Annotated in this window: 58 protein-coding genes, 1 tRNA gene and 1 pseudogene (1 of these 60 only partly in view); 43 read left to right on the top strand and 17 right to left on the bottom strand. The window is 69.3% G+C overall.

What is annotated here, in order from left to right; all coding sequences use genetic code 11:
- The 9 genes and pseudogenes from Q0A34_RS03675 to Q0A34_RS03715 all read left to right on the top strand — a co-directional run.
- Positions 1 to 264 (top strand): annotated as a pseudogene (locus Q0A34_RS03675) (hypothetical protein); the annotation flags it as partial.
- Positions 245 to 988 (top strand): peptidoglycan editing factor PgeF, encoded by a 744-nt coding sequence (pgeF, locus tag Q0A34_RS03680; protein ID WP_291478550.1) that lies wholly within the window; start codon positions 245 to 247, stop codon positions 986 to 988. The pseudogene Q0A34_RS03675 and the gene pgeF, both read left to right, overlap by 20 nt.
- A 69-nt stretch (positions 989 to 1,057) precedes the next feature.
- The gene (locus Q0A34_RS03685; protein ID WP_291478551.1) at positions 1,058 to 1,633 is read left to right on the top strand and encodes a cell division protein SepF; all 576 of its coding nucleotides are present in this window, start codon (positions 1,058 to 1,060) and stop codon (positions 1,631 to 1,633) included.
- A gap of 6 nt (positions 1,634 to 1,639) precedes the next feature.
- Entirely contained in the window at positions 1,640 to 1,939 is a 300-nt protein-coding gene (locus Q0A34_RS03690) for a YggT family protein (RefSeq protein WP_291478552.1), read from the top strand.
- Positions 1,940 to 2,133: 194 nt separating this feature from the next.
- Positions 2,134 to 3,135: a DivIVA domain-containing protein gene (locus Q0A34_RS03695; RefSeq protein WP_291478554.1), complete on the top strand. Its 1,002-nt coding sequence runs from the start codon at positions 2,134 to 2,136 to the stop codon at positions 3,133 to 3,135.
- A gap of 39 nt (positions 3,136 to 3,174) precedes the next feature.
- Complete coding sequence (locus tag Q0A34_RS03700) at positions 3,175 to 3,333, top strand: hypothetical protein (RefSeq protein WP_291478555.1); 159 nt, start codon at positions 3,175 to 3,177, stop codon at positions 3,331 to 3,333.
- 286 nt (positions 3,334 to 3,619) lie between these two features.
- The gene (ileS, locus tag Q0A34_RS03705; RefSeq protein WP_291478557.1) at positions 3,620 to 6,826 is read left to right on the top strand and encodes an isoleucine--tRNA ligase; all 3,207 of its coding nucleotides are present in this window, start codon (positions 3,620 to 3,622) and stop codon (positions 6,824 to 6,826) included.
- A gap of 141 nt (positions 6,827 to 6,967) precedes the next feature.
- Positions 6,968 to 8,257, top strand: a complete 1,290-nt coding sequence (locus tag Q0A34_RS03710) for an HNH endonuclease signature motif containing protein (RefSeq protein WP_291478559.1) — start codon at positions 6,968 to 6,970, stop codon at positions 8,255 to 8,257.
- A gap of 35 nt (positions 8,258 to 8,292) precedes the next feature.
- Positions 8,293 to 9,618, top strand: coding sequence for a DNA polymerase IV (locus tag Q0A34_RS03715; RefSeq protein ID WP_291478562.1), 1,326 nt, complete (start codon positions 8,293 to 8,295; stop codon positions 9,616 to 9,618).
- A gap of 10 nt (positions 9,619 to 9,628) precedes the next feature.
- Here Q0A34_RS03715 and Q0A34_RS03720 read toward each other — a convergent pair whose 3' ends face one another.
- Positions 9,629 to 10,522, bottom strand: a complete 894-nt coding sequence (locus Q0A34_RS03720) for an asparaginase (protein ID WP_291478564.1) — start codon at positions 10,520 to 10,522, stop codon at positions 9,629 to 9,631.
- Between the two features lie 80 nt (positions 10,523 to 10,602).
- Here Q0A34_RS03720 and Q0A34_RS03725 point away from each other — a divergent pair, with 80 nt between their 5' ends.
- Complete coding sequence (locus tag Q0A34_RS03725; protein WP_291478565.1) at positions 10,603 to 11,169, top strand: hypothetical protein; 567 nt, start codon at positions 10,603 to 10,605, stop codon at positions 11,167 to 11,169.
- Here Q0A34_RS03725 and Q0A34_RS03730 read toward each other — a convergent pair.
- A complete protein-coding gene (locus tag Q0A34_RS03730) occupies positions 11,166 to 12,032 on the bottom strand; it encodes a hypothetical protein (protein ID WP_291478566.1) in 867 nt (288 codons plus the stop codon). The two genes, Q0A34_RS03725 and Q0A34_RS03730, sit on opposite strands and share 4 nt — an antisense overlap.
- Before the next feature lie 121 nt (positions 12,033 to 12,153).
- On the opposite strand from Q0A34_RS03730, the gene lspA reads away from it, so the two are divergent.
- The 4 genes from lspA to rarD are packed head-to-tail and all read left to right on the top strand — an operon-like array spanning position 12,154 to position 15,165.
- Complete coding sequence (gene lspA, locus Q0A34_RS03735) at positions 12,154 to 12,651, top strand: signal peptidase II (protein WP_291478568.1); 498 nt, start codon at positions 12,154 to 12,156, stop codon at positions 12,649 to 12,651.
- A 26-nt stretch (positions 12,652 to 12,677) separates the two neighbouring features.
- Entirely contained in the window at positions 12,678 to 13,589 is a 912-nt protein-coding gene (locus Q0A34_RS03740) for an RluA family pseudouridine synthase (RefSeq protein WP_291478656.1), read from the top strand.
- A complete protein-coding gene (locus tag Q0A34_RS03745; protein WP_291478570.1) occupies positions 13,589 to 14,281 on the top strand; it encodes a hypothetical protein in 693 nt (230 codons plus the stop codon). Before Q0A34_RS03740 ends, Q0A34_RS03745 begins: the two co-directional genes overlap by 1 nt.
- Positions 14,278 to 15,165: an EamA family transporter RarD gene (gene rarD, locus Q0A34_RS03750; RefSeq protein ID WP_291478572.1), complete on the top strand. Its 888-nt coding sequence runs from the start codon at positions 14,278 to 14,280 to the stop codon at positions 15,163 to 15,165. Before Q0A34_RS03745 ends, rarD begins: the two co-directional genes overlap by 4 nt.
- A 10-nt stretch (positions 15,166 to 15,175) precedes the next feature.
- On the opposite strand, the gene Q0A34_RS03755 is transcribed toward rarD, so the two are convergent.
- Together Q0A34_RS03755 and Q0A34_RS03760 are read right to left on the bottom strand one after the other, a co-directional pair.
- On the bottom strand, positions 15,176 to 16,483 hold the full coding sequence (locus Q0A34_RS03755) for a D-arabinono-1,4-lactone oxidase (RefSeq protein WP_291478574.1): 1,308 nt from the start codon (positions 16,481 to 16,483) through the stop codon (positions 15,176 to 15,178).
- Positions 16,480 to 17,652 carry an amino acid deaminase/aldolase gene (locus tag Q0A34_RS03760; RefSeq protein WP_291478576.1) on the bottom strand — a complete coding sequence of 391 codons (1,173 nt, stop codon included), beginning with the start codon at positions 17,650 to 17,652 and terminating at the stop codon, positions 16,480 to 16,482. The genes Q0A34_RS03755 and Q0A34_RS03760 overlap by 4 nt, the downstream gene beginning before the upstream one ends.
- Positions 17,653 to 17,714: 62 nt before the next feature.
- Here Q0A34_RS03760 and nadA point away from each other — a divergent pair, with 62 nt between their 5' ends.
- The 7 genes from nadA to Q0A34_RS03795 all read left to right on the top strand — a co-directional run bounded on the left by nadA (position 17,715) and on the right by Q0A34_RS03795 (position 25,447).
- A complete protein-coding gene (nadA, locus tag Q0A34_RS03765; RefSeq protein ID WP_291478578.1) occupies positions 17,715 to 18,797 on the top strand; it encodes a quinolinate synthase NadA in 1,083 nt (360 codons plus the stop codon).
- A gap of 32 nt (positions 18,798 to 18,829) precedes the next feature.
- A complete protein-coding gene (gene nadC / locus Q0A34_RS03770) occupies positions 18,830 to 19,699 on the top strand; it encodes a carboxylating nicotinate-nucleotide diphosphorylase (RefSeq protein ID WP_291478658.1) in 870 nt (289 codons plus the stop codon).
- Positions 19,700 to 19,802: 103 nt separating this feature from the next.
- Entirely contained in the window at positions 19,803 to 20,582 is a 780-nt protein-coding gene (locus Q0A34_RS03775) for a hypothetical protein (RefSeq protein ID WP_291478580.1), read from the top strand.
- A gap of 46 nt (positions 20,583 to 20,628) precedes the next feature.
- Positions 20,629 to 24,192: a DNA polymerase III subunit alpha gene (gene dnaE / locus Q0A34_RS03780; protein WP_291478582.1), complete on the top strand. Its 3,564-nt coding sequence runs from the start codon at positions 20,629 to 20,631 to the stop codon at positions 24,190 to 24,192.
- Positions 24,193 to 24,200: 8 nt separating this feature from the next.
- Positions 24,201 to 24,836: a YigZ family protein gene (locus Q0A34_RS03785; protein ID WP_291478587.1), complete on the top strand. Its 636-nt coding sequence runs from the start codon at positions 24,201 to 24,203 to the stop codon at positions 24,834 to 24,836.
- Positions 24,837 to 24,856: 20 nt separating this feature from the next.
- Positions 24,857 to 25,087 carry a hypothetical protein gene (locus Q0A34_RS03790; RefSeq protein WP_291478589.1) on the top strand — a complete coding sequence of 77 codons (231 nt, stop codon included), beginning with the start codon at positions 24,857 to 24,859 and terminating at the stop codon, positions 25,085 to 25,087.
- A 3-nt stretch (positions 25,088 to 25,090) separates the two neighbouring features.
- Positions 25,091 to 25,447: an RNA-binding S4 domain-containing protein gene (locus tag Q0A34_RS03795; RefSeq protein ID WP_291478591.1), complete on the top strand. Its 357-nt coding sequence runs from the start codon at positions 25,091 to 25,093 to the stop codon at positions 25,445 to 25,447.
- On the opposite strand, the gene Q0A34_RS03800 is transcribed toward Q0A34_RS03795, so the two are convergent.
- Genes Q0A34_RS03800 through Q0A34_RS03815 form a run of 4 tightly spaced genes read right to left on the bottom strand, consistent with a single transcriptional unit; the run spans position 25,429 to position 28,307 of the window.
- Positions 25,429 to 26,406, bottom strand: coding sequence for a hypothetical protein (locus Q0A34_RS03800; protein WP_291478593.1), 978 nt, complete (start codon positions 26,404 to 26,406; stop codon positions 25,429 to 25,431). The genes Q0A34_RS03795 and Q0A34_RS03800 overlap by 19 nt on opposite strands.
- Complete coding sequence (locus tag Q0A34_RS03805) at positions 26,403 to 26,906, bottom strand: hypothetical protein (protein WP_291478595.1); 504 nt, start codon at positions 26,904 to 26,906, stop codon at positions 26,403 to 26,405. The genes Q0A34_RS03800 and Q0A34_RS03805 overlap by 4 nt, the downstream gene beginning before the upstream one ends.
- A gap of 16 nt (positions 26,907 to 26,922) precedes the next feature.
- Entirely contained in the window at positions 26,923 to 27,759 is an 837-nt protein-coding gene (locus Q0A34_RS03810) for a BRCT domain-containing protein (RefSeq protein ID WP_291478597.1), read from the bottom strand.
- An 11-nt stretch (positions 27,760 to 27,770) separates the two neighbouring features.
- Entirely contained in the window at positions 27,771 to 28,307 is a 537-nt protein-coding gene (locus Q0A34_RS03815) for a TetR/AcrR family transcriptional regulator (protein WP_291478599.1), read from the bottom strand.
- 112 nt (positions 28,308 to 28,419) lie between these two features.
- Between Q0A34_RS03815 and Q0A34_RS03820 the strand changes: the two genes are divergently transcribed.
- Together Q0A34_RS03820 and Q0A34_RS03825 are read left to right on the top strand one after the other, a co-directional pair.
- A complete protein-coding gene (locus tag Q0A34_RS03820; RefSeq protein WP_291478600.1) occupies positions 28,420 to 29,103 on the top strand; it encodes a hypothetical protein in 684 nt (227 codons plus the stop codon).
- A complete protein-coding gene (locus Q0A34_RS03825; protein ID WP_291478602.1) occupies positions 29,103 to 29,621 on the top strand; it encodes a hypothetical protein in 519 nt (172 codons plus the stop codon). The genes Q0A34_RS03820 and Q0A34_RS03825 overlap by 1 nt, the downstream gene beginning before the upstream one ends.
- Positions 29,622 to 29,634: 13 nt before the next feature.
- Here the strand turns inward: Q0A34_RS03825 and Q0A34_RS03830 are convergent, their stop codons facing one another.
- Positions 29,635 to 31,290, bottom strand: a complete 1,656-nt coding sequence (locus Q0A34_RS03830) for a hypothetical protein (protein WP_291478604.1) — start codon at positions 31,288 to 31,290, stop codon at positions 29,635 to 29,637.
- Positions 31,291 to 31,379: 89 nt separating this feature from the next.
- Between Q0A34_RS03830 and hisD the strand changes: the two genes are divergently transcribed.
- The 17 genes from hisD to Q0A34_RS03915 all read left to right on the top strand — a co-directional run bounded on the left by hisD (position 31,380) and on the right by Q0A34_RS03915 (position 47,893).
- Entirely contained in the window at positions 31,380 to 32,690 is a 1,311-nt protein-coding gene (gene hisD / locus Q0A34_RS03835) for a histidinol dehydrogenase (protein WP_291478605.1), read from the top strand.
- Positions 32,690 to 33,814, top strand: a complete 1,125-nt coding sequence (locus Q0A34_RS03840) for a histidinol-phosphate transaminase (RefSeq protein ID WP_291478607.1) — start codon at positions 32,690 to 32,692, stop codon at positions 33,812 to 33,814. The genes hisD and Q0A34_RS03840 overlap by 1 nt, the downstream gene beginning before the upstream one ends.
- A complete protein-coding gene (gene hisB / locus Q0A34_RS03845) occupies positions 33,811 to 34,407 on the top strand; it encodes an imidazoleglycerol-phosphate dehydratase HisB (RefSeq protein WP_291478609.1) in 597 nt (198 codons plus the stop codon). The genes Q0A34_RS03840 and hisB overlap by 4 nt, the downstream gene beginning before the upstream one ends.
- The gene (locus Q0A34_RS03850; RefSeq protein WP_291478610.1) at positions 34,404 to 35,663 is read left to right on the top strand and encodes an MFS transporter; all 1,260 of its coding nucleotides are present in this window, start codon (positions 34,404 to 34,406) and stop codon (positions 35,661 to 35,663) included. The genes hisB and Q0A34_RS03850 overlap by 4 nt, the downstream gene beginning before the upstream one ends.
- Before the next feature lie 46 nt (positions 35,664 to 35,709).
- On the top strand, positions 35,710 to 36,372 hold the full coding sequence (gene hisH / locus Q0A34_RS03855; protein ID WP_291478612.1) for an imidazole glycerol phosphate synthase subunit HisH: 663 nt from the start codon (positions 35,710 to 35,712) through the stop codon (positions 36,370 to 36,372).
- 37 nt (positions 36,373 to 36,409) lie between these two features.
- Entirely contained in the window at positions 36,410 to 37,168 is a 759-nt protein-coding gene (gene priA / locus Q0A34_RS03860; protein WP_291478614.1) for a bifunctional 1-(5-phosphoribosyl)-5-((5-phosphoribosylamino)methylideneamino)imidazole-4-carboxamide isomerase/phosphoribosylanthranilate isomerase PriA, read from the top strand.
- The gene (locus Q0A34_RS03865) at positions 37,161 to 38,159 is read left to right on the top strand and encodes an inositol monophosphatase (RefSeq protein ID WP_291478616.1); all 999 of its coding nucleotides are present in this window, start codon (positions 37,161 to 37,163) and stop codon (positions 38,157 to 38,159) included. The genes priA and Q0A34_RS03865 overlap by 8 nt, the downstream gene beginning before the upstream one ends.
- A gap of 7 nt (positions 38,160 to 38,166) precedes the next feature.
- Positions 38,167 to 38,943, top strand: a complete 777-nt coding sequence (gene hisF / locus Q0A34_RS03870; RefSeq protein ID WP_291478617.1) for an imidazole glycerol phosphate synthase subunit HisF — start codon at positions 38,167 to 38,169, stop codon at positions 38,941 to 38,943.
- Positions 38,940 to 39,335 carry a phosphoribosyl-AMP cyclohydrolase gene (gene hisI, locus Q0A34_RS03875; protein ID WP_291478619.1) on the top strand — a complete coding sequence of 132 codons (396 nt, stop codon included), beginning with the start codon at positions 38,940 to 38,942 and terminating at the stop codon, positions 39,333 to 39,335. Before hisF ends, hisI begins: the two co-directional genes overlap by 4 nt.
- Positions 39,328 to 40,887 carry an anthranilate synthase component I gene (locus Q0A34_RS03880; RefSeq protein WP_291478621.1) on the top strand — a complete coding sequence of 520 codons (1,560 nt, stop codon included), beginning with the start codon at positions 39,328 to 39,330 and terminating at the stop codon, positions 40,885 to 40,887. Before hisI ends, Q0A34_RS03880 begins: the two co-directional genes overlap by 8 nt.
- A complete protein-coding gene (locus tag Q0A34_RS03885; RefSeq protein ID WP_291478622.1) occupies positions 40,884 to 41,561 on the top strand; it encodes a TIGR02234 family membrane protein in 678 nt (225 codons plus the stop codon). Before Q0A34_RS03880 ends, Q0A34_RS03885 begins: the two co-directional genes overlap by 4 nt.
- An 86-nt stretch (positions 41,562 to 41,647) precedes the next feature.
- On the top strand, positions 41,648 to 42,460 hold the full coding sequence (gene trpC, locus Q0A34_RS03890) for an indole-3-glycerol phosphate synthase TrpC (RefSeq protein ID WP_291478624.1): 813 nt from the start codon (positions 41,648 to 41,650) through the stop codon (positions 42,458 to 42,460).
- Positions 42,461 to 42,490: 30 nt separating this feature from the next.
- The gene (trpB, locus tag Q0A34_RS03895) at positions 42,491 to 43,813 is read left to right on the top strand and encodes a tryptophan synthase subunit beta (RefSeq protein WP_291478626.1); all 1,323 of its coding nucleotides are present in this window, start codon (positions 42,491 to 42,493) and stop codon (positions 43,811 to 43,813) included.
- Positions 43,813 to 44,586: a tryptophan synthase subunit alpha gene (gene trpA, locus Q0A34_RS03900; RefSeq protein WP_291478627.1), complete on the top strand. Its 774-nt coding sequence runs from the start codon at positions 43,813 to 43,815 to the stop codon at positions 44,584 to 44,586. Before trpB ends, trpA begins: the two co-directional genes overlap by 1 nt.
- Positions 44,583 to 45,554, top strand: coding sequence for a prolipoprotein diacylglyceryl transferase (gene lgt / locus Q0A34_RS03905; protein ID WP_291478629.1), 972 nt, complete (start codon positions 44,583 to 44,585; stop codon positions 45,552 to 45,554). Before trpA ends, lgt begins: the two co-directional genes overlap by 4 nt.
- On the top strand, positions 45,551 to 46,966 hold the full coding sequence (gene pyk / locus Q0A34_RS03910) for a pyruvate kinase (RefSeq protein WP_291478632.1): 1,416 nt from the start codon (positions 45,551 to 45,553) through the stop codon (positions 46,964 to 46,966). Before lgt ends, pyk begins: the two co-directional genes overlap by 4 nt.
- A gap of 18 nt (positions 46,967 to 46,984) precedes the next feature.
- Complete coding sequence (locus Q0A34_RS03915; protein ID WP_291478633.1) at positions 46,985 to 47,893, top strand: patatin family protein; 909 nt, start codon at positions 46,985 to 46,987, stop codon at positions 47,891 to 47,893.
- 6 nt (positions 47,894 to 47,899) lie between these two features.
- On the opposite strand, the gene Q0A34_RS03920 is transcribed toward Q0A34_RS03915, so the two are convergent.
- Both Q0A34_RS03920 and Q0A34_RS03925 read right to left on the bottom strand, forming a co-directional pair.
- Positions 47,900 to 49,132, bottom strand: a complete 1,233-nt coding sequence (locus Q0A34_RS03920; protein ID WP_291478635.1) for an amidohydrolase — start codon at positions 49,130 to 49,132, stop codon at positions 47,900 to 47,902.
- Between the two features lie 15 nt (positions 49,133 to 49,147).
- Positions 49,148 to 50,512, bottom strand: coding sequence for a DUF4921 family protein (locus Q0A34_RS03925; RefSeq protein ID WP_291478637.1), 1,365 nt, complete (start codon positions 50,510 to 50,512; stop codon positions 49,148 to 49,150).
- A gap of 72 nt (positions 50,513 to 50,584) precedes the next feature.
- Here Q0A34_RS03925 and Q0A34_RS03930 point away from each other — a divergent pair, with 72 nt between their 5' ends.
- On the top strand, positions 50,585 to 50,980 hold the full coding sequence (locus Q0A34_RS03930; RefSeq protein WP_291478638.1) for a hypothetical protein: 396 nt from the start codon (positions 50,585 to 50,587) through the stop codon (positions 50,978 to 50,980).
- Positions 50,981 to 51,004: 24 nt separating this feature from the next.
- Here Q0A34_RS03930 and ehuA read toward each other — a convergent pair whose 3' ends face one another.
- The 3 genes from ehuA to Q0A34_RS03945 are packed head-to-tail and all read right to left on the bottom strand — an operon-like array spanning position 51,005 to position 53,684.
- The gene (ehuA, locus tag Q0A34_RS03935) at positions 51,005 to 51,796 is read right to left on the bottom strand and encodes an ectoine/hydroxyectoine ABC transporter ATP-binding protein EhuA (protein ID WP_291478640.1); all 792 of its coding nucleotides are present in this window, start codon (positions 51,794 to 51,796) and stop codon (positions 51,005 to 51,007) included.
- On the bottom strand, positions 51,793 to 52,794 hold the full coding sequence (locus Q0A34_RS03940; RefSeq protein WP_291478642.1) for an amino acid ABC transporter permease: 1,002 nt from the start codon (positions 52,792 to 52,794) through the stop codon (positions 51,793 to 51,795). Before Q0A34_RS03940 ends, ehuA begins: the two co-directional genes overlap by 4 nt.
- Complete coding sequence (locus Q0A34_RS03945) at positions 52,791 to 53,684, bottom strand: ABC transporter substrate-binding protein (protein WP_291478659.1); 894 nt, start codon at positions 53,682 to 53,684, stop codon at positions 52,791 to 52,793. The genes Q0A34_RS03940 and Q0A34_RS03945 overlap by 4 nt, the downstream gene beginning before the upstream one ends.
- Before the next feature lie 113 nt (positions 53,685 to 53,797).
- Here Q0A34_RS03945 and Q0A34_RS03950 point away from each other — a divergent pair, with 113 nt between their 5' ends.
- Positions 53,798 to 55,057 (top strand): glutaminase, encoded by a 1,260-nt coding sequence (locus Q0A34_RS03950; RefSeq protein WP_291478644.1) that lies wholly within the window; start codon positions 53,798 to 53,800, stop codon positions 55,055 to 55,057.
- Between the two features lie 12 nt (positions 55,058 to 55,069).
- Here the strand turns inward: Q0A34_RS03950 and Q0A34_RS03955 are convergent, their stop codons facing one another.
- Complete coding sequence (locus tag Q0A34_RS03955; RefSeq protein ID WP_291478645.1) at positions 55,070 to 55,216, bottom strand: hypothetical protein; 147 nt, start codon at positions 55,214 to 55,216, stop codon at positions 55,070 to 55,072.
- A gap of 92 nt (positions 55,217 to 55,308) precedes the next feature.
- Between Q0A34_RS03955 and Q0A34_RS03960 the strand changes: the two genes are divergently transcribed.
- A complete protein-coding gene (locus Q0A34_RS03960) occupies positions 55,309 to 55,896 on the top strand; it encodes a metallophosphoesterase family protein (protein ID WP_291478647.1) in 588 nt (195 codons plus the stop codon).
- A gap of 52 nt (positions 55,897 to 55,948) precedes the next feature.
- Here the strand turns inward: Q0A34_RS03960 and Q0A34_RS03965 are convergent.
- Both Q0A34_RS03965 and Q0A34_RS03970 read right to left on the bottom strand, forming a co-directional pair.
- Positions 55,949 to 56,030, bottom strand: a tRNA-Leu gene (locus tag Q0A34_RS03965).
- A 69-nt stretch (positions 56,031 to 56,099) separates the two neighbouring features.
- Positions 56,100 to 56,109, bottom strand: partial view of a TetR/AcrR family transcriptional regulator gene (locus tag Q0A34_RS03970; protein WP_291478649.1) — the final stretch only. The gene runs 641 nt beyond the window's last position; the window shows 10 of its 651 coding nt (coding positions 642-651); its start codon lies beyond the right edge, outside the window; it ends in the stop codon at positions 56,100 to 56,102.

Here is a 56,109-nt window from a genome sequence, read left to right on the forward strand (position 1 = left end):
ACCCCCGCCACCCCCGCCGCCGAGCAGTCCCAGCCGGGCATCTTCAACGGCGAGGAGGCTCCGGCCGCCCAGCAGGCCGAGCCGCAGCCGCAGTCCGCCGGGTCGACGAGCTTCACCCGCCGGTCGCGTTCGGGTGTCCCCGGCTCCTCGGAGACGCAGGGGAACTCGGGTCTGTTCACCTCGAACGGTGAGCGCCGGGACAGCCGTCGTGACGACCGCCGTGATGAGGGGGATGACGACCTCGATGTCCCGACCTTCCTCTGAGCGTCGTGTCCGCAAGGTGGTGACCGACCGCCACGGCGGGGTGTCGTCGGGGGACTTCGCGTCCTTCAACCTCGCCGACCACGTCGGTGACGACGCCGCCGACGTGGCGGCCAACCGCCGCCGGCTCGCGGAGCTGATCGGGGTCGACCCCGCGCGGATGGTCTACATGGAGCAGATCCATTCGCCCAACGTCACCGAGGTGACCGCCGAACTGCTCGACTCGCTGGACGGCGGGCCCGTCGAGTTCAGCGACGCCCTGGTCACCCGTGAGCCCGGGCTGGCGCTGGTCGTGCTCACCGCCGACTGTGTGCCCGTGCTGCTCTCCGACGAGGACGCCGGCGTGGTCGCCGCCGTGCACGCCGGGCGGATGGGTGCGCGCAACGGTGTGGTGCCGGCGACGGTGGAGGCGATGGTCGGTCTCGGAGCCGTCCCCGCCCGTATCCACGCGCTGATCGGTGCCGCGGCCGCGGGGGAGGACTACGAGGTTCCCGAGGAGATGGCCCGCGACGTCGAGGAGCGGCTGCCCGGCTCACGGACGACCACGGCCCGCGGCACCCCGGGGCTGGACATCCGGGCCGGCGTCACCCGTCAGCTGCTCGCCGCCGGCGTCACCGCCGTCGACGCGGACCCGCGGAGCACGATCACCGAGGAGAACTTCTTCTCGTACCGCAGGGAAGGCCGGACGGGACGTCAGGCGTCGGTGGTCTGGATTGCCGACACCTGATCCCACTTCCCGGTATTTTTGACAGAAGACACCCTCGTACGACATATCCCAGAGAAAGCGAGACAGACCATGGCAGACGGAATCACCGGGAAGGTCAAGGATTTCTTCGGCTTCGGTGACGTTGACAGCTTCGACGACCCCTATTACCGCGACGAGTTCGAGGAGGACCGCGGCGGGTACCGCCAGCCGGGGCGGTACCAGGACAGGGAGGACGACAGGGAGCGCGACTACGAGCGGGACCGGGTCGAGCGTCCGGAGCGCACCGAGCGTGTGGGGCGGTCTGAACGGACCGACTACGACTACCGTGCGGCCCGTCCGTCCCGCCGGGCCGACGTGGGTGCCGCCCCCGTCGCGCCGGTGCCGGCCACCCCCGCGCGGGAACCCCAGGTGGTGCGACTGGCGCTGAGCTCCTTCCAGCAGGCGGGCGAGCTGGCCACCGAGTTCAAGGCGGGGGACATTGTCGTCCTGAACCTCTCCGGCATGGAGAAAGCGGAGGCCAGCCGGGTGCTCGACTTCTCCGTCGGGCTCGCCAAGGGACTCGACGGTACACTGAAGAAGCTCGGCGGGCTGCGCAACTTCGCGTTGATCCCCGCCTCCGTGACCCTTGACCAGAGCCAGCTCGACCAGTTGGTGGAGGACCAGTAGAACACCGTGGCCGCAACTCTCTTTCTCATCGCACTGCTCCTCAGGGTGTACTGGTTCATCCTCCTGGCCAGGGTCATCATCGAGATGATCCGGTCCTTTTCCCGCCAGTGGCGTCCGTCGCGCCGGTTCGCCCTGTTCGCTGAACCGGTCTTCGTTCTCACCGATGTCGTGGTCCGTCCGCTGCGGCGGGTGATCCCGCCGCTCCGTCTGGGCGGGGTGGCGCTGGACGTGTCGGTTCTGGTGCTGTTCTTCGGAATCTCGATTCTGATCGGCATACTGACGGCGGCCGCCACTGCGGCAATGTGACCCGCCGTGCGGAGTCGTTGTCCTTACCTGACATATTGCAGGTGGGAAAAGCCCTGCTGTATAACTGACCTGAAAGACTGCACATGAGGTTGACCCTGAAACCTCGTGGACGTGGTCGCTGATAAGATCGTGACTGACTCACTGTCCGGCCCACCCCGGCCGGCGGAACATATCGACTGTGAAGGGAACTACCGATGCCGTTGACTCCCGCTGACGTTCATAACGTGGCATTCAGCAAGCCGCCGATCGGCAAGCGTGGCTACAACGAGGACGAGGTTGACCAGTTCCTCGATCTCGTCGAAGACACGCTGGCCGAACTCCAGGACGAGAACGACGACCTCCGGGGCCAGGTGGCCTCGGGGTCGGCGGGCGCCGCTCCGGTCGCCGCGTCCACCTCCTCCGACGACTCGGAGCTTGCCGCGGAACTCGAGGAGGCCCGTGCGCGTGTCTCCGAGCTCGAGGCTGAGCTGAAGAAGGCCCAGGACGCCACCGCGGCCGCCGAGAAGCGTGCGGCCACCGCCGAGGACAAGGCCGCCGCCGCGGAGAAGCGCGCTGAGGCGGCGTCGGCCCAGGCCGCACCGGCCCAGGCTGCCGCGACGGACGGTGGGCAGGAGTCCGGCACCGCGAACGCCGACACCCACATGCAGGCCGCCCGCGTCCTGAGCATGGCCCAGGAGATGGCGGACCGCCTCACCGGCGACGCCAAGTCCGAGTCCCAGGCGATGCTGGACGAGGCACGCGACGAGGCGAACCGCACTCTCGAGGACGCGAACGCCAAGGCCACCTCGCAGCTGGCTGACGCGCAGAAGCGCTCGGAGAAGCAGCTCGCGGACGCCGACCAGAAGGCTCGCAAGACCGTCGCCGAGGCGCAGCAGAAGGCGGACACGCTGGTGGCCGACGCCACGCAGAAGTCGGAGACCCTGATCTCCGACGCCACCGCCCAGTCCGAGGCACAGGTCCGCGCCGCCCAGGAGAAGGCGGACGCCCTGCAGAAGGACGCCGAGCGCAAGCACACCGAGATCATGACAACGGTGAAGAAGCAGCAGACCGCGCTCGAGAGCCGTATCGAGGAACTGCGCACCTACGAGCGCGAGTACCGTACCCGCCTGAAGACGTTCCTGGAGTCCCAGCTGGAGGAGCTCAACAGCCGCAGCACCGCGGCCCCGAACTCCAACATCGACTTCGGCGAGAAGTAGGCCGGCGGTGGGGGACATGGACGACGGACGGCGTTGACGATGCTCGCACTGTCACTCCTGATGTCCCTCCTGGGGTTCCTCGCCCTGCTCGTCGCCCTGTACGTGGGGTCGACGTTGTGGGCGTGGATCTGCATCGGGATCGCAGTGGTCGGGATCGTGGTCTTCGTCGTCGACCTGTTTCTCCACCGCAGGCGATGAGGCGTATACTTCAGTACTGACCGGCCCCGCACCGCCGTGCGGGGCTTTTCACACGCACTGATCCGGCCATCACCGGGGAGCGTTCCGGAAGAAAGGCCCGGCCCCTCCGTGGGACGGACCCGGTAGACCCGGACGTGGTCGCGGCACGTCACAGCCGTAGGAACAAGTGGGATTGCCCGGCTCGGCGGTGTCGCCGGGGAGCCCAAGCGGGGTGGTACCGCGTTGCCGTCACCGGCGACGTCCCCGCGGACCGTGAGAAAGCACACGACCTTACGAGGAGTCCGCGATGACCACCCCCGCCGGCGGAGCATACCCGCACACCGACATGTCGGACGGCAGCAGCTCGTTCCCCGCCATGGAGAAGTCCGTCCTCGACTACTGGAGGCGGGACGGCACCTTCCAGGCCTCCCTCGACAACCGCGAGGGGGCGCCGGAGTACATCTTCTACGACGGTCCCCCCTTCGCCAACGGCCTGCCGCACTACGGCCATCTGCTGACCGGTTACGTCAAGGACATCGTCCCGCGCTACAAGACGATGCGTGGTTACCGCGTGCCCCGGGTGTTCGGCTGGGACACCCACGGGCTCCCCGCGGAGCTGGAGGCGGAGAAGCAGCTCGGCATCACCGACAAGGGTGAGATCGAGAAGATGGGTCTGGCCGCGTTCAACGAGTACTGTGCGACGTCGGTGCTGAAGTACGCCGACGAGTGGAAGGACTACGTCACCCGGCAGGCACGGTGGGTCGATTTCGACAACGGCTACAAGACCATGGACCTGTCGTACATGGAGTCGGTGATCTGGGCGTTCAAGAACCTGTACGACAAGGGCCTGATCTACCAGGGCTTCCGCGTGTTGCCGTACTCCTGGGCGGAGCACACGCCCCTGTCGAACCAGGAGACCCGCCTGGACGACTCCTACAAGATGCGCCAGGACCCGACGTTGACGGTGACGTTCCCGGTCACCGGTGCGCACCCGGGGACGGCCGCCGTGGAGACGCTCGCGGAGCATCCTGAGCTCGCCGACGCCTCGGCCCTGGCCTGGACGACCACGCCGTGGACACTGCCGTCCAACCTGGCGTTGGCGGTCAACCCCTCGGTCACCTACGTCCTGGTCAAGGTCGCGCAGGACGGAGCGGACGCGGTGGCGGGGAAGTCCATCCTGCTCGCTGCGGACCTGATGTCCGCCTACGGTCCCGAGCTCGGTGAGTCCGCGGAGGTCGTGGCGGAGTTCACCGGTGGTCAGCTGGTCGGTCTGACCTACGAGCCGATCTTCGACTACTTCGCGGACCGGGCCGAACTGGGGGAGAAGCGGCCCTTCCGGGTCCTGGCGGCGGACTACGTCACCACCGAGGACGGTACCGGTGTGGTCCACCAGGCGCCCGCGTTCGGTGAGGACGACATGAACACCTGCAACGCCGCGGGGATCGACACGGTGGTCCCGGTGGACATGGACGGCAAGTTCACCTCCCTGGTGCCCGACTACCAGGGGCAGCTGGTCTTCGACGCCAACAAGGACATCATCCGGGACCTCAAGGCCGCCGGCCGGGTCGTGCGTCACCAGACCATCGAGCACTCCTACCCGCATTCCTGGCGTTCGGGCGAGCCTCTGATCTACATGGCGCTGCCCAGCTGGTTCGTGTCCGTCTCGTCCTTCCGGGACCGGATGGTCGAGCTCAACCACGAGCAGATCGAGTGGATCCCGGAGCACATCCGCGACGGCCAGTTCGGCAAGTGGCTCGAGGGGGCCCGTGACTGGAACATCTCCCGGTCGCGCTACTGGGGTTCGCCGATCCCGGTGTGGGTGTCGGACAACGACGAGTACCCGCGCGTCGACGTCTACGGTTCGCTGGATGAGCTCGAGGCGGACTTCGGGGTGCGTCCGGAGTCGTTGCACCGTCCCTACATCGACGAGCTGACGCGTCCGAACCCGGATGACCCGACGGGGCAGTCCACGATGCGTCGTGTGCCGGACGTGCTCGACGTGTGGTTCGACTCGGGGTCGATGCCCTTCGCCCAGGTGCACTACCCGTTCGAGAACAAGGAGTGGTTCGACTCCCATTCGCCGGCGGACTTCATCGTCGAGTACATCGGTCAGACCCGTGGCTGGTTCTACCTGCTGCATGTGCTGTCCACGGCGTTGTTCGACCGTCCGGCGTTCACCAAGGTCGTGTCGCACGGTATCGTGCTCGGCGACGACGGCCTGAAGATGTCGAAGTCGAAGGGGAACTACCCCGACGTCAACGAGGTCTTCGACCGGGACGGTTCCGACGCGATGCGCTGGTTCCTGATGAGTTCGCCGATCCTGCGGGGAGGGAACCTGATCGTCACCGAGCAGGGCATCCGTGAGGGGGTGCGCCAGGCGATGCTGCCGATGTGGAACGCCTACTCGTTCCTGCGGTTGTACGCGCACACCCCGGCGCAGCGGGACACCTCCTCGACGAATGTCCTCGACCGCTACATCCTGGCGAAGCTGCATGACGCGGTCTCCGCGGTCACCGTCGCGCTGGACGCCACGGACATCGCCACCGCCACCGACGAGATCCGCCAGTTCTGCGATGTCCTGACGAACTGGTACGTCCGGCGGTCCCGCGACCGTTTCTGGGCGGGGGACTCCGGTGAGGACGGTCACCCGGAGGCCTTCAACACCCTGTACACGGTGCTGGAGACGCTGTGCCGGGTCGCTGCGCCGCTGCTGCCGATGACCACCGAGGTCATCTGGCGTGGCCTGACGGGCGGGCGTTCGGTGCACCTCACGGACTGGCCGTCGGCGGACGACCTGCCGGCGGACGACGACCTGGTCGCGTCGATGGACGCGGTGCGTGCCGTGTGTTCGGCGACGTCGTCGTTGCGTAAGTCGCACAAGCTGCGCAACCGTCTTCCGCTGCCCGGGCTCACGGTCGCGTTGCCGGACTCCGGTGCGCTGGCGGACTTCGCGTCGATCATCCGCGACGAGGTCAATGTCAAGGAGGTGACACTGACTGATGACGTGTCGTCCGTGGGACGTTTCGACGTGGTGGTCAATGCCCGGGTCGCCGGCCCCCGTCTGGGCAAGGACGTCCAGAAGGTGATCAAGGCGGTCAAGACCGGAAACTACACGGTGGCGGAGGACGGGGCGGTCACCGCTGACGGTGTCGCGCTCGTCGACGGCGAGTTCAGCCGGAAGCTCGTGGCCGTGGATCCGGAGAACACGGCGGAGATCCCGGGGGAGGACGGTCTCGTCGTCCTCGACACCACCGTGACCCCGGAGCTGGAGGCCGAGGGCTGGGCCGCGGACCGGGTGCGTGGTGTGCAGGACGCGCGTAAGGCCTCCGGGCTCGACGTGTCCGACCGGATTGCGCTGACACTGTCGGTCCCGGAGGCCCGCAAGGCATGGGCGGACGAACATGTCGGCACGATCGCCGGTGAGGTTCTGGCCACGTCGGTGACCGTGGTCGTCGGCGAGACCCTGACCCATGACGTCGGTGACGGTGCGACGGCGGAGGTCGTGAAGGTCTAGCGGCCGGGACGGACCCCGGACGGTGTACCTGCCGTCCGGGGTTTTCCTCACCCTTGCCATTCGAACGGACGTTCGGTAGTGTCGGTCGGTATCGAACGGGTTGTCGGTCACAGGGAGGGGAATGTCGTGGTGCAGGGTGGAGTGGATCTCAGTGTTATCGAACGGGACTTCGAGGAGCTCTGTTTCGAGTGCGATGTCGAGTATGTCGAGGAGAACGTCGACGAACCCTGTTGGGCCGTGAGTGCGCAGGAGGTCATGTACAGCGCGAAGAGGGAGATCAACACCCTGGAACTCGACATCGCGCGTGCGGCGACGCCGTCGCCCACGGACGAGGTGTCGAGGCACGCCAGGAAACTGTCGGTGGGGCTGGGGGTGTCGAAGGGCCGTGCACTGGCGTACTGCGACATCGGAACGATGATCGCCAGGATGCCGACGTTGGCGCGCGCGTTGCAGGGAGGTGCCTTCTCCTTCGAGCATCTCCGCGCGCTCGCGGATTCGGTCGCGGCGGTGGACGACGGACATCTCGCTGAGGTGGAGGGCGGGATAGTTGCGCTGGTGACGCCGACGACGCCCCGACAGGCCGTCCCCGGGGTACTCACCCTTCGCCGACTTGCGCAGCAGGTGGTTGCCGAGATTCAGCCGTCGGCGCGCCCCCTGGATCCGGAGGGCAGGGGTGAGCCGCCGCCTCCGGGATACCAGCACGATTTCGGTGTCGACACCCGCGCGGACGCGGCGACGACATTCCATGTCACTGTGCCCACGGATGAGGGGGTGGGGATGGTCAGGATCATCGACGCGGTCGCCTCGGCCCGGGGCTGCAGCCGGGCACGTGCGCTGGTGGATCTGGTGCACGGCCGCGCGGGTGACGTGTCGGTCACCCTGAACTGCTACCGCAACCTCGATGACGGCCGGATGCACCTCGAGAGCACCTGGTTGCACGAGGTGGCTACCGAACGGTGGATGGCCCGGGTCACTGAACTCTGCGTGGCCGGGCACAGTGAGGTCTCCGGCTACACCCCCTCGGAGCACCAGCGTGCCACAGACGCCGGCCGAGACGGGACCTGCAGGTTCCCGGGCTGTGACAGTCCCGCGGCGACCGCCCAGCTCGACCATGTCGCCAGGTGGGCCGGTGGCGGCGCGACCGCGACCTGGGCGATGCATTCGCTGTGTCCCGGATGCCACAGTCTCAAGACCCGTGGACTGTACGACGTCACCCTGAATCCGGACGGATCCGACTGGTGGACCAGCGTGGAGGACGGGCACGTCTATGTGTCGACTCCGACCGGGCCACTGGCGGAGGCGGTCCTTGACTTCGACACCCGGCTTCACCGCAGGGTCCGGACGTTGGCGAGTCACAACGAGGCGAGGATGCGGTGGATCGCCGAGACCGTGGCCGCAGCGGAGGAGGCGCAGAAGCTGGTGCCGTTTTGAGGCTGGCGGAACGGCCCCTGCCTAGAATCGGGGACATGAACACCACGCAGCGTTGGGTGGTCCACCTCGACATGGACGCGTTCTTCGCCTCGGTCGAGCAACTGACCAGGCCCACGCTCGCCGGCCGTCCGGTTCTGGTGGGTGGTGCATCGGGGCGCGGGGTGGTGGCGGGGGCGTCGTATGAGTCCCGTGTGTACGGTGCGCGTTCAGCCATGCCCATGCAGCAGGCGGTGCGGTTGTGCCGGGGGAGGGCCGTGGTCGTGTCCCCCCGGTTCACGGTGTACTCGGCGGTGTCCGCGCAGGTGTTCGAGCTGCTCGGTCGGGAGGGGGACACGGTCGAACAGCTGAGTGTCGACGAGGGTTTCGTCGAGCCCGTGTCTCTGGCGGGGTGCGGTTCCGCGGAGGTCGAGCGCTGGGCGCGTGATCTCCAGGCGAGGGTGGACCGTGAGGTCGGTCTGCCGTGCTCCATCGGCGTGGCGTCGACGAAACTGGACGCCAAGATGGCCTCTGACCTGGCGAAGCCCCACGGTGTGACGGTCGTCGGAGAGGACCGCCGTGAGGAGGTGTTCTCACCTCGGCCGGTCGGGGAGTTGTGGGGCATCGGGCCTGTGGCGCAGAACAAGCTGGCTGACATCGGGGTGTCCACCATCGGTGAGTTCACGCAGATGGACGACATCGACGTCAAGGGGTTGCTCGGTTCGGTCGGGCTCCAGGTTCTCGGGTACGCGCGTGGCCGGGACTCCCGGCCTGTCGCCCCGCGGGCCCGGGCGAAACAGGTGTCCGCGGAGCGGACTCTCGAGGTCGACGCGACGACGACCACTGAGGTGGACCCTGTCCTGGTCCGGGCGGCCGTCGCCGCGCGGAGACGTCTGCTCAACGACGGCCGCGCGGCGAGGACCGTGACCGTGAAGACGCGGACCGCGGACTTCAAGGCGCACACCCGGTCCACGACACTGGTCACCCCGACGGACGACCTGGACGAGATCATCTCCGCGGCGCGGTCCGTGGTGCCCCGCCCCGAGGTTTCCGGGGCGGTGCGGCTCGTCGGGGTGAGTCTGTCCGGACTCACGGAGGAACGTCAGGCCGTTCTCTTCCCGGAACCGGGCGCGGAAGAGGTGAGGGAGGTTGAGACCGACGCCACGGTCACCGACGAGCCCGCCGGGGAGGAGCACCCTGTCTCCTGGCGCCCGACCGTGGACGTCCACCATGCGGAGTTCGGTCACGGTTGGGTCCAGGGGACCGGTGCCGGGGTGGTCAGTGTGAGGTTCGAGACCCGGTCGACGGGCCCCGGGCGGGCCCGGTCACTCGCCGCCGACGACCCTGGTCTGCGCCTCGCGGACCCGCTGGACAGTCTCGGCTGAGCGGCCGGGTTCACCCCTGCGCCCGTTGAACCGCGAGCTCGCACAGCAGTTCCATCCGGGCCTGCGGCGGAGTGAGCTGACCGGCGGAGCGGATCCCCGCCCGCACGAGGCTGCGTCCTCCGCCGGCACCGCCGTACACCAGCTGCACCCCGCCGGCCGGGACACGGCTGGACACGACGACGGGAACGCCGGCGTCCAGGGCGGCGGTCACGCCCTCAGCGAGGGTCCCGACGTTACCGGAACCGAACGCGGCGATGACGACGCCCGCGGCGCCGGCGTCGAGGGCGTTCGTGACGGCGCGGGGGTCCGTCCCCTGGTAGGCGGGGACGATGTCGACCCTCAGGCCCGCCAGCGGTACCGGTGCAGACAGGTGCCCCGTGGCCATGGTGGGACGGGGCATGGTGGGGGCGTCGAAGGCGTCGTCGGCTGTCGTGTGGACCTTCCGGACCCCGTAGGCCGGCAGTGTCCTCCCGCCGAAGACCACGCTGGGTGCGTCGACGTGCGGTGCGGCGACCACGGCGTCGCGCAGGTTCGCCGGCCCGTCGGGGGTGGGGTCGTCCGCCGGGCGCTGGGCGCCGGTCAGTACGACTCGGCCGCCGACCAGGCGGTCGACGGCCATCGCGGTCTCCTCCATCGAGTCGGTTCCGTGGGTGACGACGACGGGCCCGTCGGACCGGGCGGCATGGATCTCGGCGAGCAGGGCGTCGAGGTCGGCGAGGTCCATCGTGGACGAGTCGAGGCGCAGGACGTCCCGCGCCGTCACAGCGGGACCGTCGATGCCCGCGTCGTCGAGGAGGGTGGCGATGCCCCGTGTCGGGACAAGGTCGCCGTGTTCGTCGGAGGTGCAGGAGATGGTGCCGCCGGTGGCGAGCACGGTGGGAGTGTCAGCAGTCGAGTCGGTCACGGATTTCAAGGCTACCGTCCCATCGGCGGTAGACTCTCGTCATCCGTAGTTCATCCACCCGCAGAAGGAGCCTCGTCACCGTGAGATCATTGAAGCGAACCCGCGCCATCGCCGCAGCCGTCGCCGTTACCGCAGGGCTGTCCGTGACCGCCTGTTCCTCGGACGACGCCGACGACAACGCCAGCGAGACCACCGCCCAGGAGACGGTCGAGCAGGCGCCGCTGCCCACGGCCCAGGAACTCGGGGAGATCCTGGGCCGCGCCGTTGACCCGGGTGTGCCCGCCGAGGAGAAGGCCGACACCGTGGAGAACGGGGAGCAGGCCGTGGAGCTCTTCGACGTGATGATGAAGTCGCAGCAGGAGTCCGGCGCGACGTTCGAGGTCGTGGACCCCATCCTTCCGGGGATCACCCCGCAGGAGGTCACCGCCACCATGAACCTCATTCAACCGGACGCTGAACCGGTGAGGATGGACGGGGTGAAGTTCGTCAACGACAACGGCCAGTGGAAGCTGTCCCAGGAATGGGCGTGCACCCTGGTCAGCAATGTCGCCCCCGACCAGATCCCCGACTCGTGCGCACCCTTCCTCGAGGACGCCCCCGCGCCGGCCCCGGAAGGTGAGGCCCCGGCTCCGGCCCCGGCTGCCTAGGCTGGTTCCCAACTGGACCTCGTGCGCGAGGTCTGCACCACTCGGACCGGTGATTCGGCCTCCCCGTAGGTCACGCTGGTCGTGGTCTCGATCATGCCCGAGACCGGTACCGGACGGCGCAGATCGACGGTGATGTTACCGCTGGAGTCACTGGTGGAGTCCATGACCTGCAGGTCCGTCCCCGGCAGCTGCCGTACGGACGGGGTGCGTCTGACGTCGACGTCCAGTTCGATCCGCGACCCCTCCCGTGACAGCAGGGTGTAGGTCACCGCCTGCCGCATCGACACGTTGTCGTCGACCTGGCCTGTCACCGTCCAGACCGCCCCGGCGCCCAGGTCGTCGGAGGGGAAGACGACGGGAATGTCCGCCATCTGGCTGAAGGACTGCTCGACGCTGGCGCGCGCGGAGTCGGTGGCCTCCTCCGGTGCGGCGAACCCACGGGAGATGACCCTGCCGTCCTGGTTGTACCTCTGGTTCATGGTGAACCCCTCCGCCGAGGAGATGTCGTCGTTGCGGTCGTCGTTGTCGCCGCTCGGACGTCCGGCGACGACGTGGGACTCGAGCTCGTCGCCGTCGGTGGAGGTCGACACGGTGAGCGGGATCTCCATGGTGACGTCCTCGTAGGGAAGGTCGTCCTCCTCTGCGCCGCCCTCGGTGCGCTGTTCCAGGCCCCGCGTCGCGCGGAAGACCGTCTGCTTCTCCCCGGGGTCGCTGAACCAGACCAGGGGCTCCCTGGGGGCGTCGCCGGTGTCCTCCACCGTCACCGACACCCCCGACACCGGTGCGTCGACAGGTGCCTCGGGTGAGGCGTCGTCTCCGGAGGAACATGCGGTGAGCACTGTCCCGGTCAGAAGAGCGGTCATCAGGGTCGGCAGAAGTACCCGTCGCAGGGGTACACGTCGTTGAGTGCGCACACCCGTCAGCGTACCAACCGGCGGCGCACCGACTGAGGTCCACAGGCGGCGACGCGATAAGATCGTCGCCGTGACTGTTTTCAACGTCCGCCCGTGGGCGCTTCTCCCGCTGTCCGGCATCGTCGTCGCCGACCAGCTGACCAAGTGGCTCGTCGTGGAGAACCTGGAGCCGGCGACGGCGTACCCGGTGATCGGTGACGTCGCACGGCTGTACCTCATCCGGAACCCCGGTGCGGCCTTCTCCATGGGGGAGGACGCGACAGTGGTCTTCTCGGTGATCCAGATGGTCGCGGTACTGGTCTGCGTCGTCCTGGCCTTCCGGGTCCGTGACCGTTGGGCGGTGGCCGCCGTCGCGTTGATCGGTGGCGGCGCGGCCGGGAACCTGGTCGACCGGGTTTTCCGGGACCCGGGTGGGCTGCACGGCCACGTCGTCGACTTCGTCTCGGTCGGCGGTTTCGCGATCTTCAACGTGGCGGACGCCGCCATCAGCGTGGGCGTGGTGGTGTACCTGGTGTATGCGCTGCTCATTGAGCCACGGAAGGAGCGCGGGGAGGTGGCGTCGTCGTGAGTGCGGCCCCCAGGGAGTCGCGGATGATGCCCGTTCCGGACGGGCTGGCCGGGATGAGGGTGGACGCCGGCCTGTCGAAGCTGCTCGGCCTCTCACGCACCGTCGTCGCGGAACTCGCAGAGGCCGGCGACGTGACCCAGGACAGCCGGCCCGCGGGTAAGTCGGACCGGCTCGTCGCCGGCGCCTGGCTGGACGTCACCCTGCCGGAGCCCGAGCCCGACCTCGCCGACGAACCCGCCGAGCATGTCGAGGGCATGGAGATCCTCTACTCCGACGACGACATCATCGCGGTGAACAAGCCGGTCGGCGTCGCCGCGCACCCGACCATCGGCTGGGAGGGGCCCACGGTCACCTCCGGTCTCGCCGCGGAGGGGTTCCGTATCTCCACCTCCGGGCCCCCGGAACGCAAGGGGATCGTGCACCGCCTGGACGTCGGGACGTCGGGTGTGATGGTCGTCGCCGCCAGCGAGCGCGCCTACACCGTCCTCAAGCGCGCCTTCCGCGACCGGACGGTGGACAAGACCTACCATGCGCTGGTCCAGGGGCACCCCGACCCGACGGTGGGGACGATCGACGCGCCGATCGCGCGTCACCCGGGTGCGGGGTGGAAGTTCGCCGTCCGTGAGGACGGGCGCCACGCCGTGACACACTACGAGACGATCGAGGCGTTCCGGCAGGCGACGCTGGTCAAGGTGCACCTGGAGACCGGCCGCACCCACCAGATCCGGGTCCACTTCTCGGCGCTGCACCACCCCTGCTGCGGTGACCCGATGTACGGGTCCGACCCCGCCCTCACCGGTTTCCTCGGACTGGAACGGCAGTGGCTCCACGCCGTGCACCTGGGCTTCACCCACCCGAACGGCAGGTGGATGGACATCGAGTCACCGTACCCGGAGGATCTCCGGACGGCGTTGGACAGACTGCGGGAGGTGAACTGATGGCGGACGTCGGCCCCCGCCCGTCCCGCAGGATCGCGCCGGACCGCAGGGTCCGTCGTCGGCGCGAGTGGGAGGACACCCGTCGTCCCGCGTGGGTCATGTGGCTGTCGGTGGTGTGCCTGGTCTGTCTCGTGGTCACCGTGGTCGCATTGGCGGGCTCGGAGCGTATGTCGCGACCGCAGGCCGTCAACGGCGACGTCCTCGGCCCCGACAACAGTGAGACCGTCGACGACTACCTCGCCCGTGCCGCTGAATCGGTGCAGGACGGCCAGGACGGCCAGGACGGCCAGGAAGGCGCGGACTCCGGTGAACCCCGCTGGGCACTGGTCACACCGCTGACACCGGCCGGCCCGGACGAACTGGCGGAGATCTTCTCCGGAATGTCCGGGCTGCGGGTCTCCACGCTGCTGGCGGGGGAGTCACGCTGGCAGATCCCCGAGCCGGCGGACGGGCACCGCAGAGCCGACGTCTTCACCGCCTCCCGGGAACAGGTGGCGGCCAATGCCGGGGTGGGGCCCGGGGACCCCTCACTCGACGTCCTCGGGGTCCTCGTCCACGGGACGCCGGAGGAACTCCGGGAGCTCGACGGGCGTCCCGGCGTCCTCGCCGTGGAGGCGCTGCCGCCGGACGCCGCGTACGGACGCTTCGGGTCGCGGCCGGTGACTGTGGCGGACCGGGAGGAACTCCGGTGATCTGGGGCGTCCTGGCCTACCTGATGTGGGGGTTCTTCCCCGCGTTCTTCCCGCTGTTGCGTCCGGCGGTGCCGACGGAGATCCTGGCGCACCGTTTCGTGTGGACGCTGGCCTTCGTCGTCGTGGTCATGGCCTGCACCACCGGGTTCCGGTGGGCACGGGGCATACCGCTGTCCCTGTGGCTGCGGATCACGGCCGCCGCGGTGCTCATCGCGGGCAACTGGGGGCTGTACATCTACGCCGTCAACAACGGCCATGTGGCTGACGCCGCACTCGGCTACTTCATCAACCCCCTGGTCAGCGTGCTGCTGGGTGTGCTCGTCCTGCGGGAGCGGCTGAGGGTGCTGCAGTGGGTCTCGGTGGGCGTCGCCGGGGTCGCCGTGGTGATACTCACCGTGGCGTTGGGCTCGCCGCCGGTGGTCTCCCTCGGGCTGGCCCTGTCCTTCGCGGGCTACGGGCTGCTGAAGAAGCGGGTGCCCTTGACACCGCTGCAGTCGTTGACGGCGGAGACGGCGGTCCTGGCGCCGGCCGGAGTGCTCTTCCTGGCGTGGCTGCAGACCCAGGGTGAGAACACGATGGTCCAGGGCGGACACGGCGCAGGCCACGCCCTGCTGCTGGTCACCGCCGGCGCGGTCACGGCGCTGCCACTGCTGTGCTTCGCCCGCGCCGCCCATGAACTGTCGCTGACCAGCCTGGGCATGCTGCAGTACCTGACACCGGTGATGCAGATGCTGTGGGCGGTGCTGGTGGTCGGGGAGCACATCCCACCGGCCCGGTGGGTCGGCTTCGCCATCATCTGGGTCGCCCTGCTGGTGTTCATCACCGACACACTGCTGCACGCGCGGAAGACGAACCGCCTGAAGAGGTTGGCGTCCGGCAGCTGACGCCCGGACACTAGAGCCCGAAGACCCGGTCGACCATCGTGTTGCGGAACACCCCGTCCGGGTCGACGCGCGCCCGGAGGTCGGCGACGTCGCCCAGGTGCGGGTGGACGGACGCGAGCGACGCATGGTCGAGTGTGTGCAGCTTGCCCCAGTGGGGACGCCCCCCGGCGGCGACGAGCACCGGCTCGACCACGGCGAACAGTTCGCGGTAGTCGTCGCGGTGGTAGCGGTGCACCGCGACATAGCAGGACTCCCTCCCGTAGGCGGTCGACAGCGGAACCGCGTCCGCCGCGGTGCAGCGCACCTCGATGGGGAAGCCGACGGGCAGGCGGGAGGCGCCGATCACCCGGTGCACCTCGCTGAGCACCTCGGAGGCGTCGGCGAGGGGGACGGCGTACTCCATCTCGTTGAACCGCACCCGGCGGGGTGAGACGAAGACGTTGTGTGCGGTGTCGGCGTACTCGCGCTGGGCCAGCGTCGCCGCGGCCAGCCGGTTCATCGCCCCGGTCGTGCGCGGGGCGAGGTGCATCAGTCCGCACATCGCACCGAAGGCGGCGTTGCTGACGATCTCGTCGTCGATGACGGACCGCCAGCGCGGGACGGGGCCCGGCAGACCCGCCCTGGCGGCCTCGGCCGGGGTGAAGCGGGTGTTGGTCTTGACGTGGGCGACGTCGGTACCCGGGAACCAGTAGTACTCCAGGTGGTCCACGGCCGCGGCACGCGCCGGGAACTCCCCGACCAGGGGAGCCAGTGGTTCGGCCCTCTCCACGGCGGACAGGACGAACGACTCCACCACCGACATCGTGATCCGGGTGGTGACACCCAACGCGCCCAGTGACACACGTCCCAGGTCGAAGAGGGGGTCACCGGGGCCGACGTCGTGCACGGCGCCGTCGGCGGTGACGGTGCGCAGCCGACGCACCATCCCGGCGAACCCGGTCAGCCCGATGCCGGTACCGTGGGTGCCGGTGCTCACCGCCCCGGCCAACGCCTGCGGGTCCACGTCCCCCTGGTTCGCCAGCGCCAGGCCGTGCGGACGCAGCAGGGCGGGGACGTCACGCAGGCGGGTACCGGCGAGGAAGGTGACCTCCATCGCGTCGGTGTCGACCGCGACGACACCGCTGAGGCGGTCGAGGTTCACCAGCACCCCGTCGGTCGCCGCCACCGGGGTGAAGGAGTGGCCAGCGCCGACCGCCTTCACCCTCAGGCCGTCCTCCACCGCACGCCGGACCACCTCGACGACCTCGGCCTCGGTGGCGGGCTGGACGAACCGTGCGGGCTCGGCGGTCTGCGCGCCGGACCAGTTGTGCCATCTCATGTGAAGATCCTTCCCTCACCCCGGTAGGTGGTCCACTCGTCGATGATGTCGCCGTCACTGACCACCAGGACGGTGTCGGTGAACTCGGCCTGTTCGCCGGCCTTGGCGTGCCGGAACCACACGTGGTCACCCAGGTTCATGGCCGTGGCCACCTCGCCACGTAGGGGTGTCTGCACCTCGCCGGCGCCCTCGGTGGAGGTCAGCGACAGGCCGCGGGGGTAGTCGACCACCGGCTGCCGGTCGGTGCCGGGCGGCCCGGAGGCGATCCTGCCGCCGCCGGCGACGGTGATGAAGTCGGGTGCGGGCCGTCGCACGACAGGCAGCACGAACCACTCGGCCGACAGGGGCCGGAACGAGGAGTAGTTGTCGAACAGGCCCGGCCCCACGACACCGGAGCCCGCGCCGATCTCCGTGACGGCGGTCTCGGCGACCGTCGACTCGATCGACCCCGTGCCCCCGCCGTTGACGAACTCGAGGTCCACCCCCACCGAGCGGACCGCGTCGACGATGGCCGCCCGACGACCCGCCAGTTCCCTGGCGGACACCCGCTTCACCGCCGTGACCAGCGGAGAAGAGTCCGTGGTGCCGGCGATCTGCCCCTCATAGGCCATCAGTCCCACCAGGGCGAAGCCGTCCCGTTCGTGGACCTGCCGGGCCAGGGTGCGGGCCTGCTCCACGGAATGCACCGGCGAGCGCCGTGCCCCCAGGTGCACCGGTCCCACGGCCAGGGAGGCGTCGATGTCCACGCACACCCGCAGGACGCCGCGTTCGGTCGGCGGGACCACCGCGTCGATGAAGTCCAGGTGCTCCACGGAATCCACCATGACGGTGATCGTCCGCAGGTAGGCCTCGTCGCACATCAGCTGGTGGAGCAGTTGACGGTCGGCGCTGGGGTAGGCGACGAGGATGTCGTCGCTGACACCCTCGTCGGCCAGCCACAGTGCCTCGCCCAGGGAATAGGACAGCAGTCCGCGGAACCCCGGCCGGTCCAGCAGCCGGCGGATCAGGGGGAGGATACGCACCGACTTCGTCGCCAACCGGATCGGCGTGCCGCCGGCGCGGCGGACCATGTCACCGGCGTTGGCCAGCGCATTGTCCAGGTCGAGGACGGAGAACGGGGCGTCGAGGTGCGCTACCGCCTCGCGCACCGCAGGTCGTGGTGTACTCACGAGGACGAGGATACGTCCCGAAACCCCCCGGTGTGTGGTGGTTTCGGATATCATCACGGGACATGACTGCGACGACTGTTGAACAATTCGGGAGTCCCCTGCTGGAGAGGGTCTTCCGTGCCCCGGGGCACACCGGGCCAGAGGGTGACATCGGCCGATGGGAGGGGGTCGTCGGGGACGCGGAATGGGCCGCGGAGGTCCGTCGGCTCAAGGAACTGAGGAACGCGGTGATCCTCGCGCACAACTACGAGCTGCCCGAGATCCAGGACATCGCCGACCACACCGGGGACTCCCTGGCGCTGTCACGGATCGCCGCCGACACCGACGCCGACGTCATCGTCTTCTGCGGTGTGCACTTCATGGCGGAGACCGCGAAGATCCTGTCGCCGGACAAGACCGTCCTGATCCCCGACGAAGACGCGGGGTGCTCCCTGGCGGACTCCCTCACCGCCGAAGAGCTCGCCGACTGGAAGTCCGAGCACCCCGACGCCCTGGTCGTCAGCTACATCAACACCACCGCCGCGGTGAAGGGCCTCACCGACGTGTGCTGCACCAGCTCCAACGCCGTGGACGTGGTGGCCGGACTGCCCGCGGACCGGGAGATCCTCTTCGGCCCCGACCAGTTCCTCGGTGCCCATGTGCGCCGGCAGACCGGACGGGACGACATCCACGTCTGGGCCGGGGAATGCCACGTCCACGCCGGGATCTCGGGCCCGGAGCTCGCCCGCCGAGCCGAGGAGAACCCCGGGGCGGACCTGTTCATCCACCCGGAGTGCGGCTGCGCCAACTCGGCGATCTACCTCGCCGGCGAAGGGGTGATCGACCCGGAGCGCGTCCACATGCTCTCCACCGGTGAGATGCTCAGCAGCGCGAAGGCCGCCGGGGCGTCGGGGCGGGAGAAGGTGCTCGTCGCCACCGAGGTCGGCATGCTCCACCAGCTCAGGGGAGTGGCGCCCGAGGTCGACTTCGCCCCGGTCAACGAGCGGGCGTCCTGCCCCTACATGAAGATGATCACCCCGGCGGCGCTGCTGCGCTGCCTGGCACTCGGAACCGACGAGGTCGACGTCGACGACGACGTCGCCGACCGCGCGCGGCTCGCCGTCGAACGGATGATCTCCGTCGGGACGCCGGGAGGAGGGGAGTGACCGCGGTACTCCCCGACACCGACCTCGGTGAGATCAGCGGCGACCCCACCCTGTTCTCCTCCCTGGCCTGGGCGGCCCTGCAGGAGGACATCGCCTCCGGGGACGCCACCACCCTGGCCACCGTCCCCGCCGACCTCGTCGGCAGCGGCAACCTCGTGGCACGGCAGGCCGGGGTCGTCTCCGGGACCGACGCCGTCCAGGCGGTGCTGGACGCCGGTGCGTCCTACCAGGTCCTCGGCGGGCGGGTGACTCTGGAGGAACCGGTGGCCAACGGCGCACCGGTCACCCCGGGCACGGTCCTGGGGAGGCTGACCGGGCCGGTACGGGCGATCCTGCAGCTGGAGCGCACCGTACTCAACGTCCTGTCCCACGCCTCGGGGGTGGCGACCCACACCGCCCGGTGGGTCGGGGCGGTGTCCGCCGCCCGCCCCGGAACCGTGGTACGGGACTCGCGTAAGACACTGCCGGGACTGCGGCTGCTGCAGAAACGCGCCGTGGTGCACGGAGGCGGGACCCCGCACCGCTACAACCTCTCCGACCAGGCCATGGTCAAGGACAACCACGTCGTCGCGGGAGGCGGGGTGGTCGCGGCCTACCTGTCCGTCCGGGCCGAGAACCCGTCGCTGTGGTGCGAGGTGGAGGTCGACGACCTGGACCAGCTGCGCGCGGTGCTCGAGGTCGACGTGCCGCCACAGCAGGTCCTGCTCGACAACTTCCCGGTAGCCGACACCGTGACCGCGGTGCAGGTGCGCGACGGACTCGCGCCGGGGGTCCTGCTGGAGTCCTCCGGCGGGCTGACGCTGGACGTCGCCGGGGAGTACGCCGCCGCCGGTGTGGACTCACTCGCGGTGGGGGCGCTGACCCACTCCGTGACCGCACTGGACATCGGGCTGGACCTGTGAGGTACGAGACGCGGATGACGGCGGGGGAAGAGGCCTGACGGACCCGGCCGGCGAAACGGAGACGCAGACGTGTTCGATGGTGAAAGCAGGAGGTGCTTCACCGATGAAGAACCACGGACTGCAGGCGACGGCACTCGTGGCAGGGGTGGGGGTCGCATGGGTACTGGGGGCGTGCACGGGGGCAACGGGTGACGGTGGCCGGGACGACCCGGTCGTCACGGTGACGGCGACGGCCACCCGTAGCGTGGAGGTCACCGTGCCGCCGGGACCGCCGGCAGAGACGGAGTCCCCTGACGACACCGGCGGGATCACCGTGCCCGGCGAAGAAGTCGAGACCTACTTCTCCACGGAAGGCCAGGAGGTCGGCGTGGCGGGCCTCCGACCGGACCGGGAACCGATCGTCGTGCGTGACGTGCCGTCCGCCGGCGGCCGCCCGGTGGCCGAGGTGGACCGGCTCGGCGCGGTGGAACTGGCGGGTCGTGAGTGGAACAACACCGACGACCCCGACGAAGGGTACTGGGCGGAGGTCCGGGTCGACGGGCACCGCGGATGGATGCCCAGCGGGAACCTCTTCCACTTCGGAGGCACCACCGACGTGACCGACGACTACCGGGACCTGCCGACGGCGGCCACTGACGATGAGCTGCTCGAGGCCGTCGGAGAGGAGGCGACCGGGGGAATGGCCGACTGGATCATCCTCACCACCCCGGACTACGCCGGTGAGCCGTTCTACCGCCTGGACGTCACCGGGATGAAGGACGACGCCCAGGCCGGCGAACGGTTGTTCGTCACCGTGGTCCAGGCCGACGGCGGTCACCGTGTCGGCAAGGTCGAGCGCACGCTGGTCTGCCACCGCGGTGTGAGCGGCGGGCTGTGTCTGTAGACGTGCACGGATGAGGTGACTTGCCCTCGCCGGTAGACTGACCCCCATGAAGAAGTCCTCCTTCGTCCACCTGCACAACCACACCGAGTACTCCATGCTCGACGGGATGGCGAAGGTGGACCTGCTCGCCGAAGAGGTCTCACGCCAGGGGATGCCTGCCGTCGGCATGACCGACCACGGCAACATGTTCGGCTCCGACGCCTTCTACCGCGCGATGACCGGTGCCGGCATCAAGCCCATCATCGGTATCGAGTGCTACATGGCACCGGAGTCCCGGCTGGTCAAGGACCGCGTGCGGTGGGGCGAGCCCGACCAGAAACGGGACGACGTGGCCGGTGGCGGCTACTACCTGCACCAGACGATGATGGCGGAGAACGCCACCGGCCTGCGCAACCTCTTCCGGCTGTCCTCGCTGGCCAGTTACGAGGGGCAGGTCTCCAAGTACCCCCGGATGGACGCGGAGATCGTCGCCGAGCACGCCGACGGCATCATCGCCACCACCGGCTGCCCGTCCGGGGACGTGCAGACCCGGCTCCGGCTGGGGCAGTTCGACAAGGCACTCGAGGCCGCCGCGATGTGGCAGGACATCTACGGCAGGGACAACTACTTCCTCGAGCTGATGGACCACGGGCTGGACATCGAGAAACGGGTCCGCGACGAGCTGCTGGAGATCGGTCGCAAACTCGACCTGCCCCCGCTGGTCACCAACGACTGCCACTACGTGCTGCAGAAGCAGGCGAAACCCCACGAGGTCATGCTCTGCGTGCAGACCGGCGCCACCATGGACGAGCCCACCCTGGACGAAGGGGGACGCCGCTTCGCCTTCTCCGGCGACGGCTACTACATCAAACCGGCGGAGGAACTGCGCAACTACTGGGACCCGATCGTCCCGGACGGCTGCGACAACACCCTGTGGATCGCCGAGCGGGTGCAGGACTACGGTGAGCTGTGGGAGGAGCACACCCACGACCGCATGCCGAACTACGACGTCCCGGAGGGGCACACCCCCACCACCTGGCTGCGCCACGAGGTGCACGAGGGGCTCAGGGAGCGTTTCAACGGCGGCGAGGTCCCCAAGGAGTACGTCGACCGCGCGGAGTACGAGATCGACGTCATCGACATGAAGGGCTACCCGTCCTACTTCCTCGTCGTCGCCGACCTGATCAAGCACGCCCGGTCCATCGGTATCCGCGTGGGGCCGGGCCGTGGTTCCGCCGCCGGAGCCCTGGTCGCGTACGCCCTGACCATCACCAACATCGACCCGATCGAACACGGTCTGATGTTCGAGCGGTTCCTCAACCCTGAGCGACCGTCGGCACCCGACATCGACATCGACTTCGACGACCGTAGGCGCGGTGAGATGATCCGTTACGCCGCGGACAACTGGGGCCAGGACAAGGTCGCCCAGGTGATCACCTTCGGCACCGTCAAGACCAAGCAGGCGCTGAAGGACGCGGCCCGTGCCCACCACGGCCAGCCGGGGTTCCAGATCGCCGACCGGATCACCAAGACGCTGCCCCCGGCCCAGGCGGCCAAGGACATCCCCCTGTCCGGCATCATGGACCCCGGACATGAGCGCTACCAGGAGGCCGCGGAGATCCGCAACCTCATCGAGACCGACCCGGTGGTCAAGGAGATCTACGACGACGCCCTCGGACTCGAGGGCGTGGTCCGCCAGGCCGGCGTTCACGCCTGTGCGGTGATCATGGCGTCGGTGCCGCTGCTCGACCACATCCCGATGTGGAAACGACAGCAGGACGGCGCGATCATCACCGGGTGGCCCTACCCAGCGTGTGAGGCCATCGGCCTGCTGAAGATGGACTTCCTGGGTCTGCGCAACCTCACCGTCATCGGTGATTGCATCGAGAACATCAAGAAGAACCGGGGCGAGGACCTCGACCTCGAGGGCCTGACCACCGACGACCCGCAGTCCTACGAACTGCTGGCGCGTGGTGACACGCTGGGCATCTTCCAGCTGGACTCCGGCGGCATGCAGGAGCTGCTGAAGCGGATGAAGCCGACGGGCTTCAACGACATCGTCGCCGCCCTGGCCCTGTACCGTCCGGGACCCATGGGAGTGGGGGCGCACTGGGACTACGCCGACCGCAAGAACGGGCGTAAGCCCATCGAGCCCATCCACCCCGAGCTGGCCGAGGCCCTCGACGAGATCCTGGAGGAGACCTACGGTCTCATCGTGTACCAGGAGCAGATCATGAGGATCTCGCAGAAGGTCGCGAACTACACCGCCGGTCAGGCCGACGGCTTCCGGAAGGCGATGGGCAAGAAGAAGCCGGAGGTGCTGGCCAAGGAGTTCGAGAACTTCGAGGCGGGCATGAAGTCCAACGGTTTCTCGGGTGAGGCGATCAAGACACTCTGGGACACGATCCTCCCGTTCGCCGGCTACGCGTTCAACAAGTCCCACGCCGCGGGATACGGTCTGGTCAGCTTCTGGACCGCCTACCTCAAGGAGCACTACACCGCCGAGTACATGGCCGCTCTGCTGACCTCGGTGGCGGACAAGAAGGACAAGTCCGCGATCTACCTCGCCGACTGCCGCCACCTGGGGATCAAGGTGCTGTCCCCGGACGTCAACGAGTCCGACTACACCTTCAAGCCGGTCGGCCGGGACATCCGGTTCGGACTCGGCGCGGTGCGCAACGTCGGCGAGGACGTCGTCGACTCCATCGTGGCGACCCGCAAGGAGAAGGGGGCGTTCGCCGACTTCTCCGACTACCTCGACAAGATCGACGCCACCGCCTGCAACAAGCGGGTGACGGAGTCACTGATCAAGGCCGGCGCGTTCGACTCCCTCGGGCACCCGCGCAAGGGACTGATGCTGGTCTACGAGGATGCGGTGGATTCCGTCACCTCGACCAAGAAGGCGGCGGCGAGGGGCCAGTACGACCTGTTCTCCGGGCTCGACGCGGTGGAGGACGACGCCTTCAAGGTCGACGTCCCCGACCAGCACTGGGAGCGCAAGCACGAACTCACCCTGGAACGTGAGATGCTCGGTCTCTACGTGTCCGGTCACCCCCTCGACGGATTCGAGGCGTCCCTGGACGCACAGATCGACACCCCGCTGACGACGGTGATCTCCGGCGAGCTGCCGGACAAGCGCACGATCAAGGTCGGCGGGATCATCTCCAGCGTGGACCGTCGTGTGGACAAGAAGGGCAATCCCTGGGCCATCGTGACGATCGAGGACCAGCACGGCGCCCAGATCGAGTTGCTGTGCTTCTCCCGGACCTACGCGATGGTCGCGCCGATGATCGCCGAGGACAACATCATCCTCGCCCAGGCCGAGGTGAGCATCCGGGACGACCGGACCAGCCTGTTCTGCAACGACCTCAAACCCGCTGAACTGTCCGTCGGCGCCGGCGCCGGTGTGCCGCTGCGGTTGCGCATGCGGGTCGACCAGTGCACCCCGGACAACATGGACCGTCTGAAGGGCGTGCTGCACAACAACAAGGGTGACTCCGACGTCTACCTCACCCTCACCGACGGCACCGAGGAACTCCAGTACATGCTGCCCCCGGACCTCCGTGTCGCGCGGACGTCCTCGTTGATGGGCGATCTCAAGGCGTCCACCTGGGCCGGCGTCCTCGGGTGACCCGGCCGGTGAACGTCGCGTACCGGCGCCCGGGCCCCGGACGTCCCGTCGCGGAGACCGAGGTCAGGCGCTCCAGGTTCATCGCCTGCGCCGCCCGGGTGACGGACGAGGACAGTGCCCGGGCGTTCCTCGCCGAGGTCCGCGCGGGGTACCCCGACGCCCGGCACCACTGCAGCGCCTACGTCCTGCACGTCGACGGCGCCAACCCGGTGGAACGCTCCAGTGACGACGGCGAGCCCGCAGGCACAGCCGGGCAGCCGATACTCGAGGTGCTCCGCGGCTCGGGACTGCAGGACATCGCCGTGGTGGTGGTCCGCTACTTCGGCGGCGTCAAGCTCGGGACCGGGGGACTGGTGCGCGCCTACCAGGACGCCACCCGGGAGGTCCTCGACGGTGTCCCCGTGACGCGTCGTGAACCACGGGACGTGTGGGCCCTCGAGGTGGGCCACGCTGACGCGGGAAAGGTCGAGTCGGAGCTCAGGGCCCGGGGACTGTCCGTCGAGGCGTCCTACGGTGCCTCGGTGACGCTGACTCTCACTCTCCCCGCCGGTGACGACCCCGGCGGGCTTGTCAGGGAAATCTCAGCCGGGACACTGGATGTTGTACGGGCCGGCGCCCGTTGGGAGGACGTCGCGGCGGGGTGAACCGGGGTAGAATGACGGTCATGACCATGAACAACTACTCCGACAATCCCGTCGCCCGTCGCAAGGAGGACGTTCGCACACGTTCACGGTCCATCCAGGTCTCCGGGGGTGTCGCGGTGGCGGGAGGGGTGCTCGCGGTGCTGACACCGGCCACGGGGCTGTTCCTCACGATCGCCGTGGTCGCGCTCGTGGTCCTGGGGTGGAACGCGGTGAAGGTCCGTGAGGTGCTCAACCACAAGGACGAGTGGTGAGCGGTGACCCGGATCGACGCCTGGGTGTGGGCGGTACGTCTGTACAAGACACGCTCCGCCGCCGCCGAGGCCTGCCGCGCCGGCCACGTCAAACTCAATGACGCCGCGGTGAAACCCGCGCAGACCGTGGCGGTGGGTGACCGTGTCCGGGCCTGGGTGAACCACCGGGAGCACATCGTCGAGGTCGCCGAACTGGTGTCGAAACGGGTCGGGGCCCCGCGGGCCCGGCAGTGCTACGTGGACCACTCACCGCCGCCACCGCCGAAGGAGGTGCTGGCCTCCATCCCCCGGCGGGGCCGGGGTGCCGGACGCCCGACGAAGCGGGAGCGGCGCCAGATCGATCAGCTCCGCGGCCGCTGACCCATCTTCTGCCACCTGTTGCCGAGACGTCCGGGGCGCGAGGAGGCATGGTCGCCGATGTGCACCGTGCGGCGGATGTGGTCGCGGCCGTAGGTGAACAGAAGCAGGTCGTCGATGAGCCGGACCTGTCCCGGAGGGTAGCCGTAGCCCATCGTCTCCTGCAGGCGTGCCAGGGCCTCCGGTGAACACAGCACACTGAGCTCGCCGATCGTGGTGACCCCGTTCGCGGCGAGCATGTCCACGGCGAACCTGTAGTAGTCGGCCTTGGACATCGGGTAGCCGTTGCCGATGAGCATGGTGAGCACCCCCGGCAGCATCGTGGCGGTGAGTTCGGTCTCGTCGGTGGCGTCACCGTCGGTGCTGGTGGCGCGGGCGATGGAGTCGAACTGCTGGTCAGCCAGTTCAATGAGACCGGCGGCCAGGGTGAAGGCGCGGTGCACCTCCGGGCTGATCTCGTGGCCCGGGTTCTTGTAGCGCACGTCGTGCTCGAACTCCGCCCAGGCGTGCTGCAGGACCGTCCGGATCTGTATCTCGATCAGGCGTCCCTCCAGCTCCACCAGCGACGGCAGCGTGGAACTGGTGATCCGGGCGATCACGTGGGAGGACGCGTAGCCGAACTCGCCGCGCTCCGCGGTCTGCGCGGACTTGTCGGTGACCGAGACCACGTCGAAGAGACTGCGCATCACACCGACCAGCAGCACGATGTCGGAGGTGGTGTAGACGGTGACGCGCACACCGAGGACGTCGTAGGCGGAGTCGAAGTCGCGGTAGTCCGGGTGGACGGTGTCGTGGATCTTCGCGAGGTAGCTGCCGCGGTCCTTGATCCGCACCGACACCTGGTCGAAGGCGATGCCAGCGTCGGAGAGCTCGTCGGAGAGTACCTTCTGGATGTCCGTGACCACGGTGGGGTGCTCGGCGAGCCACGTGTCGAAGTCGCGCAGGACGGCGGAGTCTTTCATGTCACCGACTCTAGCGCCTGACAGTGACCCGTAGAGATGTCCACCGGTCCGGTGCAGGGCACCGGGGGAGCGGACCCCGGGGACACGAACAGGCGCTGGTCGGCCGTGACGAAGAACAGGGTGGGGCAGGACCTCTCGGCGAGGATGCGGTGGGTCGGGACCGCGAGCCGTGGGTGGGCGATCAGCCCCGCCGCCGGGAACGGGGCCCCGCTGACCGCGATCTCCCTGACCCCCGCACCGTGCTCACGGTGACGCAGGGCCGTCCCGTGCGCCCGTGTGAGGGACCCCAGCTCGGTGAGCATGGCGTCAGCCGCGTCCTGCCACAGGAGCGACGCGCTGGTGCGGCGTGACCCCAGGTCGCCGACGGTGACCCTGAGCGGACCGTCCTGCACGACCGCACCGAGACCGCCGCCGAGGGGCACGGTGACCAGCGAGGCAGGGTCGTAGGGGTCGTGGTCGCAGGTGGCGGGGACGACGAGGAGACGCAGTTTCCGGTTCATACCGGTAGAGAGACTCCTAGAAGGGTGCGGAGGTTCCCTTCACCTCGTCGAGGTCGGGCCGGCGTGACTTCCCGAGCGCCGAGAGCAGCTCGTCGAAACTCCACAGGGTGATGTCCTGACCCTTCTCCCTGAGTTCGCGGGCACGCTTCTCCTTGCTGGTCACAGACCCCCACTCGCCGATGACCAGCAGGGTCGTCTTCTTGGTGACGTTCTTGCCCACCGAGGCCCCGGCCTCGGCGATCATGTCCCAGACCTCTCCCTTCTCGTAGGGGGCGAAGTCACCGGTGACGGTGACATGCTGCCCGAAGATCGGCCCGTTGGCGTCGGCCCCGGGGTTCGGTTCCGGGACGGTGTCGGGTGTCGCGACGCGCTGCCAAGTCTGCTGCGGGGACCTGTGGGAGGACGGGGATGCGACATCAGCCTGGGGGTCGGCCGAGGCCTGCGCCTGCTGTGCCGGGTCGTTCTCCCCCTGCTCCGCAGGAGCGGCGGGGACGGTGTCGAGCGGCACACCGGACTGCAGGTTGGTCAGCAGCTGGTGGACCCGGGTGAACTGCTCCTGCTGGCCGGGGCCGAAGACCACGATGTTCGACGCCCCCCGCGTCGCCGGGAAACCCCGCACGGGCCGCAGGACCGCGTCCTCCGCCGGGGCCGCCGGGGAGAACTGGATCCAACCGGGGGAGTCGTCGGTCGGTGCATGTCGGTACCAGCCGCGCAGGTCGGCCGGGGACAGCGTCAGTTCGGCCGGCAACAGGGTCTGCCCCATCGGGGTCCTCCGGACCCGCACCCCGTCGTCGTCGACCGTGACGTCTGCCCCGTGGGCGGTGACCGTGTGCGCTGCAGCCGTGGTACTCATAGCGTCCGATCCTAGTTCCCGAGACCGTCCAGGACGAGGTCGACCCCGGAGAGCACCTGCGGCACCGTGCGGGGTTCCACACCCGCGGCCTGGGCGGTCTGCACGTCCGTCGCAGCGCCCAGCAGGTACCGCGACAACACCCACCCGGTCAGCCCGCGGTCCGGGGAGGGGGACCCCTCCAGGGCCTCGGCGAGAGTCTCCGCCGGGTCCCGGGTCGCCGTACCGGCGGCCAGGGCGGCGGCGACGACCTCGGCACCGTCCCTGATCCCCAGCAACTGCCCCAGCAGCCGGGACGCCGTGGAGTACGTGCGTTCCCGCCAGGAGCCGGGCGACGTCCCCTCCCCGGCGGCATCCGACGGCACCTCCGTGGCGAGGATCCGTCCGGCGATGCCGCCGAGGAGGTCCTGCTTGCTGGGGAAGTGCCAGTACAGGGCCCCGGGGGCGACATCGAGCGTGCGCGCCAGCCTCCGCATGGTCAGGTCGCCGAGACCGTACTCGGTGAGGATGTCGACGGCGGCGGTGAGGATTCGGTCACGGTTGAGCTGCACGCGGCCCAGTGTAGTGCTCCCGGGCACTCCCGTCCGCCCGCGGCTAACGTTCCCGGGGCCGGCGACGTTGTAGGGTCGTAGCTGTACAACTAGCGTGAGAAGGGAACCACGAATGTCACCACGGGTGTCAGGCCACCGGCCGGGAATAACCAGGGCCGTACTCGCCGGGGTCGTCGCGACGACCCTGGGACTGGCCGCCTGCGGCTCGGACGACGCTGACGGGGACAGCGCCACCAGCACGACAGCCAGTTCCTCCGCCGCCGCCACCAGTGAGAAGACGTCGACCGGGGCATCGGAGAGCTCGGAAGCCTCGGAGTCCGCCGCGCCGGACGCCGACGAATCCGCGGAGCCGGCACCGGACGAGCGCCCGGAGGGCGACGGGGAGGGCGATCGACCGGCGGACGCCCCGCCGCCCGCACCCGCGAACGCCCCGGCAGGGAACGCCGCCAACGGTGACGATGCTGCGCAGATCACGGCCCTGGAGAAGGGGTTCGGGGAGGACCGTTCCTACAGCGACTATCTGCGGTACACCTATGAGCACACCTGCAACGCGGACCTTGACCAGGCCGGCGGCCGGGACGCGTTGATGCAGGACGCAGGGGCCAACGGTGACCTGGCGCAGAAGCCGACCAGCGAAGTGATGGGTACGCTCCCCGTTATCCACGGTGTCAACGACATCCGCGTCAACGGTGACCGGGCGACTGCTAATCTCGATCAGACGATGAACGGCAACCGCCAGACGCTGCCGAAGAACTATGTCCGCGAAAACGGGCAGTGGAGGACCTGTATCGCCTGATGGCATCTCGTCGCGTACTGATCGGACAGTCGGCGAAGACCCTCACGGTCTTCCTGGCTGTCTTCAGCATTTCCGGACTTCTGTGGGGCTGGTGGCGGCCCGCGGTGACCGCCGTGGTCACCGACACCGGTGCCGCTGAACTCGACCCCGCCACAGCCGGGGCGCCCTTCCAGTCCTTCGCGGTGTTCGCGCTGGCCACCGGCCTGCTCGGCGGTGTTCTCGCGGGATGGTCGTTCTGGCGCTCACCCCGCCTGCGGGGACCGGTGATGCTGCTGGCGGTCACCGCCCTGGCCTTCCTCGGTGCCGCGGTGTTCCTGCTCTTCGGCAACTGGCTCGCCGACACCCTGCACGGCACGGAGGTCACCGCCGGGACGGCGGACAGTCTCAGCCCGGGGGAGAGCGTCTCCGTCATCTCCAGGGTATCCGGCGCCGCCGGATACCTCGCCGCCCCCGCCGCGGCGGCCGTGGTCTACTGGGCCTGCTCGCTCTTCGCCCCGGACACGGCCTTCGAACGCTGACCCGGGGTGGTTCTCACCGCCCCCGGAGCTGGCGCAGCTCGCGGTAGGCCTGCCAGACCGACCCTCCGGTGCCATCGACCCCGTCGATGTCGACGTCGGGCACCGTCTCCTCGGGGACGAGCATCAGTTCGCCGTGTGCGCGGTCGAGTGCCACGTCGCACGACGAGTCCTCGCCGCGTTCCAGGTGCAGCGACGCCGCCGCCACCCAGTTCATCGCGGCACTGCTGTGGTCCCTGGCCTCCGTGAAGGACCGGGCCGCCCGCGTGGCGTACTCCAGGGCCAGGTCCTCACGGCCGGCCTCCTCCCAGATCGCCGACATGTCCTCGTTCCAGTCACCCAGGTGCCAGCACAGCATAGGGTCGTCCCCCGTCTCCTCCAGGATCCGGCGTGACCGCTCCATCAGCTCCACCGCCCGGGAGGTGTCGCCGACGTTCAGGTGTTCACGGGCACCGGTCCGCAACGCCTGTGCCGCGGCCAGAGGACGGTCCAGGTCACGGTAGAGGGCGCAACTGCGTTCGAGCAGGCCCGCGGTCACCACGTGCTGCCCGGAGGAGGACGCGGCGACACAGGCCATGGTGAGGCACGCCAGTGTCCGTTCGGTGTCCGGGGTGAGGGTCGACCAGTCCGCCGTCGCCACGGCCAGTGCCAGGCCCTCCTCCAGGTCGCCCACCCCGATCGCCGCACGGGCCCGCACGGCACGGAGGTTCAGCAGGGCGGGGGAGACCGGGGCACCGGCGGCGGCCTCGTCGACACGGACCGCCAGATCATGCGCCGCGGCGTAGTCGCCCTCGGCGTTGAGCAGCTGGCAGGCCTGCTCCGCCCGGTGCATGCCCTCCAGGGGAGCACCGAGTTCCAGGGCGATCTCGGCGCACCGGCGCCAGTGCGCCAGCACCGACTCGTTGTCGTCGGCCGTGAGGGCGAAGTACCCCAGCAGGTCGTGGGCCTCGTAACGCGTGGTGGGGGAGTCGGACTCCAGCATGCCGGTGGCGACAGCCACAGCGGCGTCGACGTCACCGTCGGCGTGCAGCTGCTGGGCGCGGGTCAGCTCCAGGTCCCCGGGCGAGACCGACCCGAGGGTGAACCGGTCGGCGAGTTCCCGGAACACCGGCCGCAACGGTGCGGTCTCCGGCGTCGCCAGCGACGTGGCGCAGGTCAGCCCGCCCATCGCCGCCAGCGACAGGCAGGTGGCCTGGTGCCGGGACAGGTCTGCCCCGGTGACCGTCGGGTCGTCGGCCACCGTCGGGCCGTCCGCCACGGGGCGGAAGGACAGGATGGACCCCTTCAGGTCCTCGAGCAGGTGCGCCGCGGGCGGCAGGGCACCGAGGTCGACCCCGTCGGACTCCACGACCATCGCCACCAGGCACAGGGCCGAGTTGGCGAGCACCGCCGAGGCGTGGTCGTCGTTGTCCCGGGCCAGGTGCCGCCACTCGAAGACGGCCTCGGCGGCCTCCTCGTGGAGTTCGAGCCGGTCGGCCACCGCCGCACGCAGGACGTGGAACTCGGTCCGCAGGTGTGCGGGGGTGTCCGCCGGGAGATCGGTGTCCGGGTCCGACAACCAGTGCCGTGTCCCGAACTCACTGGTGAGGCGCCAGCTCGTGGCGTGGTCTCCGGCGGACGTCGCGGCGACGGACGCCTGCAGCAGCTCGACGAGTGATGACTGCGGTGCCACTGGTGACCCTCCGTCCTTTCTTCGCTGTGGTAACGGGCTAGAATCACAACACGTTACCCGTTCACCGACCCTGGAGACGATCCCACGCCATGCTCTCGCGCCTGGACCTGAGGGGCCAGACCCCCTCCACCGCCGAACTCCGTCGAATCCTGCCGCGTGGCGGCACCGACATCGACCATGTTCTCCCGGCGGTGACACCGGTCGTGGAGGACGTCCGTGCACGTGGTGCGGAGGCGGCGCTGGAGTACGGCGAGAAGTTCGACCACGTCCGTCCGTCGTCGGTCCGGGTGCCCGAGGACGTCGTCGCCGCGGCGCTCCGCGACCTGGACCCCACGGTCACCGACGCGCTGCAGGAGGCCATCCGGCGGGTCCGTGCCTTCCACGGCTCCCAGAAACCGAAGGACGTCTCGGTGGAGGTCGCGCCCGGCGGTGTCGTCTCGGAACGGTGGATCCCGGTCAACCGCGTGGGCCTGTACGTCCCCGGCGGCAACGCGGTGTACCCCTCGTCGGTGATCATGAACGTCGTCCCCGCCCAGGAGGCCGGCGTCGGGAGCCTGGTGGTGTCCTCACCGCCGCAGGCCGACTTCGGCGGGTGGCCGCACCCGACCATCCTCGCGGCGTGCTCCCTGCTCGGCGTGGACGAGGTCTGGGCCGTCGGCGGCGGGCAGGCCGTCGCCCTGATGGCCTACGGCGACGCGGACCTGGAGCCGGTCGACATGATCACCGGCCCGGGCAACATCTTCGTCACCGCCGCCAAGCGTCTGTGCCGCTCGGTCGTCGGGATCGACTCCGAGGCCGGCCCCACCGAGATCGCGGTCCTCGCCGACGCCACCGCCGACCCGGTGGCCGTCGCCTACGACCTCATCAGCCAGGCAGAGCACGATGTCATGGCGGCGTCGGTGCTGATCACCGACTCCGTCGAGTTCGCCGACGCCGTCGACCGCGAGATCGGGGACCGCTACCGCGTCACCCTCAACGCCGACCGTGTGGCGGAGGCGCTGACCGGCGAGCAGTCCGGCATCATCCTCACCGACTCCCTCGACGAGTCGGTCCGGGTCGCCGACGCGTACGCCGCCGAGCACCTGGAGGTGCAGACCGCGGACTCCGCGGCTGTCGCCGCCAGGATCACCAACGCAGGCGCCGTCTTCGTCGGCCACTACGCACCCGTGCCGTTGGGCGACTACGCCGCCGGGTCCAACCACGTGCTGCCGACCTCCGGGACAGCCCGGCACTCCTCCGGGCTGTCCACCCACACCTTCCTGAAGCACGTCGACGTCATCTCCTACGACCGGGACGCGCTCAAGGAGGTCGCGGACACCGTGACCGCACTGGCGGACGCCGAGCAACTGCCCGCGCACGGGGAAGCCGTGCGCGCCCGTTTCGAGACCAGGGAGCGATGATGACCGGCACAGTCTCACTGGGCGACCTCCCCCTGCGCCCCGAACTACGCGGCAAGTCCGCCTACGGTGCGCCGCAGCTCACCGTCGCCAACCAGCTCAACACCAACGAGAACCCGTACCCGCCGAGCCAGGGCCTGGTGGACGACCTCGTCGCGGAGGTCAGGCGCCTGGCGTCCACGCTGAACCGCTACCCGGAACGCGACAGCGTCGAACTGCGCCGGGAGCTGGCGTCCTACGTGACACGGCAGACCGGTGTGACGGTGGGCGTGGACAACGTCTGGGCCGCCAACGGGTCCAACGAGATCCTCCAGCAGCTGCTGCAGGCCTTCGGCGGACCGGGGCGCAGCGTACTCGGGTTCACCCCGAGCTACTCGATGCACCCCATCCTCGCCGCCGGTACGCAGACGGAGTTCATCGACGTCCCCCGCAACGGGGAGGACTTCGCCATCGACGTCGGGGAGGCGGTCCGGCACATCGGGGAGAGGCGGCCGGACATCGTCTTCGTCACCACCCCGAACAACCCCACCGGAGGGGTGACCCCAGTCGCGGACCTGCGCCGGATCCTCGACGCCGCCCGGGAGACCGGCGCGGTCGTGATCGTCGACGAGGCCTACGCCGAGTTCTCCGCCGGGCCCAGCGCCACGGCGCTGATCGCGGAGTACCCCGCCACTCTGGTGGTCTCGCGGACGATGTCCAAGGCCTTCGACTTCGCCGGCGGGCGGCTCGGCTACTTCGTCGCCGACCCGGCGTTCATCGAGGCGGTGATGCTCGTCCGGCTCCCGTACCACCTCTCGACCCTCTCGCAGGCCGCGGCGACCGTCGCGCTGCGGCACAGCGACGAGACACTGGCCACCGTCGACGCCTTGCGCAGCGAACGCGACAGGGTGGTCGCGGCGCTGACCGACCTCGGATACGGTGTGGTGCCGAGCGAGTCGAACTTCGTCTTCTTCGCCGTCCCCGGGGACGCGGGCGACGCACACGGGGTCTGGCAGCGCTTCCTCGACCGCGACGTCCTCATCCGGGACGTCGGGGTGCCCGGCCACCTGCGGATGACCGTCGGTCTCCCGCAGGAGAACGACGCCTTCCTCGCCGCAGCAGCAACGATCATCGGAGAACACACGTGAGAACCAGCCGCATCGAACGCACCACCAGGGAATCCTCGATCACCGTCGAGATCGACCTCGACGGGACCGGACGCACCGACATCTCCACCGGCCTGCCCTTCTTCGACCACATGCTCACCGCCTTCGGCTCCCACGGCTGCTTCGACCTGACCGTGCACGCCGACGGTGACACGGAGGTCGACGCCCACCACACCGTCGAGGACACCGCCATCGTCCTCGGTCAGGCGATCGGCGAGGCCCTCGGCGACAAGAAGGGCATCCGCCGGTTCGCGGACTCCTACATCCCCATGGACGAGACCCTCGCGCAGGCCGTGGTGGACGTCTCCGGTCGCCCCTACTTCGTGGCCACCGGTGAGCCGGAGACCATGCTCACCACCGTGATCGGCGGACACTACGCCACCGTGATCAACGAGCACTTCTTCGAGACCCTCGCCGCCAACGCCAGGATCGCGCTGCACGTGCGGTGCCTGTACGGCCGCGACCCCCACCACATCACCGAGGCCGAGTACAAGGCGGTCGCCCGTGCCCTGCGTGCCGCGGTGGAGCCGGATCCGCGGGTGACGGGGGTGCCGTCCACGAAGGGGACCCTGTGACCGTTCTCTCGGTCAGGGGCGTGCCCCTGATGCTGCTGAGCGTGTTCTGCGCCTTCCTCGGATGGTCGATGCTGCTGCCGGTCATCCCTGTGGCGATGCTCGACGCGGGCTACGGGGACTCCCTGGCGGGGCTGTCCACCGGCGTGTTCATGGCGGCGACGGTGCTCACCCAGGTCTTCGTGCCGCGACTGCTGCGCCGGTGGGGGTACGTGCCGGTGATGGTCTCCGGGGCGCTGCTGCTCGGCGTCCCGTCCGTGCTCTACCTCATCGACGCCGGGTCATGGCTGGTCCTGCTGGTCTCGGCGGTCCGGGGCGTGGGCTTCGGGGCCGTCACGGTGGCCCAGTCCGCGCTCCTCGCCGAACTGGTCCCCGCCCACCAGCTGGGGCGGGCGAACGCCTTTTTCGGGGCCTCGATCGGCATCGGCGAGATCATCGGCTTCACCGTCGGCCTGCCGCTGTACACCCACGCCGGTGACCTGGTGTTCCTCGTCGCCGTGGGGTGCGGGGCCGTCGGCGGTGCCGGCGCCCTGGGGATCCCGGCCCTGCAGGCCGCCCGTCCGGACAAGGGCGCAGACCGGACGGAGAAGGCGACCCGGACCCGGGCGCCGCTGTGGAAGCTGGTCCTCGTGCCGATCGTCGGGCTGTGCACCGGTGCCATGGGCTTCGGCGCCTTCTCGACCTTCACCGCCCCCGCCGTCGGGGGAATCGACGCCTCCGCCGCCGCGACCCTCGCCGGGGTCACCCTGGCGGTCATCGGCGCGGGTCAGATCCTGGGACGCACCGTCTCCGGGTGGTGGGCCGACCGGGTCGGGGAACCCGGCCGGCTGGTGGTCGTGGCCTCGCTGTTCTGCGTCGGCGGGATGCTGGCGATGTCCCTGCTCATCACCGCCGCCCCTGTCGGTGGAGCGCTGGTCGGCGGGGCACTCGGGGCCGCGGCCGTCTTCGGCCTAGGCTTCGGCGCGATCCAGTCCGAGACGCTGCTGATGATGTTCTCCCGGATGCCGAAGGAACGTGTCTCGGACGCCTCCGCGATGTGGAACATCGGGTTCGACTCCGGCACCGGGGCAGGGTCCTCCGTGCTGGGGGTCACCGCCGCCACCACCGGGTACGGTGGTGCGTTCGTGGTGGGTGCGGGTCTGGTCGGTCTCGGTACCGCCACCCTCGCCGGCGACCGCGTGCTCGGCCGGCACAGGGTCGCCGAGCACCACAACGTGCGGACCCGGCTGCGGAGGCTGCGTCCGGGCGGCGAGCGGTAGGGCCGGAGCGTCCCCTGCGCCACCGCGCCTTGTAGGATCACTGACCATGGTGGAAAAAGCATCCCCGACGGTCGCGCTCCTGGACTACGGCTCCGGCAACCTGCGCTCGGCGCAGCGGGCCCTGGAGCACGCCGGGGCGGAGGTCACAGTCACCGCCGACCCGGACACCGTCCTCGGTGCCGACGGGCTGCTCGTCCCCGGCGTCGGGAACTTCGCCGCGTGCATGACGGGCCTCCGCGCGGTCCACGGCCCCCGGCTTATCGGGGAACGGCTGGCAGGGGGACGGCCGGTCCTCGGAATCTGCGTCGGCATGCAGGTCCTCTTCGACCGTGGGGTCGAAGGTGCTGAAGGTGACGACGGCGCGGGCACCGGAGGGTGCGGCGAATGGCCCGGCACCGTGACCCGCCTGGAGGCGTCCGTCCTTCCGCACATGGGGTGGAACACGGTCGACGCCCCGGAGGGGTCCCGGATGTTCGCCGGCGCCGCGCCGGACGAGCGCTACTACTTCGTCCACTCCTACGGGGTGCGTGACTGGGAGCTCGAGACCGACGGGCACACCGTGGCCCCGTCGGTGACGTGGGCGACCCATGAACGGTGCCGCTTCGTCGCCGCCGTCGAGAACGGCCCGTTGTGGGCCACCCAGTTCCACCCGGAGAAGTCCGGCGACGCCGGCGCCCGCCTGCTGCGCAACTGGCTCGCCACGTTCTAGACCGTCCCGCCCTGAATCTCGCGATAGGATACTTCACATGACTCTCACTCTGCTCCCCGCCGTTGACGTCGCCGACGGTCAGGCTGTCCGTCTCGTCCAGGGGGCCGCAGGCACCGAAACAAGCTACGGCGCACCCCTGGACGCGGCCCTGGCCTGGCAGAACGCCGGTGCCGAGTGGGTGCATCTGGTGGACCTGGACGCCGCCTTCGGCAAGGGGAGCAACTTCGACCTGCTCAACGAGGTCATCGGCCGGCTCGACGTCAAGGTGGAGCTGTCCGGGGGCATCCGCGACGACGCCTCCCTGGAACGGGCGCTGTCCACCGGGTGCAGGCGGGTGAACATCGGCACCGCGGCACTGGAGAACCCGGACTGGTGCGAGAAGATCATCGCCGAGCACGGGGACCGGGTCGCCATCGGCCTCGACACCCGTCAGGTCGACGGCGAATGGCGCCTGCGCGGACGCGGCTGGGTCTCCGACGGCGGCGACCTGTGGGAGGTCCTGGAACGACTCGACTCCCAGGGTTGCTCCCGCTTCGTGGTCACGGACGTCTCCCGTGACGGCATGCTCAACGGCCCGAACATCGACCTGCTGCGTGACGTCGCCGCGGCGACGTCGGCACCGGTGGTGGCCTCCGGCGGGATCTCCAGCCTCGACGACATCCGGGCCCTGGCCGGCGTCGTGGAGGAGGGGGTGGACTCCGCGATCGTCGGCAAGGCGCTGTACGCGGGGAAGTTCACCCTGGAGGAAGCTCTGGAGGCCGCACGCGGCGGGTCACAGGCGGTGCCTGGTGAGTGACGAGATCGACACCCGGGCACTGCTGGCCATCGCCGAGGCGGCCGTCGACGAGGCCGAGACGACCTTCTCTGCCGCCGTCGGAGCCGAACCGTCGGTGATGAAGAGCCCCGGTGACTTCGCCACCGAGGCCGACCTCAGCGTGGAACGCCAGCTACGCCACCTGTTGACCAGCTACACCGGCCTGCCCGTCCACGGCGAGGAGTACGGCGTGGTGCGTCCCGGGGACCCGGTCGAGGTCAACCCGAACGACGACAAGGCCGACGACCTCGACGGGCCACGGCGGGACCGCTCCGACACCGGGACGAGGGTCACCGACGCCGACGCCCTCGACCGGGCCGACGCCGACAAGAACCCCGGCCTCGACGAGCTCCCCGAGACCTGCTGGGTCGTCGACCCCATCGACGGCACGGCGAACTACGCGGTGGGCAACCCCTTCTGCTGCATCCTCGTCTCCCTGGTGCACAAGGGGGAGGCGGTGGTGGCGGTCACCGAGATGCCGCTGCTGGGCCAACGCATCACCGCCAGGAAGGGCCACGGACTCTACGTCGACGGGCACCCCGCCCGGCCGATGCTGCCCTCCGACCCGGGTGTCACCCAGATCAGCTTCGGGTCGATCCTGTCTCAGCGGCGCGGCAACCTGCCGATCTCGTACCGGCAGGACATGCTCAACGCGATCGGCCGGACGTACCCGCGCATGCGGGTCACCGGGTCGTGCGGGATCGACCTGGCCTTCACCGCCGCCGGTGTCTTCGGCGGCACCGTCACATTCAGCCCGAACCTCTGGGACAACGCCGCCGGTATGCTGCTGGTGCGTGAGGCGGGGGGAGTGGTCACCGACTTCAACGGTGACCCGTGGCGTCCCGGCGTCTCCGGTCTGGTGGCCGGGGAACCCGAGGTCCACTCGATCCTGCTGGACCACATCCGTTCGGTGCCGATCGGCACCGCCGCACGAAACGCCCAGGAGATCATGGACCGGGGAGGAATAAGGTGACGCACCGATGAGTGTTGCAGTACGGGTCATCCCGTGTCTCGACGTCGACGACGGACGGGTGGTCAAGGGGGTGAACTTCCAGAACCTCAGGGACGCCGGCGACCCCGTCGAACTCGCCGCACGCTACGACGCCGAGGGCGCCGACGAGCTGACCTTCCTCGACGTCTCGGCGTCGAAGGCGGGGCGTGGCACGATGCTCGACGTGGTGCGCCGGACCGCGGACCAGGTGTTCATCCCGTTGACCGTCGGCGGCGGGGTGCGCTCCGAGGAGGACGTGGACCAGCTGCTGCGCGCCGGTGCCGACAAGGTCTCGGTGAACACCTCGGCCATCCACCGTCCCGAACTTCTCCGGGAACTCTCCGCGCGCTTCGGCGCCCAGTGCATCGTGCTGTCCGTCGACGCCCGGCGGGTGCCTGAGGGCGGCGAACCGCAGCCCAGCGGATTCGAGGTGACCACCCACGGAGGCTCCCGGTCCGCCGGCATCGACGCGGTGGAGTGGGCTGTCCGCGGGCAGGAACTCGGGGTGGGGGAGATCCTGCTGAACTCCATGGACGCCGACGGCACCCGCGACGGCTTCGACCTGGAGCTGCTCGCCCTGGTGCGTGCTGCGGTCACCATCCCGGTCATCGCCTCCGGCGGGGCGGGGAAGGTCGGGGACTTCCCGCCCGCCGTGCACGCCGGGGCGGACGCGGTCCTCGCCGCCTCCGTCTTCCACTTCGGCGAGATCACCGTCCACGACGTCAAGGACGCGATGGCGGCCGAGGGCGTCGAGGTCCGCCGATGAGTGCGGTGACCACCGACGCGGACATCCGCCGGGTCGACCTCGCGCCGGACATCGCCGCCCGCCTGAACCGCAACGACGCCGGCCTCGTCGCCGCCGTCGTTCAGGAGAAGGCCACCGGTGACGTCCTGATGCTCGCCTGGATGGACGACCACGCCCTGGCCCACACGCTCGCCACCCGCCACGCGACCTACTGGTCACGCTCCCGCGGGGAGTACTGGGTGAAGGGGGAGACGTCCGGGCACACCCAGTACGTCCACGAGGTGCGCCTCGACTGCGACGGCGACACCGTCCTGCTGACCGTCGACCAGACCGGCGGCGCCTGCCACACCGGAGACCACACCTGCTTCGACGCCGACCGGCTCCTCCAGCCTGAAAGACCAGTAGATGAGTGACCAGAACGACTCCACCGACCCCTACCAGATCACGAGTTTCGAGACCTTCCGGCGCCTGGCCGCACGTCACCGCGTCGTCCCGGTCGCGCGCAAGGTCCTCGCCGACGGGGAGAGCGCGCTGAGCGCCTACACGAAACTCGCCGGCGGCCGTCCCGGCACCTTCCTCCTCGAGTCGGCCGCCCCGGGCCAGTCCTGGTCGAGGCACTCCTTCATCGGCACCGGTGCACGCTGTGCCCTGACCGCGAAGAACGGTGACGTCCACTGGATCGGCACCCCGCCGGCCGGGGCGCCTGAGGGCACCGACCCGCTCGAGGTGATCCGCGAGAGCCTCGCACTGCTGCACACCGACCCGATGCCCGGGCTGCCCACCCTGACCTCCGGTCTGGTCGGCTACATGGGACACGACGTGATCCGCTACATCGAGGACATCCCGGACACCTGCACCGACGACCTGCAGGTCCCCGACATGGTGCAGCTGCTCGCCGACACCCTGGCCGTCATGGACCACCACGAGGGCACCGTCTGGCTCATCGCCAACGCCGTGAACTGGGACGGGTCCGACGACCGGGTGGAGGGCGCCTACGCGGACGCCGTCGCCCGGGTCGACGAGATGGAACGGCGGCTGGCCTCCGGTGCCCGCCTGCCCTCGGCGACGTTCTCCACCCCGGCACCGCAGCCGCGCCGTCAGCGCAGCCTCGACGACCACAAGGCCCGCATCGAGACCTGCAAGGAGCACATCCGTGCAGGTGACGCCTTCCAGATCGTCCTGTCGCAGCGCTTCGAGCTGGACACCGAGGTGCCGGGACTGGACATCTACCGCATGCTCCGGGTGTCCAACCCCAGCCCGTACATGTTCCTGCTCAACGTGCCTGACGAGTCCTTCACCGAGACCGCCTTCCAGATCATCGGTTCCTCACCGGAGTCCTTGGTGCAGGTCTCCGACGGCCGGGTGACGACCTTCCCCATCGCCGGCTCCCGGCCGAGGGGCGCCACCTTCGAGGAGGACGAGCTCATGGAGAAGGAGCTCGTCAACGACGAGAAGGAGAACTCCGAGCACCTGATGCTCGTCGACCTGGGCCGCAACGACGTCGGCCGGGTCTGCGCCCCCGGGACCGTGGAGGTCCACGACTTCCGGCACGTGGAGCGCTACAGCGCGATCATGCACCTGGTCTCCGGGGTCAGCGGCCGGCTCGCCGAGGGGAAGACCGCGCTCGACGCCTTCGTCGGAACCTTCCCGGCAGGGACGCTCTCGGGCGCACCGAAGCCCTCGGCGCTGACCATCATCGACGAACTGGAGGACACGCGGCGAGGCGTCTACGGTGGGACCGTGGGCTACTTCGACTTCTCCGGGAACGCCGACCAGGCGATCGCCATCCGTACCGGCCTGTACAAGGACGGGACGGTGTACGTCCAGGCCGGGGGCGGGATCGTCGCAGACTCCGACCCCGACGCCGAGGACGAGGAGACCAGGAACAAGGCCCTGGCCGTCCTCCGTGCCGTCGCCGCGGCGGAGACGATGGTCGACGTCGCGCCGGCGGAGGTTGACCGGTGAAACGACTGGGTGGACGGAGCCTCGCGCTGCTGCTGACCGTTCTGGGTGCCGCCGGTCTCTGGGGCGCCGGGCAGATGACCTGGCTGACCGTGACCGTCGACGACGACAAGAGCGGCGAGACCGTCAAGAACATCATCGGCTCGGTGTGGGACGCCGCCGGGACACCCCTGGCCCTGGCCATGCTCGCCGCGATGATCCTGTCGATGGCGCTGCAGCCCCTGGCCCGACGGATCCTGGGCGGGGTGTCGGCGCTGCTCGCCGCCCTCGCCGGTGTCGCCGCGGTCAACCTGCTCGCCGGTGAACCGGACCTCAGCCGGGCGCAGGCGCTGCTCGTCAGCGGGGCCGGCACCCAGCGTGAGTCGGACCCCGTGCAGATCTCCGAGTGGGCGACCGTCCTGGACGGGCAGGTCCACGCCGCGCCGGTGGTCCTGTTCCTGGCCTCCGCGGCCCTCGGGGTCGTCGGTGGTGTGCTGCTGGCCATGAAGCCGGGGCCCGCCCGTTCCGGGCACAGCAGGTACGAGACACCGGAGGCCCGCCGGGACGGCGTGGAGAAGGACCTGGACGACAACCCGGGATCCGGACGTGTGATGTGGGACGCCCTCGACGCCGGGGTGGACCCGACCGACCGTGGTGCTGACGGGAGTGACACGGACGAGGGGGAGCGGCGGGTGTGACGCCCGCGTCACCCCGATGTCACCGTCCGGTGGGCGCGGGGATAGCATGGAGCTTCGTTTAGACACCTGACCTGCCGGGAGGAAAGATGGCAACCGTACTCGACGAGATCATCGCCGGAGTACTCGAGGACACCGCCCGACGCGAGTCCGCGGTCCCGTTCGCCGAGATCAAGGCGATGTCCCTGGACGCGCCGCCGGCTCTCGACGCCCGTGCGGCGTTGAGCGGTCCCGAGGTGAGCGTGATCGCCGAGGTCAAGCGGGCCAGCCCGTCGAAAGGGCATCTCGCCGACATCCCTGAGCCCGAGATCCTGGCCGGTGCCTACGCCGCCAACGGCGCGGCCGTGATCAGCTGCCTCACAGAGGAGCGGCGGTTCCGCGGCTCCCTGGCGGACTTCGACAAGGTGCGTGCCGCCGTCGACGTGCCTCTGCTGCGCAAGGACTTCACGGTCAACCCGTACCAGGTCCACGAGGCCCGTGCCCACGGTGCGGACGTGGTCCTGCTGATCGTGGCAGCCCTGGAGCAGGACCGGCTCACCGCCCTCCTCGACCGCACGGAGTCGTTGGGGATGACCGCCCTGGTGGAGGTCCACTCCGAGGAGGAGGCCGAGCGTGCGGTCGACGCCGGCGCGTCGGTGATCGGTGTCAACGCCCGTAACCTCAAGACGCTGGAGGTCGACCCCGGTGTCTTCGGCCGGATCGTGCCCCTGCTGCCGGACTCCGTGGTGAAGGTCGCCGAGTCCGGTGTGCGCAACACCACCGACATGCAGGCATACGCCACCGCCGGAGCGGACGCGATCCTCGTCGGTGAAGGACTGGTCACCGCCGCGAATCCGGGGCAGGCCTGCCGGGCGTTGGTCGCCGCCGGGCAGCACCCCGCGTTCCGACCGGACCCGAAGTGACCACGGCCCGGTAAGGTACAGTTCCTGGGTGTGAGTACACGATCCGGGAACGACAAGAGTGACGCCGAGAACACACCCCGACTGCCCACGGCGGGGGAGGTCCTCGCCGTGCCGACCGCGCACGACGCGGACGAGAACGGCCACTGGGGAGACTACGGCGGACGGTACATCCCTGAGGCGCTGATGGCCGTGATCGAGGAGATCCAGGACTCCTGGGCCAAGGCACGGGCGGACAGGGAGTTCCTCGACGAGCTCGACGAGCTGCACCGCACGTACACCGGGAGGCCGTCGCCGCTGTACTACGGTGCACGGTTCTCCGAGGCCGTCGGCGCCGACGTGTGGTTCAAGCGGGAGGACCTGAACCACACCGGGTCGCACAAGATCAACAACGTCCTCGGTCAGGTCCTGCTCGCCCGGCGGATGGGCAAGGAGAACGTCATCGCCGAGACGGGCGCCGGCCAGCACGGTGTCGCGACCGCCACCGCCTGCGCACTGCTCGGGCTGAACTGCCGAATCTACATGGGTGAGGTGGACGCACGTCGCCAGGCGCTCAACATCGCACGGATGCGTCTGCTGGGCGCCGAGGTGATCGAGGTGACAGTGGGCTCGGCGACGTTGAAGGACGCCATCAACGAAGCCATGCGCTACTGGGTCTCGCACGCCGACGACACCTACTACTGCTTCGGCACCGCCGCCGGCCCCCACCCGTTCCCCGAGATGGTGCGCGACCTCCAGCGGGTCATCGGGGTCGAGGCACGTGCGCAGATCCTCGCGGAGGCGGGGCGTCTGCCGGACGCGGTCATGGCCTGCGTCGGAGGCGGGTCGAACGCCATCGGCCTGTTCCACACCTTCATCGACGACGAGGGCGTCGCGCTCATCGGTGGTGAGGCCGGGGGCGACGGGGTGGAGACCGGCCGTCACGCCGCACCGATCACCGTGGGTTCCGAGGGTGTCTTCCAGGGGTCGTTCGCCGCGCTGATGCAGAACGAGGACGGGCAGATCACCGAGTCGCACTCGATCTCCGCCGGCCTGGACTACCCCGGGGTCGGCCCCGAGCATTCCTACCTGGCGCACCGGGGCAGGGCCGAGTACCTTCCCGTCACGGACACCGAGGCCATGGAGGCCTTCCGCCTGCTGACGAGGACCGAGGGGATCATCCCCGCCATCGAGTCCGCGCACGCGGTCGCCCTCGCGGTGAAGGTCGGTGCGGACTACGCCGACGGCACCAGGGGCACCGGCAGCGGACGGCGCCCCCTGTTCATCGTCAACGTCTCCGGACGTGGCGACAAGGACGTCGACACCGCCGCCACGTGGTTCGGCATGCACCCGGGGCAGGACGAGGAGAACAACTGATGAGCACACTGTCCGAGATCTTCACGCGCGCCACCGGCGAGGGCCGTGCCGCCCTGGTCGGGTACCTGCCCGCCGGCTACCCGACGGTGGACGGCTCCGTGGAGCTGGCGACCGCACTGTCGCGCTACGCCGACCTCATCGAGGTGGGCATCCCCTTCACCGACCCGATGATGGACGGGCCGACGATCCAGGCGGCCGCGACGACCGCGCTGGACTCCGGATTCCGGGTGAGCGACACCTTTACGGTGGTCCGCGCGATCACCGCGGCCGGCGGGAACGCCGTGATCATGAGCTACTGGAACCCGATCCTGCAGTACGGTCCGGAGCGTTTCGCCCGGGAGCTCGCCGCCGCCGGCGGCCTGGGCTCCATCATCCCGGACCTGCTGCCGGAGGAGTCCGGCCGCTGGAACGAGGCCTGCCGGGCCAACGGCCTCGACAACGTCTACCTCGTCGCACCGTCGACCACGCCTGAACGGCTCGACCTCACCGTCAACGCCGGCGGAGGGTTCATCTACGCCCAGTCGCACATGGGCGTCACCGGTGCCCAGGACGACGTGTCGTCGGACGCCCGTGAGCTGGTCGCACGGACCCGCGGTGCCACCGACCTTCCGGTCGCCGTCGGCCTCGGGGTGAAGACCGGCGACCACGCCGCGGCGATCGCGGACTACGCCGACGGGGTGATCGTCGGCTCCGCCCTGATCTCCGCGGCCTCGGAGGGGGTCGCGGCGCTGGAGGTCCTGGCGGCTGATCTTCACGAGGGGGTCCGCCGGTGACCACGGACGTCCTCGCAGCCATCCCGTCGCCGCCCCAGGGCGTGTGGTACCTCGGTCCCGTCGCCGTACGCGCCTACGCCCTGTGCATCCTGGCCGGGATCGTCGTCGCGGTGTACTGGACGGTCCACCGTTACGTCGCCCGCGGTGGCAGGGCCGAGACCGTGATCGACTGTGCGATCGCGGCGGTTCCCGCCGGCATCGTCGGCGGTCGTGTCTACCACGTCATCACCGACCACCACCTCTACTTCGGTGAGGGGCGTGACTGGGTCGACGCCCTCAAGATCACCAACGGGGGGCTCGGCATCTGGGGGGCCGTGGTCGGCGGTGGCCTCGCGGTGTGGGCGGTGCTGGTCTACAAGAAGGTGCCGTTGGGCCCCTTCGCCGACGCGGTGGCGCCGCCGATCCTGCTCGCCCAGGCGATCGGGCGGCTGGGCAACTGGTTCAACCAGGAACTCTACGGCGGTGACTCCGACGCCCCGTGGGCCCTGGAGATCTACCGCCGCATCGACGAGAATGGCAACATCGACCAGATGAACGGTGTCTCCGACGGTTTCGTCCTGGCCACCGTGCAGCCGACCTTCCTCTACGAACTGCTGTGGAACCTGCTTGTCGTGGTGCTGCTCGTCGTCGCGGACCGGCGTCTCCGCCTCGGCGGGGGACGGGTCTTCATGCTCTACGTCGCCGGTTACACCTTCGGCCGTTTCTTCATCGAGCTGCTCCGTACCGACGAGGCGACGACCGTCTTCGGTGACGTCCGGATCAACAGTGTGGTGTCCGCGGTGGTGTTCCTCGGCGCTGTCGTCCTGTTCGTTGTGACGCGGTCGCGGACCCGGGAGTCCCCCGAGGACGTCGCCGGCCCGGACCGTCCCGCAGACGGGGAAGGGGACGGCGGCGGTGCCGGGGTCTCTGCAGATGAGGTACCCGACAGTAGCGGGAGCCGGGGGACAGGGTTATCCTCGGACAGGTGAGTAGACGCACCAAGATCGTATGCACCCTGGGTCCGGCAGTGGCCTCCGCAGACAAGATCCGTGAGCTCGTTCTGGCGGGGATGAATGTCGCCCGGTTGAACTTCTCGCACGGTGAACACGCGGACCATCAGCAGAACTACGAGTGGGTCCGCCAGGCCGCGGAGGAGACCGGCCGTCCGGTCGGTGTCCTCGCCGACCTGCAGGGGCCCAAGATCCGTCTCGGCCGCTTCGCCGAGGGGAAGACCTACTGGGAGACCGGCGAGGAGGTCCGGATCACCGTCGACGACGTGTCGGGCACCCACGACCGCGTCTCCACCACCTACAAGCAGCTCGCCCGGGACGCCCGCCCCGGCGACCGGCTTCTCGTCGACGACGGCAAGGTCGGTCTCGTCTGCAAGTCCGTCGAGGGCAACGACGTCGTCTGTGAGGTCGTCGAAGGCGGCCCGGTCTCCAACAACAAGGGCGTGTCCCTGCCGGGGATGAAGATCTCCGTGCCCGCGCTGTCCGAGAAGGACATCGCCGACCTGCGTTTCGCGCTCACCATGGGTGCCGACGTCATCGCACTGTCCTTCGTCCGCTCCCCGGCGGACGTGGAGCTCGTCCACGAGATCATGGACGAGGTCGGACGGCGGGTCCCGGTCATCGCGAAGCTGGAGAAGCCCGAGGCCGTCGACGCACTGGAGCCGATCATCCTCGCCTTCGACGCCATCATGGTCGCCCGAGGCGACCTCGGCGTCGAGGTGCCGTTGGAGGAGGTCCCCCTGGTGCAGAAGCGGGCGGTGCAGATCGCCCGTGAGAACGCCAAGCCCGTCATCGTGGCCACCCAGATGCTGGACTCGATGATCGAGAACTCCCGCCCCACCCGCGCCGAGGCCTCGGACGTGGCCAACGCCGTGCTCGACGGTGCCGACGCCGTCATGCTCTCCGGTGAGACCTCCGTCGGCAAGTACCCGGTGGACACGGTCAAGACGATGTCGCGCATCGTCACCGCCGCGGAGGTCGACGGTGACGTCCCGCCGCTGTCCCACCTGCCGCGCACCAAGCGCGGTGTGATCAGCTTCGCCGCCAAGGACATCGGCGAGCGGCTCAACGCCCGTGCACTGATCGCCTTCACCGCCTCCGGGGACACCGCCCGCCGCGTGGCCCGTCTTCGTTCCGACCTCCCCCTGCTGGTGTTCACCCCGTCACAGGAGGTCCGCAACCAGCTCTCCCTGACCTGGGGTGCGGAGTCCTTCCTGACCAACGAGGTCACCACCACCGACGAGATCATGCAGGAGGTGGACTCGATCCTGCTGGGCCAGGCGGGCTTCACCCCCGAGGACGCCGTCGTCATCGTGGCAGGTTCACCCCCCGGCACCGCGGGCAACACCAACATGATCCACGTGCACCTCCTCGGTGAGGACACCGCCTAGCGCAGGCAGGGGCACCTGATGATCGACGCACGTGACACGGCGCTGCTGCTGGAGGGCGGTGGCATGCGGGCGTCCTACAGCGCCGGGGCGATGGACGTCCTCATGGAGAACGACGTCCGGTTCGGCTGGGTCGGGGGAGTCTCCGCCGGGGCGTCCCACCTGGTCAGCTACCTCAGCGGTGAGCGCGACCGGCTGCGGCACAGCTTCGTCGACTTCGCCACCGACCCACGCTTCGGCGGCTGGACGTGGCTGCTGCGGGGAAAGGGCTACTTCAACGCCGAGTACATCTACGGTGAGGCGCCCACACTCGACCTCCCCCGCCCCTACGACGCCCGCCGGGTCCTCGACGGTGACACCGAGTTCCGTGTCTGCGCGACGAGGGCGGACAACGGGGACCCGGTGTACTGGGGCCGCGGTGACATCAGCTCCGGTGCCGAGCTGATGGACCGCGTACGGGCGTCCTCCACGATCCCGTTCGCGATGCCCGTCCCCCGGATCGACGGTGTGCCCTACGTCGACGGTGCCCTCGGACCGTCCGGGGGCATCCCCCTCGACGCCGCACTGGCCGACGGGTACGACCGGTTCTTCGCTGTGCTGACCCACCCGCGGGGCTACGTGAAGCCGCCGGTGGGGAAGTCGACGGTGTGGCGCGCCCTGCTGCGGCGCTATCCTGCGGTGGCGGAGGCACTGATCACCCGGCACATCCGCTACAACGCCACCATGGAACGGCTCTACGCGCTGGAACGGGCAGGTCGGGCGTTCCTCTACTTCCCCGAGGACGACAACCCGGTGAGCTCCACCGAACGCAAGGTCGACGTGCTGCGTGACTCCCTGCACCGGGGGACGGTACAGGCGAGGCGCGACTGGTCGGCGATGGACGGGTTCCTCGCGGGACCGCTCGGACGCCCGGTCGTGCCGGCCCCGTGAACACGCTCAGGAACGCCAGAGGTACGCCAGTACACCGGCGAGAGCCGCACGTGTCGCGGCGTCCACCGTGCCGGGGGCGGGGAGGAAGTGCGGGGAGTGGTTTCCCGGGATGTCCTGTGCCACCCGGTCGGCGGCCACGGCCGCGTCCCACTCGTCCCGGTCGGTGCACCCGGTGAGCCAGAACTCGTAGGGAACCCCGAAATGGCGCGGGATCTCGGAGAAGTCCTCGGAGGCGGTCCACCGCGCCGCGTCCTGTGAACGGTCGCCGAAGACCGCGTCGAACACCGGACGGACGGTGTCGTGGACACCGGCGTCGTTGTCGGTGAGTTCCCCACGGGCGGAGTAGACGATGTCAGCCGGGCGCGGCGTCCCGGACGCTGCGCACTCGGCCTGGATCACCCTCTCGACGGCGGCGTAGGTGCGGTCCCTCACCGCCGTGTCGTAGAACCGGCAGTTGAGCACCAGGGTGGCGGTGTCCGGGATGGTGTTGTTGGTGTGCCCTGCGGTGAGTGTGCCCACCGAGACCACCGCGAAGTCGTCGGCGGCCACCTCCCGTCCCACGATGCCCTGGAGCCGGACCACGATCATCGCGGCGAGGAACGTCGGGTCCACCGAGTTGTGCGGTGCCGACGCGTGCGCGGAGACACCGTGCAGCGTCACGGTGATCGTGTCACAGGCGGCCATGACCGGGCCGGCGGCCGAGTACACTGTGCCCACCGGACCCGGCATCACATGCTGCCCCAGGCAGACGTCGGGGGCGGGGATCCGTTCGGCCAGGCCGTCCCTGATCATGGACGTGGCTCCGCGGGTCACCTCCTCCGCAGGCTGGAACAGTGCGATGAACGTCCCGGACCAGGCGTCCCGGCGGGCGTCCATGACCTCGCACAGCCCCATCAGGGCGGTGGTGTGCACGTCATGCCCGCAGGCGTGCATCACCCCGGGGTTCAGGGAGGCGTAGTCGGCCCCGGTGTCCTCGGTTACCGGCAGGGCGTCGAAGTCGGCGCGGTAGAGGACCGTGGGCCCGTCACCGTTGCGCCACACCGCGGTGATGCCGTGACCGCCGATCCCGGAGGTGACCTCCGCCCCCAGCGGCTCCAGGCGCCGAAGGATGTACGCGGCCGTCTGCTCCTCGTGCTCACTGAGCTCGGGGTGCCGGTGCATCCAGGTGTAGAAACCATCGGTCCAGGACAGGTCCACACCGTGGCTGTCGACGAATTCGGCGATCCCGTGAGTACTCATGGGAGACGATTCTAGCTACCGGACCGCCGGATTGTAGCGCAGGGAGTTGCGCTGGAAGTCGATCTCGTCGCCGAGCCGGATCCCGGGTGCCAGACGGCCCCGGTCCCGGGCCTCCTCGAGCCTGTCGAGGACCTTGGACTTCAGGGCCGCGGGACTGAGCGTGTTGATGAAGATCTTGGTGCCGCCCTCGAACCCGGCCATGGTGGAGTCGCGCCACTTGATCATGATGCGCCAGGGCATCGGGACGTCGACGTCCAGGGGACGGTGCAGCCATTCCTCGTTGGACGGCATGTGCGGCCCGGCGGCGACGTGGCACGCATGGACCAGGTCGGCCATCGCGTCCCGCTCGTCGTCACTGATCAGCCAGGGTTCAGTGGTCCCCGAACGGGAGAAGACCTCGAGGGTGGGCCACCGGTGCCCGAAGCCGGCGAAGGCGACCGCATGGTCGTTCTCGGCGACGATGAGGTTGTGGTGGCCGGCGTAGTCCACCGCCCACTGGTTGTACATGTTCGGGTTCGCCCGGACCTGCGCGATCTCGGTCTCGTTCTGCAGGCCGTGCTCGTCGATGGCCACGAGTTGCTTGTGCAGGTGCTCGATGGAGGCCCCCGCCGGTTCCAGCCAGTTCTGGAAGGCGGCGACGTAGCGGACGTACGGGTTCGCCCGGTAGAGACGGTCCATCGCGTCCACGGTGAAGGCGATGTAGAGCCGGTGGTCCGACCAGCTCATCTCGCCGGAACTGAGGAGTTGGTCGCTCCGTGTGGCGCCGGGGACGTAGTGGTCACGGGCGAGGATGATGTCGTGGCCGCCGCCGAACAGGGGGCCGCCCAGTTCGTTGACGCTCTGGGCCGCGCGGTCCCCGGTGAACAGGGCGTCGATCTCCTCCGCGGGCCGTCCGGCGGCCTCGAGGCGGATGCGCAGGAGACGTTCGACGTGGGCGCGGCCCTCCGGCTCCGAGAGGTACTCGGCCATGTGGCGTGCGGCGGTGGCGTCCATGCGGTGCCCGTAGTTCACCAGCCAGTAGTCGTAGGTGAGGATCTCGTACAGGTTCGCCACACGACGGAACAGGGGGTCAGTCTTGTCCAGGTCCGAGACGGTGAGACCACGCAGGATCCGTGGGTCGCCGTTGTCGTCGATGACCATCCGGGCCTTCTCCGGGGTGGTCCGGAGCAGGTCGGCGACACCGAAGTCCGTCTGGTTGTCCCGGTTGCCGTCGGTGACGGTGAAGACGTCCTCCGGCCGCCGGCGGACGGGACGGTGACCCCGGCTGGGCACGGTCCACACTTCGGTCCCGGAGAACGGGTTGACTTGTTTGATGGTGCCGTCGGGCAGCGTCGTCAACGGGGGCACCGGTGCTGGGGAGATGGAGGAGTGGCCGATCACAGTTACCCAACAGTAGTCGTTCGCACCCGGCCGTGGGGGAGGGCCGGTGCTCCACTGCCCTAGGATGGTCCCATGCCCCAGATCGTGTTCAAGATTCTTTCCACCGACGAGCAGCGCGCCGCCGTCGTCGATGATCTCCGACAGCTGCTGGCCCTCAACGCCGGGGCGCTCGACGCCGACCTCACCGTGACGACCGGGTCGACCGGGGAGACGGTCGACCCCGGCCTCGAGGAGGTGTGGCGTGACCACGGATTCGCCGACGACGCCGACAACGCAGGCAAGGCCCCGGAACCGGCGACCGTCACGATTGACGTGGCCAGCTACGACGGCAGTGTCAGTGCACTGACCGCCCGACTGTCGGAGGTGCTGGTCACCCGGGACAAGCAGCCCGCCGAACAGCTCTTCCAGCAGGTCCTCGACGACCCGGGGACCCCCCGTGTACCGTGGTACGTCGACATCCGCCGCTGAAGCGGTGGCCCTCCTCCTGCGACGTCAGTCCAGGATGCTGGAGAGGAAGGAGCGGGTACGCTCCTGCCGGGGGTCGGTGATGACCTGACGTGCCGGCCCGTGCTCGACGATGCGGCCACCGTCCATGAAGGCGACCTCGTCGGCCACCTCCCGGGCGAAGCCCATCTCGTGGGTCACCACGAGCATGGTCATGCCGTCGTCGGCGAGTCGACGCATCACGTTGAGGACCTCGCCGACGAGTTCAGGGTCCAGGGCCGAGGTCGGCTCGTCGAAGAGCATCAGCTTGGGCTTCATCGCCAACGCGCGGGCGATGGCCACGCGCTGCTGCTGACCGCCGGAGAGCTGCACGGGCCAGGCGTCGGCCTTGTCCGAGAGCCCGACCATGGCCAGCAGTTCGCGGGCGGTGGCCTCAGCCTCGGCCTTCGGGATCCCCTTGACCTTCACCGGTGCCTCGATGATGTTGGCCAGCACGGTCCGGTGGGTGAACAGGTTGAACTGCTGGAAGACCATGCCGATGTCCGCGCGCTGCCGTGAGGCCTCGCGTTCGGAGATCTGGTGCAGGCGGCCGTTGCGCTCCTGGTAGCCGATGAGGTCACCGTTGACCTCGATACGTCCGGCGTCGATGCTCTCCAGGTGGTTCACGCAGCGCAGCAGGGTGGACTTGCCGGAGCCCGAGGGGCCGATGAGACAGGTCACCCCGCCGGCGGGGACCTCCAGGTCGATGCCCTTGAGCACGTCGAGACGGCCGTAGCGCTTCCAGACGTCCTTGACGGCGATCATCGGGGTGGCGGACTGGGAACTCTTCTGGGAACTCATCGGCGGTTCTCCTTGTTGTTTCCGTGGGTGGTTCCACCGTCGGACGGTCCGTTGCCGGTGCGGGGGTTGCCCGGGTCCTCCACGGTGATGTTCAGCGGGGGGAGGCCCTCGGCGTCGGTCAGTGCGGCGAGCTGCCGGCTGGTCAACGCCCGCGAGGATCCGCGGGAGTAGAAACGTTCCAGGTAGTGCTGGCCGACCATGAGGATCGAGGTGATCACCAGGTACCAGGTCGCGGCGACGAGCAGCATCGGCACGGGCTCGAACATGGCGTAGGCGATGTCCATCGAACGCCCGTAGAGCTCACCGGCGTAGGGCAGGGCGATGACCAGCGAGGTCGTCTTCAACAGGCTGATCAGCTCATTGCCTGTCGGCGGGATGATGATGCGCATGGCCTGCGGAAGCACGGTGCGGCGCATGTTCTGCCACCAGGTCATGCCCAGTGCCTTCGACGCCTCCGACTGGCCCTCGGGGACCGCCTGGATGCCGGCACGGACGATCTCGGCCATGTAGGCGGACTCGTTGAGACCCAGGCCGATCACGGCGAGCCAGAACATGTTGTTGAGCAGGGACTCCAGGTCGATCTCGGTGAAACCGACGTTGACCGACTGGTAGATCGCCGACAGCAGGCCCCAGAACACCAGCTGGACGTACACCGGGGTGCCGCGGAAGATCCAGAGGTAGAGCCAGGCGATGCCGCTGGTCACCGGGTTCGGCGACATGCGCAGCACCGCCAGTACGGCACCCAGGACCACTCCGACGATCATCGCCAGCACCGTCAGGGCCAGGGTGTGCAGGGCGGCCTCGGCGATACGGGTGTCGAAGAGGTAGGAGGCGTAGATGCCCCACCCGTAGGCCTCGTTGTGCGCGGCGTTCCAGATGAACAGGGCCACCAGGACCAGCAGGACGGCCGACGCGATGATCCGGCCGGGGTGGCGCAGAGGGACGACGTCGTTGTCGGTCGGGCGGGTGCGTTCCTGCGCCCGGGTGTGGTCGCTCATGAGGCTGCTCCTTCATCGGCGGATGCGGCGGCGGGGAGGGGGTAGTCCCTCGTGTTGACGGTGACGGTGTCGACGGCGCCGTCGGTGAGTCCCCAGGGTTCGAGGATCTCCTCGTACCGTCCGGAGGTGATCAGGTACTCCAGGGCGGCGGCGAAGGCCGGCACGAGGTCAGAGTCCTTGGCGAATGCCCAGCCGAAGGGGGTCGTGTCGAAGGCGTCCCCGGCGGGGACGAGCTTGCCGTCGGACAGCTGGACGGCGTAGTCGGTGACCGCGGAGTCGGAACTCATCGCGTCGGCCCGCTTCAGCGCCGTGGCGTTCGCGGCGGCGTTGGCGGATTCGTAGACGAGCTTGTTGATCGCCGGACGGCCGTCGGCGAGGCACTGCTCCGACTTCACCTGCACGTCGTCGGTGTCGGAGTAGGTGCCCTTCTGCACCGCCACCGTCAGACCGCAGGCGTCGGCCGGGTCGACGGTCTTGCCGGGGGTCGTCGCCCAGGAGATGCCCGAGGTGTAGAAGTCCACGAAGTCGTAGGCCTTCTGCCGCTCCTCGGTGTCGGAGAAGCCGGAGGTGCCGACGTCCACCGTGCCGGCGCTGATCGACGGCAGGATCAGGTTGAAGTCCTGCTGCTGGAAGCCGACGTCCAGCCCCAGCACGGCACCGGCGGCGCGGACAAGGTCCACCTCGAAACCGATGATCTCCCCGGAGGGGTCCTTGAACTGGTTGGGCGGGAACGTCGGGTTGGTCGAGGCCGAGATGCGTCCGGAGTCGCGGTAGTCCGGGGGGAGGAGTTCCTGGAGTTCAGGGACCGGCTCGGGGAGGGTGTCCACCCACCCGTCGGGGTTGCCGGACTCCTCGTTGGTGACGCAGGCTGCCAGGGACACCGAGATCATCAGGGCCCCCAGGACCGAGCCGACCTTTCGGGCCGACCGGCCCGGTCGCGGAACGGAATGGGGTGTCATGGGGGGAAGTATATCGGCGCCGCATTCTGTTAGTCTCGGGCCCCATGGATTCTCTCGTCGAAGACTATCTCAATGACATCTTGGACCGGGTCCGAGACGAGGACGACGGGGCGGTCGCCGACTACATTCCGGAGCTCGCCAAGGCCGACCCGACACCGTTGGCGCTGGCGATGTGCACCAACCAGGGGTGGATCTACAGCGTCGGCGACGACGAGCGCGAGTTCACCATGCAGTCGATCTCCAAGCCGTTCGCCTATGCCGCGGCACTGCAGGACTGCGGTGTGGAGAAGGTGATCGACACGGTGGGCATGGAACCCTCCGGAGAGGCCTTCAACGAACTCTCACTTGACGGGAGGACCCACCGCCCGGTCAACCCGATGATCAACGCCGGGGCCATCGCGGTCAACCAGCTCATCAACGGCGAGGACTCCTCGGTCGAGGACCGGGTCGAGGTCGTCGTGGAGTACTTTTCCCGGCTGGCGGGACGGCAGCTCACCGTCGACGAGAACGTCACCGCCTCCGAGACCGGCACGGCCGACCGCAACCTGGCGCTGGCCCACATGCTGCGCAGCTACGACGTGATCGTGGACTCCGCGGAGGACGCGGTGGCGAGCTACACCCGCCAGTGCGCGATCCGCGTCACGGTGAAGGACCTCGCCGTGATGGGGGCCACGCTGGCGCTCGGCGGGGTCCAGCCGCTCACGGGCGAGCGAATCCTGGAGCCGTTGGTGTGCCGGCAGGTGCAGGCGGTGATGGCCTCGGCGGGCATGTACGACGGTGCGGGGAAGTGGATGGCCGGTGTGGGCATCCCCGCGAAGTCCGGTGTCGCCGGCGGCCTGATGGGAACGCTGCCGGGACAGTTGGGGATCGCCACGTTCTCCCCGCGCCTGGACGAGTCAGGCAACAGTGTGCGCGGCGCGAAGATCTTCAGGGCGCTGTCGGAGGACATGGGGCTCCACCTGATGTCCGCGGTGACGCGCAAGGGCAGTTCGGTGCGCGGTATCCGCACCCGCGGCAGGACCACGGTGTTCCGGTTGCAGGGCGGACTGGACTTCTCCGGCGCCGAGGAGTTCCTCACCGCCGCGGAGAACCAGGAGATCAGGACCCCGAGGGTGATCATCGACGCCCGCCGGGTCACCGAGAGCAACCCGGTGGGTCGGCGCATGGTGAAGGAGGGACTGCGCCGCATCCGCGAGAACGGAAAGAAGGTCGCGGTCGTCGACCCGAACAACGTCCTCGGCAAGCGTCAGTTCGAGGACGGGACGAAGGTCGCCACCACTGCGGAGGAGATCGACTCCCAGTAGGGGAGCGCCGTCCTAGAACCGCGGGAGGAAGGACGTGAGGTAGGTCCCGATGTCAGCGAGCAGTCCGATGGGCGAGGACAGGACCGAACCCACGATGAACACGGCGTTCAGTGAGTAGGCACCTGCGGTCTCGGCGGCTTCGGCGATGGGAAGGTCCACGGTTATCCTCCTGGGGACAGGACTCGCCGGGCTGATCCCGGAAGTTTCTCCCCCCAATGTAGCGCACCGGCGGGCCGAGTACCATGGGGACGATGACGGACTGGTTCACCGCTGACCTGCATTTCGGTCACCTCACCCCGGCCCGGCCGAGGGGATTCGACGATGTCACCGCCCACGACGCCGTCCTGGCGGGAAACCTGCGGGAGGCACTTCTGCCCGGGGACCGGCTCTTCGTCCTCGGCGACATCTCCTCCGGCATCCCCGACCAGGAGGACCGGGCCCTGGAACTGTTGGCCGGGATCCGCGACGCCACAGGTGCCCGCCTCCACCTCGTGGCCGGCAACCACGACGCCGTCCACCCGATGCACGCCCGGGCCCTGACCGGCCACACCCGGTTCCTCCGGACCTTCGACACGGTCTCGTCCGCGATGACCCTGAAGCTGGAAGGGCGGCGGGCGGTGGTCAGCCACTTCCCCTACGACGGGGACCACACGAGCCCCGACCGGCACGTGCAGTGGCGTCCGAGGGACTGCGGCGAGCCCGTCATCCACGGGCACACGCACTCCGCGGAGAAGACCGGGCGGTCAGCGGCAGGCTCACTGCAGCTCTGCGTCAGTCTCGACGCCTGGGACATGAGGCCGGCGAAGAAGGACGACCTGGCCGCGCTCGTACGGCGCTGACACCGACACGCGGAACCCCGCCGGTCTCCGGGGAGACCGACGGGGTCAGGGGTGCCCTGGGTGGGACTCGAACCCACACGCCCGAAGACACTGCATTTTGAGTGCAGCGCGTCTGCCAATTCCGCCACCAGGGCCGGCCCCGGGAATCATACGGCAGAGGTCTCGGCACGGACAACACGGGGCCGGAATCGCTCGTGCCGCTGTCAGGGCGCG

The organism is Corynebacterium sp. (assembly GCF_022712195.1).
Classification (GTDB): domain Bacteria; phylum Actinomycetota; class Actinomycetes; order Mycobacteriales; family Mycobacteriaceae; genus Corynebacterium.

Coding starts and splice junctions, on each gene's coding strand:
- pgeF (WP_291478550.1), top strand. CDS start 245: ATGTCCCGACCTTCCTCTGAGCGTCGTGTCCGCAAGGTGGTGACCGAC.
- Q0A34_RS03685 (WP_291478551.1), top strand. CDS start 1,058: ATGGCAGACGGAATCACCGGGAAGGTCAAGGATTTCTTCGGCTTCGGT.
- Q0A34_RS03695 (WP_291478554.1), top strand. CDS start 2,134: ATGCCGTTGACTCCCGCTGACGTTCATAACGTGGCATTCAGCAAGCCG.
- Q0A34_RS03700 (WP_291478555.1), top strand. CDS start 3,175: ATGCTCGCACTGTCACTCCTGATGTCCCTCCTGGGGTTCCTCGCCCTG.
- ileS (WP_291478557.1), top strand. CDS start 3,620: ATGACCACCCCCGCCGGCGGAGCATACCCGCACACCGACATGTCGGAC.
- Q0A34_RS03715 (WP_291478562.1), top strand. CDS start 8,293: ATGAACACCACGCAGCGTTGGGTGGTCCACCTCGACATGGACGCGTTC.
- Q0A34_RS03730 (WP_291478566.1), bottom strand. CDS start 12,032: ATGACCGCTCTTCTGACCGGGACAGTGCTCACCGCATGTTCCTCCGGA.
- Q0A34_RS03740 (WP_291478656.1), top strand. CDS start 12,678: ATGCCCGTTCCGGACGGGCTGGCCGGGATGAGGGTGGACGCCGGCCTG.
- Q0A34_RS03745 (WP_291478570.1), top strand. CDS start 13,589: ATGGCGGACGTCGGCCCCCGCCCGTCCCGCAGGATCGCGCCGGACCGC.
- Q0A34_RS03755 (WP_291478574.1), bottom strand. CDS start 16,483: ATGAGATGGCACAACTGGTCCGGCGCGCAGACCGCCGAGCCCGCACGG.
- nadA (WP_291478578.1), top strand. CDS start 17,715: ATGACTGCGACGACTGTTGAACAATTCGGGAGTCCCCTGCTGGAGAGG.
- Q0A34_RS03775 (WP_291478580.1), top strand. CDS start 19,803: ATGAAGAACCACGGACTGCAGGCGACGGCACTCGTGGCAGGGGTGGGG.
- dnaE (WP_291478582.1), top strand. CDS start 20,629: ATGAAGAAGTCCTCCTTCGTCCACCTGCACAACCACACCGAGTACTCC.
- Q0A34_RS03790 (WP_291478589.1), top strand. CDS start 24,857: ATGACCATGAACAACTACTCCGACAATCCCGTCGCCCGTCGCAAGGAG.
- Q0A34_RS03800 (WP_291478593.1), bottom strand. CDS start 26,406: ATGAAAGACTCCGCCGTCCTGCGCGACTTCGACACGTGGCTCGCCGAG.
- Q0A34_RS03805 (WP_291478595.1), bottom strand. CDS start 26,906: ATGAACCGGAAACTGCGTCTCCTCGTCGTCCCCGCCACCTGCGACCAC.
- Q0A34_RS03810 (WP_291478597.1), bottom strand. CDS start 27,759: ATGAGTACCACGGCTGCAGCGCACACGGTCACCGCCCACGGGGCAGAC.
- Q0A34_RS03820 (WP_291478600.1), top strand. CDS start 28,420: ATGTCACCACGGGTGTCAGGCCACCGGCCGGGAATAACCAGGGCCGTA.
- Q0A34_RS03825 (WP_291478602.1), top strand. CDS start 29,103: ATGGCATCTCGTCGCGTACTGATCGGACAGTCGGCGAAGACCCTCACG.
- hisD (WP_291478605.1), top strand. CDS start 31,380: ATGCTCTCGCGCCTGGACCTGAGGGGCCAGACCCCCTCCACCGCCGAA.
- Q0A34_RS03840 (WP_291478607.1), top strand. CDS start 32,690: ATGACCGGCACAGTCTCACTGGGCGACCTCCCCCTGCGCCCCGAACTA.
- hisH (WP_291478612.1), top strand. CDS start 35,710: ATGGTGGAAAAAGCATCCCCGACGGTCGCGCTCCTGGACTACGGCTCC.
- priA (WP_291478614.1), top strand. CDS start 36,410: ATGACTCTCACTCTGCTCCCCGCCGTTGACGTCGCCGACGGTCAGGCT.
- hisF (WP_291478617.1), top strand. CDS start 38,167: ATGAGTGTTGCAGTACGGGTCATCCCGTGTCTCGACGTCGACGACGGA.
- hisI (WP_291478619.1), top strand. CDS start 38,940: ATGAGTGCGGTGACCACCGACGCGGACATCCGCCGGGTCGACCTCGCG.
- Q0A34_RS03880 (WP_291478621.1), top strand. CDS start 39,328: ATGAGTGACCAGAACGACTCCACCGACCCCTACCAGATCACGAGTTTC.
- trpC (WP_291478624.1), top strand. CDS start 41,648: ATGGCAACCGTACTCGACGAGATCATCGCCGGAGTACTCGAGGACACC.
- trpA (WP_291478627.1), top strand. CDS start 43,813: ATGAGCACACTGTCCGAGATCTTCACGCGCGCCACCGGCGAGGGCCGT.
- Q0A34_RS03915 (WP_291478633.1), top strand. CDS start 46,985: ATGATCGACGCACGTGACACGGCGCTGCTGCTGGAGGGCGGTGGCATG.
- Q0A34_RS03920 (WP_291478635.1), bottom strand. CDS start 49,132: ATGAGTACTCACGGGATCGCCGAATTCGTCGACAGCCACGGTGTGGAC.
- Q0A34_RS03930 (WP_291478638.1), top strand. CDS start 50,585: ATGCCCCAGATCGTGTTCAAGATTCTTTCCACCGACGAGCAGCGCGCC.
- ehuA (WP_291478640.1), bottom strand. CDS start 51,796: ATGAGTTCCCAGAAGAGTTCCCAGTCCGCCACCCCGATGATCGCCGTC.
- Q0A34_RS03940 (WP_291478642.1), bottom strand. CDS start 52,794: ATGAGCGACCACACCCGGGCGCAGGAACGCACCCGCCCGACCGACAAC.
- Q0A34_RS03945 (WP_291478659.1), bottom strand. CDS start 53,684: ATGATCTCGGTGTCCCTGGCAGCCTGCGTCACCAACGAGGAGTCCGGC.
- Q0A34_RS03950 (WP_291478644.1), top strand. CDS start 53,798: ATGGATTCTCTCGTCGAAGACTATCTCAATGACATCTTGGACCGGGTC.
- Q0A34_RS03960 (WP_291478647.1), top strand. CDS start 55,309: ATGACGGACTGGTTCACCGCTGACCTGCATTTCGGTCACCTCACCCCG.